The 55,516-nt window shown below is 61.5% G+C and carries 58 protein-coding genes (2 of these 58 running past the window's edge); 22 read left to right on the top strand and 36 right to left on the bottom strand.

The window, feature by feature from the left end:
• Positions 1-152 carry the start of an SPFH domain-containing protein gene (locus MU551_RS04015; RefSeq protein WP_247040862.1) on the bottom strand. 919 nt of this gene lie to the left of the window's left edge, so 152 of the gene's 1,071 nt are visible here — the first part of the coding sequence; its start codon is at positions 150-152; its stop codon lies off the left edge, out of view.
• 104 nt (positions 153-256) lie between these two features.
• Between MU551_RS04015 and MU551_RS04020 the strand changes: the two genes are divergently transcribed.
• Entirely contained in the window at positions 257-994 is a 738-nt protein-coding gene (locus MU551_RS04020) for an NUDIX hydrolase (RefSeq protein ID WP_247040863.1), read from the top strand.
• Here MU551_RS04020 and MU551_RS04025 read toward each other — a convergent pair.
• The gene (locus MU551_RS04025) at positions 991-1,260 is read right to left on the bottom strand and encodes a hypothetical protein (protein ID WP_247040864.1); all 270 of its coding nucleotides are present in this window, start codon (positions 1,258-1,260) and stop codon (positions 991-993) included. The genes MU551_RS04020 and MU551_RS04025 overlap by 4 nt on opposite strands.
• Positions 1,261-1,569: 309 nt before the next feature.
• Here MU551_RS04025 and MU551_RS04030 point away from each other — a divergent pair, with 309 nt between their 5' ends.
• Together MU551_RS04030 and MU551_RS04035 are read left to right on the top strand one after the other, a co-directional pair.
• The gene (locus MU551_RS04030; protein ID WP_247040865.1) at positions 1,570-1,749 is read left to right on the top strand and encodes a hypothetical protein; all 180 of its coding nucleotides are present in this window, start codon (positions 1,570-1,572) and stop codon (positions 1,747-1,749) included.
• A gap of 51 nt (positions 1,750-1,800) precedes the next feature.
• Positions 1,801-2,973 (top strand): pyridoxal phosphate-dependent aminotransferase, encoded by a 1,173-nt coding sequence (locus tag MU551_RS04035; RefSeq protein WP_247040866.1) that lies wholly within the window; start codon positions 1,801-1,803, stop codon positions 2,971-2,973.
• A 13-nt stretch (positions 2,974-2,986) separates the two neighbouring features.
• On the opposite strand, the gene MU551_RS04040 is transcribed toward MU551_RS04035, so the two are convergent.
• The 7 genes from MU551_RS04040 to MU551_RS04070 form a co-directional block, all read right to left on the bottom strand.
• A complete protein-coding gene (locus tag MU551_RS04040; RefSeq protein WP_247040867.1) occupies positions 2,987-4,018 on the bottom strand; it encodes a hypothetical protein in 1,032 nt (343 codons plus the stop codon).
• Positions 4,019-4,073: 55 nt separating this feature from the next.
• Positions 4,074-4,817: a cupin domain-containing protein gene (locus MU551_RS04045; protein ID WP_247040868.1), complete on the bottom strand. Its 744-nt coding sequence runs from the start codon at positions 4,815-4,817 to the stop codon at positions 4,074-4,076.
• A complete protein-coding gene (locus MU551_RS04050; RefSeq protein ID WP_247040869.1) occupies positions 4,814-5,749 on the bottom strand; it encodes a DUF6807 domain-containing protein in 936 nt (311 codons plus the stop codon). The genes MU551_RS04045 and MU551_RS04050 overlap by 4 nt, the downstream gene beginning before the upstream one ends.
• A complete protein-coding gene (locus tag MU551_RS04055; protein WP_247040870.1) occupies positions 5,746-6,906 on the bottom strand; it encodes a Gfo/Idh/MocA family protein in 1,161 nt (386 codons plus the stop codon). The genes MU551_RS04050 and MU551_RS04055 overlap by 4 nt, the downstream gene beginning before the upstream one ends.
• A 114-nt stretch (positions 6,907-7,020) precedes the next feature.
• Entirely contained in the window at positions 7,021-7,548 is a 528-nt protein-coding gene (locus tag MU551_RS04060; protein WP_247040871.1) for a hypothetical protein, read from the bottom strand.
• Positions 7,549-7,589: 41 nt separating this feature from the next.
• A complete protein-coding gene (locus tag MU551_RS04065; protein WP_247040872.1) occupies positions 7,590-8,657 on the bottom strand; it encodes a LacI family DNA-binding transcriptional regulator in 1,068 nt (355 codons plus the stop codon).
• A gap of 160 nt (positions 8,658-8,817) precedes the next feature.
• Positions 8,818-12,378, bottom strand: a complete 3,561-nt coding sequence (locus tag MU551_RS04070; RefSeq protein WP_247040873.1) for a discoidin domain-containing protein — start codon at positions 12,376-12,378, stop codon at positions 8,818-8,820.
• 213 nt (positions 12,379-12,591) lie between these two features.
• Here MU551_RS04070 and MU551_RS04075 point away from each other — a divergent pair, with 213 nt between their 5' ends.
• The 3 genes from MU551_RS04075 (at position 12,592) to MU551_RS04085 (ending at position 14,838) form a co-directional block, all read left to right on the top strand.
• Positions 12,592-13,383 (top strand): ZIP family metal transporter, encoded by a 792-nt coding sequence (locus MU551_RS04075; protein ID WP_247040874.1) that lies wholly within the window; start codon positions 12,592-12,594, stop codon positions 13,381-13,383.
• A gap of 154 nt (positions 13,384-13,537) precedes the next feature.
• Positions 13,538-14,284: a GAF and ANTAR domain-containing protein gene (locus tag MU551_RS04080; protein ID WP_247040875.1), complete on the top strand. Its 747-nt coding sequence runs from the start codon at positions 13,538-13,540 to the stop codon at positions 14,282-14,284.
• Between the two features lie 119 nt (positions 14,285-14,403).
• Positions 14,404-14,838, top strand: coding sequence for a hypothetical protein (locus MU551_RS04085; protein ID WP_247040876.1), 435 nt, complete (start codon positions 14,404-14,406; stop codon positions 14,836-14,838).
• A gap of 16 nt (positions 14,839-14,854) precedes the next feature.
• Here MU551_RS04085 and MU551_RS04090 read toward each other — a convergent pair whose 3' ends face one another.
• The 3 genes from MU551_RS04090 to MU551_RS04100 all read right to left on the bottom strand — a co-directional run bounded on the left by MU551_RS04090 (position 14,855) and on the right by MU551_RS04100 (position 16,900).
• Positions 14,855-15,166, bottom strand: coding sequence for a hypothetical protein (locus MU551_RS04090; protein WP_247040877.1), 312 nt, complete (start codon positions 15,164-15,166; stop codon positions 14,855-14,857).
• An 11-nt stretch (positions 15,167-15,177) separates the two neighbouring features.
• Positions 15,178-15,897, bottom strand: coding sequence for a GAF and ANTAR domain-containing protein (locus MU551_RS04095; RefSeq protein WP_247040878.1), 720 nt, complete (start codon positions 15,895-15,897; stop codon positions 15,178-15,180).
• Positions 15,898-16,174: 277 nt separating this feature from the next.
• Positions 16,175-16,900 carry a phosphatase PAP2 family protein gene (locus MU551_RS04100; protein ID WP_247040879.1) on the bottom strand — a complete coding sequence of 242 codons (726 nt, stop codon included), beginning with the start codon at positions 16,898-16,900 and terminating at the stop codon, positions 16,175-16,177.
• 190 nt (positions 16,901-17,090) lie between these two features.
• Here MU551_RS04100 and MU551_RS04105 point away from each other — a divergent pair, with 190 nt between their 5' ends.
• Positions 17,091-19,247: a transglycosylase domain-containing protein gene (locus MU551_RS04105; RefSeq protein WP_247040880.1), complete on the top strand. Its 2,157-nt coding sequence runs from the start codon at positions 17,091-17,093 to the stop codon at positions 19,245-19,247.
• A 43-nt stretch (positions 19,248-19,290) separates the two neighbouring features.
• Here the strand turns inward: MU551_RS04105 and MU551_RS04110 are convergent, their stop codons facing one another.
• The 8 genes from MU551_RS04110 to MU551_RS04145 form a co-directional block, all read right to left on the bottom strand.
• Positions 19,291-19,689 carry a hypothetical protein gene (locus MU551_RS04110; protein WP_247040881.1) on the bottom strand — a complete coding sequence of 133 codons (399 nt, stop codon included), beginning with the start codon at positions 19,687-19,689 and terminating at the stop codon, positions 19,291-19,293.
• A gap of 182 nt (positions 19,690-19,871) precedes the next feature.
• Positions 19,872-21,017: a Gfo/Idh/MocA family protein gene (locus MU551_RS04115; protein WP_247040882.1), complete on the bottom strand. Its 1,146-nt coding sequence runs from the start codon at positions 21,015-21,017 to the stop codon at positions 19,872-19,874.
• Complete coding sequence (locus tag MU551_RS04120) at positions 21,014-21,808, bottom strand: ThuA domain-containing protein (protein ID WP_247040883.1); 795 nt, start codon at positions 21,806-21,808, stop codon at positions 21,014-21,016. The genes MU551_RS04115 and MU551_RS04120 overlap by 4 nt, the downstream gene beginning before the upstream one ends.
• A gap of 89 nt (positions 21,809-21,897) precedes the next feature.
• Positions 21,898-22,743 carry a carbohydrate ABC transporter permease gene (locus tag MU551_RS04125; RefSeq protein WP_247041117.1) on the bottom strand — a complete coding sequence of 282 codons (846 nt, stop codon included), beginning with the start codon at positions 22,741-22,743 and terminating at the stop codon, positions 21,898-21,900.
• A gap of 7 nt (positions 22,744-22,750) precedes the next feature.
• The gene (locus MU551_RS04130; RefSeq protein ID WP_247040884.1) at positions 22,751-23,731 is read right to left on the bottom strand and encodes a carbohydrate ABC transporter permease; all 981 of its coding nucleotides are present in this window, start codon (positions 23,729-23,731) and stop codon (positions 22,751-22,753) included.
• Positions 23,732-23,740: 9 nt separating this feature from the next.
• A complete protein-coding gene (locus tag MU551_RS04135; RefSeq protein WP_247040885.1) occupies positions 23,741-24,976 on the bottom strand; it encodes a sugar ABC transporter substrate-binding protein in 1,236 nt (411 codons plus the stop codon).
• 143 nt (positions 24,977-25,119) lie between these two features.
• Positions 25,120-26,148 carry a LacI family DNA-binding transcriptional regulator gene (locus tag MU551_RS04140; RefSeq protein WP_247040886.1) on the bottom strand — a complete coding sequence of 343 codons (1,029 nt, stop codon included), beginning with the start codon at positions 26,146-26,148 and terminating at the stop codon, positions 25,120-25,122.
• Positions 26,149-26,264: 116 nt separating this feature from the next.
• Positions 26,265-27,920, bottom strand: coding sequence for a glycoside hydrolase family 13 protein (locus MU551_RS04145; RefSeq protein ID WP_247040887.1), 1,656 nt, complete (start codon positions 27,918-27,920; stop codon positions 26,265-26,267).
• 420 nt (positions 27,921-28,340) lie between these two features.
• On the opposite strand from MU551_RS04145, the gene MU551_RS04150 reads away from it, so the two are divergent.
• The 5 genes from MU551_RS04150 (at position 28,341) to MU551_RS04170 (ending at position 33,581) form a co-directional block, all read left to right on the top strand.
• Positions 28,341-30,074: a S8 family serine peptidase gene (locus MU551_RS04150; RefSeq protein WP_247040888.1), complete on the top strand. Its 1,734-nt coding sequence runs from the start codon at positions 28,341-28,343 to the stop codon at positions 30,072-30,074.
• 119 nt (positions 30,075-30,193) lie between these two features.
• Entirely contained in the window at positions 30,194-31,612 is a 1,419-nt protein-coding gene (locus MU551_RS04155) for a sensor histidine kinase (protein ID WP_247040889.1), read from the top strand.
• Positions 31,605-32,285 carry a response regulator gene (locus MU551_RS04160; RefSeq protein ID WP_247040890.1) on the top strand — a complete coding sequence of 227 codons (681 nt, stop codon included), beginning with the start codon at positions 31,605-31,607 and terminating at the stop codon, positions 32,283-32,285. Before MU551_RS04155 ends, MU551_RS04160 begins: the two co-directional genes overlap by 8 nt.
• Positions 32,286-32,377: 92 nt before the next feature.
• Positions 32,378-32,596, top strand: a complete 219-nt coding sequence (locus MU551_RS04165; protein WP_247040891.1) for a hypothetical protein — start codon at positions 32,378-32,380, stop codon at positions 32,594-32,596.
• A gap of 214 nt (positions 32,597-32,810) precedes the next feature.
• Complete coding sequence (locus MU551_RS04170; protein ID WP_247040892.1) at positions 32,811-33,581, top strand: response regulator transcription factor; 771 nt, start codon at positions 32,811-32,813, stop codon at positions 33,579-33,581.
• Positions 33,582-33,634: 53 nt separating this feature from the next.
• On the opposite strand, the gene MU551_RS04175 is transcribed toward MU551_RS04170, so the two are convergent.
• Positions 33,635-34,765: a S1C family serine protease gene (locus tag MU551_RS04175; protein ID WP_247040893.1), complete on the bottom strand. Its 1,131-nt coding sequence runs from the start codon at positions 34,763-34,765 to the stop codon at positions 33,635-33,637.
• Positions 34,766-34,914: 149 nt separating this feature from the next.
• On the opposite strand from MU551_RS04175, the gene MU551_RS04180 reads away from it, so the two are divergent.
• Positions 34,915-36,099: a serine/threonine-protein kinase gene (locus MU551_RS04180; RefSeq protein ID WP_247040894.1), complete on the top strand. Its 1,185-nt coding sequence runs from the start codon at positions 34,915-34,917 to the stop codon at positions 36,097-36,099.
• Positions 36,096-36,665, top strand: a complete 570-nt coding sequence (locus tag MU551_RS04185) for a hypothetical protein (RefSeq protein ID WP_247040895.1) — start codon at positions 36,096-36,098, stop codon at positions 36,663-36,665. The genes MU551_RS04180 and MU551_RS04185 overlap by 4 nt, the downstream gene beginning before the upstream one ends.
• Before the next feature lie 53 nt (positions 36,666-36,718).
• On the opposite strand, the gene MU551_RS04190 is transcribed toward MU551_RS04185, so the two are convergent.
• The 3 genes from MU551_RS04190 to MU551_RS04200 form a co-directional block, all read right to left on the bottom strand.
• Positions 36,719-37,462 (bottom strand): ANTAR domain-containing protein, encoded by a 744-nt coding sequence (locus MU551_RS04190; protein WP_247040896.1) that lies wholly within the window; start codon positions 37,460-37,462, stop codon positions 36,719-36,721.
• Positions 37,463-37,662: 200 nt separating this feature from the next.
• On the bottom strand, positions 37,663-38,760 hold the full coding sequence (locus MU551_RS04195) for an NAD(P)H-dependent flavin oxidoreductase (RefSeq protein ID WP_247040897.1): 1,098 nt from the start codon (positions 38,758-38,760) through the stop codon (positions 37,663-37,665).
• Between the two features lie 71 nt (positions 38,761-38,831).
• Entirely contained in the window at positions 38,832-39,647 is an 816-nt protein-coding gene (locus MU551_RS04200) for a carbonic anhydrase (RefSeq protein WP_247040898.1), read from the bottom strand.
• Positions 39,648-39,823: 176 nt separating this feature from the next.
• On the opposite strand from MU551_RS04200, the gene MU551_RS04205 reads away from it, so the two are divergent.
• On the top strand, positions 39,824-40,696 hold the full coding sequence (locus MU551_RS04205) for an NAD-dependent epimerase/dehydratase family protein (protein ID WP_247040899.1): 873 nt from the start codon (positions 39,824-39,826) through the stop codon (positions 40,694-40,696).
• A gap of 49 nt (positions 40,697-40,745) precedes the next feature.
• Here the strand turns inward: MU551_RS04205 and MU551_RS04210 are convergent, their stop codons facing one another.
• The gene (locus MU551_RS04210) at positions 40,746-41,414 is read right to left on the bottom strand and encodes a helix-turn-helix transcriptional regulator (RefSeq protein WP_247040900.1); all 669 of its coding nucleotides are present in this window, start codon (positions 41,412-41,414) and stop codon (positions 40,746-40,748) included.
• A 90-nt stretch (positions 41,415-41,504) separates the two neighbouring features.
• Between MU551_RS04210 and MU551_RS04215 the strand changes: the two genes are divergently transcribed.
• Positions 41,505-41,933 (top strand): DoxX family protein, encoded by a 429-nt coding sequence (locus MU551_RS04215; RefSeq protein ID WP_247040901.1) that lies wholly within the window; start codon positions 41,505-41,507, stop codon positions 41,931-41,933.
• Here the strand turns inward: MU551_RS04215 and MU551_RS04220 are convergent.
• The 7 genes from MU551_RS04220 to MU551_RS04250 all read right to left on the bottom strand — a co-directional run bounded on the left by MU551_RS04220 (position 41,912) and on the right by MU551_RS04250 (position 48,216).
• Entirely contained in the window at positions 41,912-42,106 is a 195-nt protein-coding gene (locus MU551_RS04220; protein WP_247040902.1) for a hypothetical protein, read from the bottom strand. The two genes, MU551_RS04215 and MU551_RS04220, sit on opposite strands and share 22 nt — an antisense overlap.
• A gap of 76 nt (positions 42,107-42,182) precedes the next feature.
• Positions 42,183-42,392, bottom strand: coding sequence for a hypothetical protein (locus tag MU551_RS04225; RefSeq protein WP_247040903.1), 210 nt, complete (start codon positions 42,390-42,392; stop codon positions 42,183-42,185).
• 37 nt (positions 42,393-42,429) lie between these two features.
• The gene (gene mmsB / locus MU551_RS04230) at positions 42,430-43,740 is read right to left on the bottom strand and encodes a multiple monosaccharide ABC transporter permease (RefSeq protein ID WP_247040904.1); all 1,311 of its coding nucleotides are present in this window, start codon (positions 43,738-43,740) and stop codon (positions 42,430-42,432) included.
• Between the two features lie 5 nt (positions 43,741-43,745).
• Entirely contained in the window at positions 43,746-45,275 is a 1,530-nt protein-coding gene (mmsA, locus tag MU551_RS04235; RefSeq protein WP_247040905.1) for a multiple monosaccharide ABC transporter ATP-binding protein, read from the bottom strand.
• Between the two features lie 111 nt (positions 45,276-45,386).
• Complete coding sequence (gene chvE / locus MU551_RS04240) at positions 45,387-46,511, bottom strand: multiple monosaccharide ABC transporter substrate-binding protein (protein ID WP_247040906.1); 1,125 nt, start codon at positions 46,509-46,511, stop codon at positions 45,387-45,389.
• A 297-nt stretch (positions 46,512-46,808) separates the two neighbouring features.
• A complete protein-coding gene (locus MU551_RS04245; protein ID WP_247040907.1) occupies positions 46,809-47,981 on the bottom strand; it encodes a DNA alkylation repair protein in 1,173 nt (390 codons plus the stop codon).
• A gap of 10 nt (positions 47,982-47,991) precedes the next feature.
• Positions 47,992-48,216 carry a hypothetical protein gene (locus MU551_RS04250; protein ID WP_247040908.1) on the bottom strand — a complete coding sequence of 75 codons (225 nt, stop codon included), beginning with the start codon at positions 48,214-48,216 and terminating at the stop codon, positions 47,992-47,994.
• Between the two features lie 163 nt (positions 48,217-48,379).
• On the opposite strand from MU551_RS04250, the gene MU551_RS04255 reads away from it, so the two are divergent.
• Positions 48,380-49,159: a phosphatase PAP2 family protein gene (locus tag MU551_RS04255; RefSeq protein ID WP_247040909.1), complete on the top strand. Its 780-nt coding sequence runs from the start codon at positions 48,380-48,382 to the stop codon at positions 49,157-49,159.
• A gap of 27 nt (positions 49,160-49,186) precedes the next feature.
• Here the strand turns inward: MU551_RS04255 and MU551_RS04260 are convergent, their stop codons facing one another.
• A complete protein-coding gene (locus MU551_RS04260) occupies positions 49,187-49,474 on the bottom strand; it encodes a MerR family transcriptional regulator (RefSeq protein WP_247040910.1) in 288 nt (95 codons plus the stop codon).
• A 143-nt stretch (positions 49,475-49,617) separates the two neighbouring features.
• Between MU551_RS04260 and MU551_RS04265 the strand changes: the two genes are divergently transcribed.
• The 4 genes from MU551_RS04265 (at position 49,618) to MU551_RS04280 (ending at position 52,555) form a co-directional block, all read left to right on the top strand.
• Entirely contained in the window at positions 49,618-50,037 is a 420-nt protein-coding gene (locus tag MU551_RS04265) for an Hsp20/alpha crystallin family protein (RefSeq protein ID WP_247041118.1), read from the top strand.
• Positions 50,038-50,176: 139 nt separating this feature from the next.
• Positions 50,177-50,554, top strand: a complete 378-nt coding sequence (locus tag MU551_RS04270; protein ID WP_247040911.1) for a DnaJ domain-containing protein — start codon at positions 50,177-50,179, stop codon at positions 50,552-50,554.
• A gap of 17 nt (positions 50,555-50,571) precedes the next feature.
• Entirely contained in the window at positions 50,572-50,961 is a 390-nt protein-coding gene (locus MU551_RS04275) for a hypothetical protein (RefSeq protein ID WP_247040912.1), read from the top strand.
• A 109-nt stretch (positions 50,962-51,070) separates the two neighbouring features.
• Entirely contained in the window at positions 51,071-52,555 is a 1,485-nt protein-coding gene (locus MU551_RS04280) for a glycoside hydrolase family 1 protein (protein WP_247040913.1), read from the top strand.
• Between the two features lie 28 nt (positions 52,556-52,583).
• Here the strand turns inward: MU551_RS04280 and MU551_RS04285 are convergent, their stop codons facing one another.
• From MU551_RS04285 to MU551_RS04295, 3 genes are read right to left on the bottom strand one after another with little or no spacing between them, the layout of a single operon-like run.
• On the bottom strand, positions 52,584-53,642 hold the full coding sequence (locus tag MU551_RS04285) for an App1 family protein phosphatidate phosphatase (protein ID WP_247040914.1): 1,059 nt from the start codon (positions 53,640-53,642) through the stop codon (positions 52,584-52,586).
• Between the two features lie 53 nt (positions 53,643-53,695).
• The gene (locus MU551_RS04290; RefSeq protein ID WP_247040915.1) at positions 53,696-54,427 is read right to left on the bottom strand and encodes a DUF72 domain-containing protein; all 732 of its coding nucleotides are present in this window, start codon (positions 54,425-54,427) and stop codon (positions 53,696-53,698) included.
• Positions 54,428-55,309 (bottom strand): aldo/keto reductase, encoded by an 882-nt coding sequence (locus tag MU551_RS04295; protein ID WP_247040916.1) that lies wholly within the window; start codon positions 55,307-55,309, stop codon positions 54,428-54,430. It abuts the gene before it with no gap.
• Between the two features lie 144 nt (positions 55,310-55,453).
• Here MU551_RS04295 and MU551_RS04300 point away from each other — a divergent pair, with 144 nt between their 5' ends.
• Positions 55,454-55,516, top strand: partial view of a glycoside hydrolase family 15 protein gene (locus MU551_RS04300; RefSeq protein WP_247040917.1) — the start only. The gene runs 1,731 nt beyond the window's last position; the window shows 63 of its 1,794 coding nt (coding positions 1-63); the start codon lies at positions 55,454-55,456; its stop codon lies off the right edge, out of view.

A 55,516-nucleotide genomic window follows, 5' to 3' on the forward strand; every position in this document is an offset into this window, starting at 1 on the left:
GGAACTTCACTGAGGACCGAGGTGGACGGTCGGAACCAGAAGGCCTGCCCCACACCCTGGTGGCGGACCGTGCCTGACTGGAGGTGAACCACATAGCCTGTGGGGCTTCCCAGGAAGTGGCTTATCCACGGGTAGTTCTTGATGCTGGCCATGAGCTTCTCCTCTTCTCAAGTTATCGTCATTTTGACGATAATGTAACGCTAAGCCAACCATCCCTTTATTGTCAAGGTGACGATAAGTCGCTTAGGATGGAGCGGTGTCCTCCCGTGATCACTCTCCTGCGCGCTTCCCGGTGGCTGTCGACGTCGTTGCCTTGACAGTGCGCGACGACGTCCTGCACGTCCTGCTTGTCACTCGCCTCATAGAACCGTTCCGGGGCCGGCTCGCCCTGCCTGGCGGTTTTGTTCTTCCTGGCGAGGATCTGCAGGAGGCGGCTGTCCGCGAGCTGGCTGAGGAGACGGGGGTTGAAAAGGTAAGCGGGCATTTGGAGCAGTTGGGCAGTTACGGGCCGGGTGGCCGTGACCCTCGGGGCGACGTGCTTGCGGTGGCGTACCTGCTGCTCGCCCCCGACTTCCCCGTTCTGTCGGCCGGAAGCGATGCCGAAAAGGCTGGCTGGTACCCCGTGAGCAGCATCCTTGATGACCACGGGATCCGGCTGGCCTTCGACCATGAAAAGATCCTCAGGGACGGGCTGGAACGTGCCAGGTCGAAGCTCGAGTATTCACCTTTGGCTGCCGCGTTCTGTGGCGAAGAGTTCACCATAGCCCAGCTGCGCGCTGTTTATGAGGCTGTGTGGGGGCTGCCCCTGGACGCCCGGAATTTCCACCGCAAGGCCACCGGCACCCCGGGCTTCCTCGAGGAAACCGGAAAGGTGACGGCAGGCGACACGGGAAGACCGGCAGCGCTTTACCGGCTGACTGCAGCAGCCCGGCCGGAACCCGGACATCCGGCCCGGGCCGTGCTGAATCCTCCGCTCATGCGGCCCGTGTCTTAGGCGCCAGTACCTGCAGGGCGGCGCTCCTGGCCCCGTCGGGTCCCTTCAATCCTGTTCCGCTGCCATCGGCGAAGAAGGTCAGCTGCTGCCAGTCCTCCAACAATGGGCGTGATGGCCACTGCCGCATAGACGAAGATCAACCAGGCAAGGGTGGCCAGGGGTGACTTGGGTGCGCTGAGGAACGACAAGTTCCCGAGAACTGCTGCCGCCCAGAAAAGCAGGACACCGCCCAGAACGGCAGCGCCCGGAATGAATTCCTTTCGCATGTCAGCGCCCTGGTCTCATGCCGGGCCGTGGCCAAGAAAGGGTCACTAGAGGGCACAGGCGGTGGATTTTGCGGCGGTGAATCTGGCAGTGGCGGTTGAATCCACTGGTAGCCGGTCCGGCGCGGTTCAGTATGCAGGTCATGGCAATCCTCAAAAGAAAAACGGGGGGCCACTGCTCAACCGAGACCATAGTAGGCAGAGAGCGTCAACGGCCCTTACATCCCTCGCCTGACACGCCGGAAGTGGTGCGGGAACCCTCGACCTGACCGGAATCACGGCCGTAAAATTGGAGCCACGAGGTGCATGAAGATGTCTGTGGCAATGGGCGTGGTACTCATCCTCCTCGGCCTGGTTTCCTTGGCGGCCATGATCGGCACGGTCGTCCTGGTGATCCGTGACGGCCGGGGGCAGACTCCTGTGGAGCCTTCCGTTCGGCCTTGGACGGCGGGGAATCTTCCCAGCCGGCCGTATTCCACCATCCGCTTGTAGCCTGCAAACTGCGTATGCGGCCGGGCACCTGTTTCGAAACGAGGCAACCTGATGAGATCCCGGCCCAACCGGCTGCACCATGTAGCCGGATTCAGCATCGACAAAGTAGCCGCGGCGGCAGGCGAGGACCCCAACATCCTCAGATTGGAAAATCTTGACACCGACCTCCTCCCGCCGCTGGCCGCAATAGAGGCAACCCGGGCGGCAGTCGGATTGGATTCCGCCAACTCATACCTTCCCTTCACCGGACAGCTTGCTGCCAAACAGGCGGTAGCCGGGCAAATAGCCGAGCGGACCGGCATCACTTATGACCCGTCGTCGGAAGTGATCCTGACGTGCAGTGACGGGGACTGTCTGCTTGACTCACTCCTGGGGCTGACCGATCCAGGAGACGAAATCCTGCTGACGGACCCGACCTATGCGGGCATGCTGAATCGCGTGCACTTGGCCGGAGGTGTGCCGCGCCTGGTGCCGATGAGGGTATCCGGGGGCGCATGGCGGATGGATCTTGAGGCGATGGAGGCCGCCGTCTCACCCCGGACACGAGCCGTTTTCCTGCAGAATCCATCCTTCCCTTCGGGTTACCGGCTCAGCGACGAGGAGTGGTCCGCCGTCGCCCGCCTCTGTGCGGAAAAAGACCTGTGGCTCATCTACTGGTCACTGATGGAAGGCATCGTATTCGACGGCCAGCCAATCCTCAGTCCGGCGTCCTACCCGGGAATGCGCGAACGCACCATCATCGTGGGCACGGCCTCCATCGAGCAGCGGATGATCGGCTGGCGCATTGGCTGGATCGTGGCACCGGCTGAAGTCATGTCCGATCTCGCCGTCGTCCACATCTATAACGGCCTTACTCCTGGCGGAATTGCGCAGGCGGGCTTGATTGCAGCGCTGAAAGACGGCGACGGCGGTCTGGCGCAGTGCGTTGCGGAGTGGCAGCGGCGCCGGGATGCCCTCACCGCTGCCCTCGACGGTTTTGCCATGATTCCGGCCGCCGACGGTTGGTCCCAGATCCTGGACACTGTAAGTCACGGCGTCGATCCCGGGGAACTCTCGCGCGTCCTGTTGCACCACGGTGTGGCCGCCACGGCCATGACGGGCTGGGGCGGGGAAGTTGCCAACCGCCATCTCCGTCTCGTGTTCAGTAACGAGCCAGTGGAAAGGATCGAACTGGTCGGTGATCGTTTCAGGGCTGCGATGCGCGAAGCGGGTGGCAGGGTCTAGCCGATCCTGCGCGTCAGGCAGACTGCCGGGCCAAGTACTTCTCGAGGCTGGCAATGTTCACTTTTTCCGGGTAGACGTCGCGCCGCTCCATGTACTTCAGAATCGCAGCGGACTTCCCCGCGTGGTCCAGGGTGACTATTGCGAGCGGTGACGTCATGCTCATGGATGTGACCTGGGTGTAGACCGCGCGGCTGATGGCGGCCCGCCGCTGGGCATTGGACATCATGCCCCACAGCGTTCGCGCCGTGAGAAGGTAGGCACCGTACGCCACTCGCAGCAGTTCGCTGATGCGTTCCTCTGAATAATGTTCCACACCCTCGTTGGCGAGACTTAGCCCGGGGCGAAGATGCAGGGCAACGTGGACGCTGCGCAGCACCCCTGCGGCCGCCCCGGCGGTAGAGCTGCTGGTCGCCTCCAGCCGTTCGCCGTCAAAGATGTTCCGGAAGGTCAGGAAGTCGAGCTTGATGGTACTGGGGACGGCGGCCCAGGAATGGAGAAAGTACGCCAGATCATCCTCAGGCCGCAGGTTGGTTGCCAACGCCTCGAGGACTGGAAGCGGCTCCCGTTCGAGTGCCGCGCACATGTCCGTGAACAACTTCCTGGTGTCCTCCGCGCCCGGGGGCAATGACCGGCGCACGCGCTCCTGCAGGCCAACGAGCAGTGTCCGACGGCGTTCCTCATCTCCGCGCGGAAGCGCGTTTCCCAGGGCCAGTTGCCTCCGAAAGGATTCCAGGGCATGTTCGCCGTGCAGGGGCTGCCCGGCTGCGGGCCCGTTGGACTGCCCGAGCAACTTGCCGAATGGAGGTGGCATGACGGTCCTGTTCAGGGCGGGTGCCGCCACGAACTGCAACAGCGCAATAAACCATGTCATCAGCGCCGCAACCACCAGACTTGCCAGGATTCCAGCCGGGCCCCACAAGCGCCACAGGAGCGGCCAGAGGACGTAGACATTCACCGCGAAGATAGCGGCCGCGAACATCCGTTGCCAGTTGGTGCGCAGCAGGCGCCTGCTGAACTGTGGTGCGTCTGCGATTGGCCAGCTCAATGTTTCCCCCAACGCCAGAACAATGATGGCTACACCTTACGCCCCTGCCAAGCGGTCAGGCAGGCATTCCCGGCGCCCAGGTCTGCAGCCGTCCGCACATTCCAAACAACCGCTCTGCGCTCCGGGGATTGGCCCGCGCCACCGACGCCTTGGCAAGGTGTGAACCCTCACCCCTCTCAAGGTCAGAAAGCCAGGCGTCTGTGCTTTGGGCTTCGGCCAGTACCTTTTCGGCCCACAACTTCCGCCACTCGGGGACCCGGTCCCGCACCACGTTCACTGCCGCTTTGTGGAACTCTGCCAAAGCAGCATAGCCGCGCCGTTCGACGTCGGCCCTTAGCTCCGCGTAGCCGGCCAAAGCGGCATCCCGCCGGGCAAGGGCAGCTGCGGCCAGCACATCTTCACCGGCGTCCGGCGACGGCAAGGTTGCCAACCGCCGGTACCGTTCCGGGTCTGCGAGGACCTCCGGCACGAAGGTGAGGACCGCGTCTCCGGCCTCGGGGAGTCCCGCGTTCTGCATCACCACAAGAAGGTCCAGGTCTCCGCCGTTGATGAGCCGGTGAACAGTTCCGGGGCTGAACCACAGGAGGTTGCCGGCGGTCAGGTCGTGGGCCGCGTAGCCGTCGCTGCTGAGAGTCTCCACCTGTCCTGTTCCGCCGATCACGAGATAGGCCTCAGTGGAGGCCGTGTGAAGGTGAGGGGAGCCGCCGCAGACTCCATCTTCAGCAGCCCAGTCGTATACGGCGAGCCGTGTCACTGCTGTCCCACCCGGGAAAAACGGCAACTCCTGGACAGTGCTCATAGCCGGCTTCCCACCTTCAGGTTTTGCAGCGCCAGCCGTCCGGCATCCGCGAGGTCGGCGAGCCTGTCCGCAGTGGACTCGCCGTTGGCGGCGACGAAGGAGTAGCGGTTGGTCAGGGTGGCTCCGCTGGAGAAGAGCACCTCTTCTCTGAAGAACGGTGCGGGTCCCATGCACGCGAAGGGCTCGCTGCGGGTGAACCATTCGGGTGGATGCTGCTCGTTGAGTTCATCGTCCACCATCATCACAGTGGAGTGGTTGCACGTGCCGTCATGCTGTCCCACGAAGGCGAGCCATTCTCCACGCCGGCCGCGAAGTTCTTCCCCTGATAGTCCATCAGGCCCCAGAATACGGCCGCCGGTGAAGTCCCTGGGGCCTCGCCAGAAGAGGCCGCCGTAACCCGCGTTCTCGCGCCCCTCGGTAGTGGGTGAGCCGATCCTGATGTCATGGCCGGACACATTCTGCATGGACGTTTCGAAGGCAATGGTCCAGGAATTGCCCTCCGGGCACTCCGAGACTTCGAACGTGCGAAGCTCATCAACCACATGCTCGCGGGACTGGGTCCACCACGTGAGCGAATGGCTGAACCGGAAGCGGCCCTCCAGCATGCCTGCTTCAAGAGTGCCCTGATGTTCCATGGAACCGTTGTTGGGCAACCACTGATAGTCCTTGCCCCGGCGATAACTCGGGCCTCCCCAGAAGTTGTCCTCGCCCAGGTGGGGCAGCGACCAGGCCAGGCCCTTGTGCCAGGTGTGGTCGTGGGGGCGGAAAACACTGAGTGCGTCTCCGGCGAGGGTCCGCAGTGTGTGGAAATTGGGCCGCGGTGATTCGCGCTGGGCATCGTCCGGAAGGTAGGTGTAGCCGGCAACGTCGACGCCGCCAATGCGTACCGCTATTGCCTTGCCGCTGTCCTCCCATTCAATCCCGGTGCTCATGCGTCTGCGCCCACTTTTTCGGCACCTTGTTTTGGGGCAACTTTCCCGGGCTCTTCGGCGGTCTGCTGCTTCCACGGTTCCAGATTGCCGTCCATCCGGGTGAAGAACGAGTGCCCTTCACCGATTTCACCCCTGCTGATGGTTTTTCCCGTGATGCTGGAGGCATAGATCGCAGCGGCCAGTTCCATGGTGGGGTGCGCACCGGCAAGCGAGACAGGTGGTACGTCCCCGGCTTTGAGATGCTCCAGTATCACGCCGTACTGAGCGCTGTGCCCGCTGGGGATGTTGGTTTCAGCGGCCGCCCACAATTGGGCGAGTTCCTCTGACCCCGGTGCCGGCGTCAGCGTCCAGTGATCGTTGTCGTAACCGTACAGATGCTCCAACTCCACGGTGGCGTGCTCAAAGTCCAGCCGGAGCTGGGAAGTTTCGCGGGGGGATATCACCGAGTTCATGACGGTGGCGATTGCTCCTGACTCGAACCGGACCACACCTGCGGACACATCCTCGGTGTCAGTTTTCCTGGCAAGCTTGGAGGCAAAGGCTGTGACTTCCTGCCAGGGGCCGAACAGGTGCACGAGGAGATCGAACTGGTGGATGCCGTGCCCCATGGTGGGGCCGCCGCCTTCCACATCCCAGAGTCCCCGCCAGGGCACATCAAAGTACGCCTGGTTCCTGAACCACAACGTATTGCATGTACCCACGAGCGGCCGGCCCAGCCGGCCTGCCTCCTGCAGGGCCAGAACACGCTGGGCGCCGGTGCCGAACCGGTGCTGGAAGACGCAACTGACAGATCCGCGGGATACAGCCTCCGCCTTCATCAGCGTGTGCATTTGTTCCAGCGACAGAGCAGGGGGTTTTTCGATGACCACGTGCAGGTCCAGTGCGAGGGCTTCCAGGGCAAGGCTCACATGACTGGCCGGGGGAGTGCAGATGGCCACGAGATCCAGCTCTCCGTTGGCAACAGCCGTGCAGAGGTCGGACGCCGTCCGCTGGATGGCCCATTTGGAGGCGAATTCTTCTGAGCGGCCAGCATCAAGGTCAACGGCCACGGCAAGCTCAACGTTCTCTTGCGTCGACAGGGCATCGGCATGGGCGTGGGCAATGCCTCCAGTCCCAATGATTCCTACGCGCAATGCGCCCGCGTGCGGATTCCACATGTGGTTTTCTCCTTGGTTGGCGCACAAAAGTGATCGATAACAAACGATTATGTTATCGATCACTTTTGCTGTCAAGGGAGCTACGTAAAGTTACACCGAAGCTAAAAGTGACAGTCAGCTGAGGGCTTCACAAATAGCGTCTGCAGTCCCCTCAGCACCGACGTCGAACTGCCCGTGGTACTCCTCGGAGATCAATTCCCCGATGCGTAGATCAACTTCCAGCCTCCACAGGCCAATGGCCTTCGTGTCTCCGTTTATCTTGAGATGGATGCCGGTTCCGAAAATGCTCAGCGTGCCGTCCTCGTTTTCGACGAACCGGTCCAGCCCCACATCAGCAGTCGTGATTGTGGCGGTTGGACTCGTTAGGGTGGAGCGGAAGCTGGGGTGGGCCGTGACACGGGTGACAGATCCGTCCTTGTCAAAGAACACAGTCTCGAAGTAGTGGCCGGCGATCCGAGCGGTGACCGTGAATCCGCACGCCTCCGTGAGGAATTCGTCGACCACCTCGACATCGGCGTCGAACACTTGTTTCCCGCCACGTTCCGGTGGGGCCGCAGAGGATGGCAGTGAGAAGGCCAGGGCGGTTGAAATGGCGAGAATGCTTGCCGCAGCTATCCGGGGAATCATGGTTTTGCCCTTCACGGCTCTCCCCGACTCAAAAATAGCTACAGCCTATTTTTGAGTCAATAGGCAAGACGGGGAGCTGCCGTGGATTCGCGGATCACCAGCTCAATCAGGGCAGGGATGGTGTCATCAGGCGATGGCGGAACCGGGGGATGGCCGGCGGTATTCCCTTGGACGGCTTCCACCAGTTCGCTCATCGCCTGCCGGCCCTGGGCTTCAAGGTCCATGCTCACCGTGGTGAGTGAGGGAACCAGATAACGGGATTCGGGAAGGTCGTCCCAGCCGCAGACACTGACGTCATCGGGCACTCTGAGGCCACGCTCATGAAGGGCCCGCATCAGGCCAGTTGCCATCTGGTCATTGGCTGCGAACACTGCCGTCGCTCCGGTGTCCAGCGGGAGTTCGAGTCCCGCTTTGTAGCCCGAGGCGGCGGACCAGTCCCCCTGGGCTTCACCTACCGCAGTCAAGCCCAGCCGGGCAATTGCCTCCAGGTAGACGGCCCGCCTGTTCCTGGCGGAAGGCCATTGCGCCGGTCCTGCCACGTGAAAGAACCGGCGGTGACCCAGTGAGGCCAGGTGTTCCACGATCTGCGCCGCGGCGGCACCGTCCGCAAGGGTGCCGCGGGCCCGCATTTTGTCGTCATATTCTCCGGCCACCACAACGGGCAGACCGGAGTGTGCGGCGTCGAGGTGCTGTTGCATTCCGCCCAATGGGACAAAGGACAGGACTCCCGCCAGTTGCTCGCTCCCGAGGAGTCCCAGGAGCCGGCTTGAGCGGGTGTCGGCCATGCCTTCGAGCGCGATCACATCCACCAGATAGCCAGCCTCATGGGCGGCTGCCGCAGCCCCGTTCAGCATCCTCACCGGGACAAATTGAGTAGCTTCCGGAACGATGATGACGATCCGGTAGACCAGCCGCGTCCTGAGGGAACGCGCAGCCATGTTCGGGCTGTAGTTCAGCTCGAGAATTGCCTGCTGCACCTTCGAAACCGTGGCGGGTTTGAGTCCTCCGCTGCCCCGTAAATGCCTGGACACCGTTTGATGGGAAACGCCGGCCAGCCGCGCCACCTCATAGATCGTGGCAGGTTTGGCCGGAGCCTCGCTACCCGCGGTCTTCTCAGTTTCCACAGCAATGCCTCCGCAGCAGGATCTCGGTGAGTTTGTCTGATTTCGTTGGTGTCAGGATAGCCCGGGACCCGGGAGGAGAGTGGCCAGTACTGCCCAACCGCGGAAAGCCCCGCCGGGACCGGACGGTCCTGACGGGGGCTTCCATCAGTGCTGTGGGTTGCTATTTGTTAGTGGCGAAGTAGCTGGTGCATTCTCCTTCACCCTTGAAACCAGGCTCCACGTTGGTGGCCCATCCTCCGTTCAGACATTCCTGCTTGCCGGTGACAAAGGCTACGCGGTAGTCCTTGACCGTGCCGTTCGGTGCCGTCACAGTGACCGTGGAGACGGGATTCTGCACGCTTGCCTGCGCCACTGAGACCTTTGCATTTGTGTCCAGGGCATAGCCGGCAACGGTGGGTACCGCCGTCGACGCCGTCAGCACCTTGTACTCAGCGGTTCCGGCGTCGAAGCCGACGACGGATTTTTGGTCCACCAGGAGCCGGCCCAAATCAGCACTTCGTGCCTCACCAAGCCTGGTTCCGGAAATCGCAACCTCGGCGACCTTGGTGTAGGAACCGGGAGTGGCCAGTGAGACCCGGATACCGCGGGTAGTCACGGGGTTGAACGCCACCTTCACAGGGGACGTGGTGGTCAGGCCAGTGACTACCCCTGCCGAGGTTTCCTGCCAGGTTCCCTGGGCATCCTGGAACTGGATGCTCAGGCTCTGGGCTGCATGCTCTGCAAGCGTCACAGTGGCCGAATCCACAGTGTAGTTGCGGGTGAAGGCGTAGCTCAGGCTGTCGGCATCCCGGCCGCCGCCCACCCAGTTGGACCACCGCGTGGTGGCATTCCCGTCGCAGGTGTTTTTCGGCGCATAGGAGGCTTCCGAGTAACTGGCGGTCGCCGTCGTCGTCGTGTCCTCCTTGCAGATATGGGTGCTGGCCACGCGGTCAACCACCAGGACAGTCAGGACGGCGTCCAAGGGCTTGGAGCCGTCGACGCCGGTTGCCGCCTTGCCGGCGATGGTCACCGTCCCGGTGGACTCCAGCGCCGCGGCAGACAAAGTGCTCCAATCCCACGTCACTGCAAGGTTGTTCCTCGCCGTCCCGGTACCGATCTGGCCGGGGACGTGCGTGGGTGCAGCGGCCTGGACCTCTGCGACGCTTGAGCCAATTCCCACCGTCACCGAGACGGGATCGGTGGCGACGTACTTTCCGACGGTGACCACCAGCTCGGCGTCGTCAAAGGTCTTGCCGTAGCGGTCGATGCCTGATCCGTGCAGAGATACGGTCCCGCGCCTGTTCCACACTGCCGGATCCACTGCTTCCCACTGAACCGCGATGGGGCTTCCGGGTCCCTTTTCGTACAGCGGAACAACGGTGCCGGGCAATGCGGGGGCAACGCCAACGGGAGTGCTGAGATCAATGCGCCGGGTTCCCTGCAGCACCAGGTCCTCGAGGTCTTCGAAGCCCCACGTCTGGTGCGCATTGCTGGTGGCCGTGGCTGTGGATCCGCTGGACGAGGCCAGGGCCACTGACGAGCCGGCAGCTGTCTGGCTGCCGGAGACCTGGAGTGCGATGGCCGCCGCAGCATTCACCAGGGTCCATTGCTTCCCGTTTTCGGTGGTCACAATCCACTGCGCCGTCGGCTGGGCCTTGGCTTCCTCCAGGCTCAGGGTGACGAGGCGGGCAGATCCCGACTGGCTGCCGTTCATGATCCCTCCATCACCCGTCAGAACCTTCCCGTCCTTGTTGGTGACGACGAACCGCCGGTCGTAAGCGTATTCGTCGTCGGCCTTCACAGCGTTGAACGTCCACAGCTGCGGCGCGATGTCGGTTGCATTGGCGCCCAGGTCCTGAATGGAAACCGTCGAGTCCACCTTGGCCGTGAGGTACTTGCCGCTCGCCTCGCCGCCAACCTGGTAGGTGTGGCCGTCTTTCACCGCAGGGGCGTCATCGGCCACGCCGCTGACGCCGTCCACCAGGAAGGTCACCACTGACGCAGCCGGAATTTCGAGCGTGGCCTTCTTTCCTGCACGGTCCACGGACACAGGCGCACCCTTGATCAGGGCGTTGCGTTCAATGTCCTCAATGGGCGACTTCGTGGTGATCACCGGGGTCACAGTGGCGCCGTCGGCAATAGTGCCGAACTTGGACAGGTCAATGGTGACTGTCTCGGGGGCCGCGTTGTCGTTGAAGTGCACCAGGGTGGCGCCGCTGCCGTCTGCCCGCAGTGCGCTCGCGGTCTCCGGATTGTCGTTGGCGATCAGGAAATCGCCGGGCCGGATGTAGTGCGTAAAGTTCCGGGTGGTGTTGTATTTCTGGTTTGTCAGCACACGGCACTTGGCATCCTCGGCGGAGTCGCCATCGTTGAGCCGGCGGTTGGAGGAGCCCACCCGGCCCTCATAGTTGCAGTCGAAGTCGACGTAAATGGAGCCCCAGCCGCCGTTTCCGTGTTCCTGCTTGTAGGTGTCCTCCACCGGCTGCCAGAAGACCCAGGCCTCCGGTTCCAGCTCACGGAGATCGTTGACCATGCGGCCCGCGATGCCGAGGCCGTTGTTGATGTTGGAGCGGTCCCAGCCTCCGGTGGTGTCGCCGAGCGCAGGGTTGCCACCCCAGGAGCCGCCGACTTCACTCATCCACAGGGGTTTCTGAGTGGCTTTGGCAAGGTCCCGGACGCGGCGCCGGTCGTTGGTGCCATAGGTGTGGACGTTGAGCTGAGCGACGGCGTCCTTTGCCTGCTGGCTGTAGGCGTTCCAGTTGTTCATGAACTTCGTGGGGTCTGTCTCGTCCATCGCGGAAATGACGGCGTCAGTGGTGGTGGCGTCCTTGGCGAGCTCGCCCGCCAGCAGCTTGGTGACGCGGTCCTGCGCGGGCGGGTAGATCAGGGCGCCTTCCTGCTTCTGGGTGTAGGAAGTGGGCGGCTTGCCGGTGACGTTGTCGATGGTTGTTGACCAGTAGCCGGAGTTCGGCTCGTTGAAGGGGTCAATGGTGTCCACCTTGATGCCGCTGCCCTTTTCCAGCAGTTCGACGGACTTCTTCATGTAGGCGGCGAACTTTTGCTCAGCCTGGGGCAGCAGGTTCTCGCCCTTGTTGGTGCTGACCTGGCCTGAGACGTACCCGCTTTTGGTCATGAACCACGGCGGCGAGTTGCTGAAGGCTTCCCAGTGCGTGATCTGCTGTTCGGCGGCGAGCCGTTCCACCCACCAGCGCTGGGTCTTGTCCGCGTCGGGGTTGTAGGAGGAGGGATCGTCCGGGTTCCACTGGTTCAGGAATGCGAGCTTGTTTGCCTGAGTCGGGTCCACTGAGCCGTCAGGCCGGTACAGGTTGGAAAGTACGGGCTTCTCAGCGGTGGCTTCACTTACGGGGTTCCACCAGCCCTCCACGGCGCTGCCGTCGTTGAGGTAATTTGCGACGTCGGACGCACTCCCGCCGCCCACGTTGTAGCGGGCGATGTTGAGGTTCAAGCCGTTCTCGCCAAAGACCTTTTGGTACAGCTCCTCGCGGATCTCCTCCGGATAGCCACCAGTAGCGTTGGCGAACCAGACGAGGCTGGTGCCCCACCCCTGGAAGGCTTTGCCCTTACTGGCGGGGTTGGGGGTGATGGTGACAGGAGTGCCCACGGTTTCAGCCGCTGTGGCCGGAGCTGCACTGCCGGAGAAAGCCACCAGTCCCGACGCTGCTGTTGCAGCCATTACGGCCATTGCCGCCGAGCGCCGGAGCCGGCCTTCGGAAAACGTCATTGTTCAGCCCTTCATCGTTGGAGAGTGTCGTGATCGGACGCTGCCCGTCAACGACGTCCAGCCGATCCGCTACCCGCCGACGCTAATACCGCCGTCGGCAGCCCACAAGGAATGCGAACATGAACGAACAAACTCGATCATCAACAAGCAAGTGGCGCGGGCTTATTGTTCGGCACTATTGTTCGGGACCCGCGCCGGATCCATACTGGCAAAATGTTGATGGCGGTCCTCTTCGGTGCAGTGGCCTCCAGCGCACTGCTGGCGGGAGCCTTCATCGGAGTGCGGTTTGAGTTGCCCAAGAGGCTCTTGGCCATCCTGCTCTCCTTCGCCTCCGGGGCACTCATTACCGCACTGACGTTTGAACTTTTCGAGGATGCCTACGAACGGGGCGGGATAGAGCGGGCCGCCATTGGGCTTTTTGCCGGTGCAGCAGTATTCACCGGCCTCAGTGCGCTGCTGGACCGGTGGGCTCAGCCAGGAGCCGGAGGCGCTCCTGCCGATGAGTTCCAGGGGAGCGCCAAACTTGATACCGACGCCGCTGCTTCCGACCGTCCACCCACCCCTTCATCCACCCGCGGCGCTGCAGGCATGGCCCTCCTTGCGGCGGTCACGCTGGACGGAGTTCCGGAGAATCTCGCCCTGGGCATCTCGCTCGGAGAAGGTACCGGTGGCTTGGCCTTGTTGGCGGCCATCTTTGTTTCCAACCTCCCGGAGGCACTTGTGGGGGCGTCATCCATGAAGGCGCAAGGAAAAACTTCCGGCCTGGTCATCGGGCTGTGGACTGCCTGCGCCGTGCTTCTGGTGCTGGCCGTGGTCCTTGGTGCAGGTCCGCTTTCGGGAAGCGACCCTAAAACCATTTCCGTGCCTCTGGCGTTCGCCGCCGGCGCCGTCATCGCTTCACTCGCCGACACACTGATGCCCGAAGCATACGAGCATGGCGGCCCTGCAGTGGCCCTGAGCACTGCCGCGGGCTTTGTGCTTTCCTTCGTTCTGTCCCTTGCCTGATGATCAGGACGGCTGATTTAAGACACCCACAGCCTCGTCCGGAAGGACTATTCTGGAGAATACCGTTCAGCAGGGTTACGGGCCAATGCCTGCCGGTGATTCGCTGGCGATTCCAGGCCTACCTGTTCAGGCACGGTGGAGAGCGGTCTGTCCCATGGCAACTGAAGCGAAGAAGGAAGCAGCGGCGGAGATTGGACTCCATCTCCAGGATCTGGTGTTGGACAGTTCAGACGTGGGGGAGTTCCTCAACGAGCTCGCCGCCTACTCGGCCAACAGCCTGTCCAGGCCCGGTTTGAGCGTGTACTGCGGTATCACTGTGATCCGGCGGAAACGGGCAGTGACGATAGCCAGCAGCAATGATTGTGCCCGTGCCATGGACGAGCTGCAGAACACCTTCGGTGAGGGCCCGTGCCTGACAGCGATGAAGGAAATGGCAACCATTCACGTGCCCGATCTGCGCGATGAACACCGCTGGCCCGACTACGTTCGTGCCGTAGGAGGGCAGGGCATCCTGTCCATCCTGGGCGTGCCGCTTCCTCTCGAAGGGCAAACGCGGGCAGCGCTCAATGTGTACTCTCCGGAAGCCCACGGGTTCTCCGGGGAGGACATTGCAGAGGCTGAAGACTTTGCCGAGCGAATCTCGAAGAGCCTGCGGTTGGCCCTGCGGATAGCCCAGCTGACAGATTCGCGGAATGATCTTGCGGCCGCAATGCAGTCCCGTACGACTATTGACCTCGCTGTCGGAGCGATCATGGCGCAGAACAGGTGCAGCCAGGATGCCGCCCAACAGATGCTCACCAGGGCCTCGAATAGCCGGAATATCAAGCTGAGGGACGTAGCCGCCGGGATCATTGCATCCATGACTGAGGACGCGGCGGTGCACACCCACTTTGACGAGTAGGGCAGCCTGTGAGGGCAGGCCCTATGCTTGTCGGATTGGCTGCAGGACGTTAGCCTGATCTCGGGAGCAACGCTCAAGCAGAGTGGGCACAGGCCTCCCATACAGCAGGAGTCCTGTCAGTGTCGACCATCTCCAACCGCTTCATTCCAGGCGGCGCCCACCATCCTTACAGCCAGCGGCTCTGGTGCACCCAATGTCATACCGATCGATTCCTGATCGTCGAGTCCATCGAAGCCCTCGAAGGAGGGGAACGGGATCTCGTCAGGGTTTCCTACACCTGCGGGGAGTGTGAATACTTCTACGAGCATCCCGCCGGTGTGCCTCAGGTGGCGGCCATCCTCAACCGTCCCGGTACACCAAGGTCCTTGGGGGTACTGCAGTTCGGCGGCGAATATATCCACTGTGGTGAACCTATGCACGTGGCAGGATCCGAGCTCCGCAATGCCTATGCCGAAATGAAAACGGAACGGGAGCCTGAGGCCCTCCTGGACGTTTACCTCAGGACCCGCGTCCTCAGATGCAATTGCGGATTCCAGATGGAGATACCCGTCTGAGCAGCTTCTGACTCTTTCAGGTGTTCCTATTGGAATTCTTTCTGCCGGTGCCGCCGGCGTCGTGGCTGTCCTCCAGGTCCTCGGCGTAGGGGGCACGGGGCAGCGGGGGGACTGCTTCGATCAGTTCGTTGGCGGCACAGGCCAGCAGATCCCGTTGCAGTATAGGCAGGGACAAAAGCCCCTGCAGGTAGGCGTGGACCTCGTATTCCCCCACTGCTCCACCGATGCTGAAGTACGTCAGCCATAGATCCGCCGGGGTAATGTCGGCGAATTTGAGTGCCTTCCTGAGCAGGCGGCACTGTTCTTCTTCGTGGGCTTCGAACCCCATCGGTGACTCCTCTACCCGCGGCGTCCCGGTACGGCTGCAATGATCCGACTGCACTCTTCCAGGAGCGTGGTCCGATCTGCACGGACACGGCTCAGGAGTTCCTGCATTGCGTCCTCGCTGCTCAACCCGTGCCGTTCCATCAATATGCCGGTTGCCCGCGCGATGGTGTCCCTGCTGTAAAGGGCGGTTTCCAGCGATTCGCTGATACGACGCGGCGTTTCAGAACTTTGGACATTGGCCAGGAGCGTTGCGGCGGGTCCTGCGAACAGCTGAAGGAGCCGGCTTGTTTCCTCGTCATAAATCCCTGGCAGGGCGGCGTAGATTTTCAGCGCCCCGAGTGTTTCTTTGCCTGCAATGAGTGGAGTGCTCAGCACTGAGCGGATGGGCAGATCCTTCATTGCGGCGCACCATTCCGGCCACCGGGATTCCGTCCGCACATCCTCGACGAGAATTGTTTGTTCCGAAGCCCAGGCGGTCAGGCAGGGTCCCTGCCCCAGTTCGTATTGTGAGGCATCCGCCTCTTGCACGATCTTGTCCGTAGCCGCGCTGCTGGTGCGTCTGCCCTGTGAATCGAGGAGGGAGATACCCGCCCCCAGCGTTCCCGGAATGGCCTGCTTGGCGGCACTGGCGAGCAACTGTACAGCGCGTTCAACTTTCTCCTCAGTGAGGAGCAATCCCTTCACCCGGGCGATGACTGAGGAAAGTTCGTCGAGGGGAAGCTGTTTGGACATGGTTGCCTCTTGATCGGGTTCGGGGGCGTGGGCTCAGACCCATTCCGGGGTTCCCCAGCCCACAAGCCGGCTACTTCCAGCATAGCCTCAAGCCGGGTTGGGCGCCGGGAACCCCCGCCGCCATAAGTCTGACTCAAGGTTGAATCAAGAACACTCTTTCCGGTCTTTTGCAGCCTGAATTCGCTGTAACTTGATCTCTAAGCCTCCGCTTTCCCCCGAAGACCGGAGTGCCTGGAAGCCCCCGCGCTTGAGTCACAGGCTCGCGCAGGGGCTTCCGTCATGTGGAGTTTGGGATGATCGGAGAGTCAGTCATCCTGGCTATGAGGAAGGACCTGCGCAATGGCGGTTCGACCATCCTGTTCCAGAGAGGAAGCCAGAACAGGATGGCGGCGGTGCTGATGAGTACCGCACCCATAACGTCGCTGGGATAGTGAACGCCCAGATACAGCCGGGAGTATGCAACCACCGTGACAAGAACCGCGCCGGCGACGGCGGTGACCGTTCTTTGATGCCGGGTTTGCGCCAGCACCAGGACGGCACCCCACGCCAGTGCAGCCGCGAACGCCGTATGCCCGCTTGGGAAGCTGTCGTGGCCGGCTTCTGCGATCAGGGCCTGTGTGGCTTCGGTTGGTGGTCTTAGCCGGAGGACGGCGATTTTCCCTACTTCAGACGATAGCCACCCGATTGAAACCAGGGACCCAAATGCAATTGCTGTGAGTGGCCTCTTCAGAATCGCCAGGAGCAGGCAGGCGAAGGCAAGAATGATGACGTTTCCCAGCGGGGAGAAGAGGCTGTGAAGGGCAAGAAACAGCCCTGTGAGAATGGGGTTTCGGCCGGGGATCAGCAGTTGATCCATTGCCAGATCAGGTCCCGGGGAACCATAGGTTTTTGCAAGGTGGCCCAGCACAAAAGTCAGTGTGAACAGTCCGAGGGAAGCAGCCAGCAGCAACCAGCTTTTGCCCGGCACACCGAGGGAAGGCACGGGGCGGAGTGCTTCCTTCATGTCTTCTTTCTGGCAGGAGCTGCAGGAAAACGAGGGGGTTCAAGTATTCCACCGGAACCCTTCCACGTGAATATGGGCGGACGCTGACTGAATGCTGGGCGAGCCCATCGATCCCGGCCAGGGCTCTGGAACACGGGGTGCCGTCGGGCGTACTCTGGAGACACGTTCCACCCCTTTGAGCTGGAGAGCCATGGAGCTGAAAGATAGCCCAAAGCTGACTCTTGGTGCGGCCCTGGCAAGGGTCCTCGGATTTTTTGTGGTGAGCGGTCTGTGCGGTGTGCTTGCAGCGGGCTTTGTGGTGCCCGCAGTGGCCGTCACCGGGACGACGGTCACGAACTCCGTAGCCTTCTTCAACAACCTCCCGGGGGAGCTGAATGTAGACCCCCCCTCGCAATCCACGAAGGTTGTGACTGCTGACGGTAAGCCCATTGCCACTTTCTATGCCGAGAACCGCGTGCGCGTCCCGTTGGATCAGATCTCGCCGCATATGAAGAATGCCGTTATTGCCATCGAGGACAGCCGCTTTTACAAGCACGCGGGCGTTGATCCTCAGGGCATTATGAGGGCGCTGAGTTCAAATCTGAGCAGCGGGGGGCGCCAGGGTGCGTCCACTATTACCCAGCAATATGTCACCAACGTCCTCAACGAATCCCGGCTGTCCGAGGGCAACACGGAAGAAATAGTGCTCAGCGGGCAAAAAACAATCGGCGACAAGCTGCGCGAGATGAAACTGGCCCTTGAACTCGAGAAGAAGTTCAACAAGGACCAGATCCTCGAGGGCTATCTCAACATAGTCTTCTTCAATGCCAATGCCTACGGGATTGAAGCGGCATCCCGGTACTTCTTCAGCACATCGGCAAAGGACCTGACATTGCCCCAGGCCGCGTTGCTCGCGGGGTTGGTCAACAGTCCCAGCTTCTACGACCCTTCGGTCTACCCGGAAAATGCACTGCAGCGGCGCAACCAGGTGCTGGGAAAAATGCTTGGGGAGGGGATGATTCAGCAGGCAGACCATGACGCTGCAGTGGCTTCCGGCGTCGAACTTAAAATCACGCCGTCAAAGCAGGGGTGCGCAGGGGCAGAAATGGCGGTGTATTTCTGTGACTACGTCTCGCACCTGATCCTGAACGACCCTGCGTATGGCGCCGATATTTCCGAACGTGAACGGCACCTCTACCGGGGCGGACTCACCATCGTCACCACATTGGACAGCAGGTTGCAGGCACCCGCCCAGGCCCAGGTGGACTCCACAGCAGGGCCCAATCCTGACAAGTGGGGAGCAGCCCTGGTGACGGTCCAGCCCGGTACAGGCAGAATTCTGGCCATGGCCCAGAACACCGTTTTTCTTCCCCAGGAAGGCAAGTTTGACACCCAACTGAACTTCAACGTCGATTCCAAAGACGCCAACGGAGCTGACCTCAACGGGGCCGGCGGCTTCCAGCCCGGATCCACGATGAAGCCGTTCACGTTCGCCCAGTGGCTCAATGAAGGCAAATCGATGACGGCCGAGGTGGACGCCTCGCGGCGGACCTATCCCCTTAATTTCCCGTGGCGGTCCAGCTGCGGGAAGGTGCTCGGCGGCTACAGCACGGCTGAGAAGAATGCCGGCCTGGGCACGGCAGATGACTTGCAGAACGCCGATGAAGGGTACTACCGGAGAATGCCCATCAACTATGGGCTGTACAACTCCATCAACACCGCGACGTTCGCGTCGGCCACCCAGCTGGACTTCTGCGGCATCCAAAAGATGGTGGATGCAGTGGGGATCCACAGCGGCCTGGATGGCGCCCAGGTTAACATGCACCAACTGGGTAACCTCCTCGGAGCGATCGGGGTCGCCCCGCTCCATTTGGCCAATGCCTTCGCCACCTTCGCCAACGATGGAAAGTACTGCGCCCCGATCGCCATCCTGGATGTCACCGATCAAAGCGGACGAAAATTCCCGGCTCAATCAACCAGCTGCCGGGACGCCGTGAAACCCGACGTAGCGCGCGGCGTGAACGCAGTCCTGCAGGACGTTTTGAAGGTGGGGTCAGGCGTACACATCAATCCCAAGATCCACGACAAGGTTCCCACCGCTGCCAAGACCGGAACGTCCAACAACAACGGTGCCAGCTGGGTGGTCGGCTACACCTCAGGACTTTCCACTGCATCCTTCTTCGGAGACACCCTGGAAGGCCAAAGCCGGCCCGGCCACAATCTCACGATCAACGGCAACTTCTATCAGCGGGTAGACGGCTACATGATCGCAGGCCCTCAATGGGTGAACTACATGCTCCAGGTAGCTGGACTCTACCCGGCGGTACCTTTCCCCGGCCCACCGGCATCAATGACGAAGAAGCCCTGACAGCTACCCTCAATCCCTGACAGCTACCCTCAATCCCTGACAGCTACCCAGCCGCCGGGGCCGGTACAAGCCGCGTCCCCGTCTGGTCCCGCAGCCAACGCGCCAGCTTCTTGCCTTTGCCCTTCCACCAGTTGTCTTCGTCCTTCTTGGCGTGAAGACGGAAGACCAGGGCCATCATGATGAACGTCCCGAACGCCACGTCCATCCACGCCCAGAAGGCCGCATCCATCAGGACGCCCACAGCGGTGACCAGAATCGACGGCAAGGCCAGGGTTCGGAAAACTGTGTTGGCTACATACCTCCCATGAGATCCTGGCAACGAGAGCATGCTCACCAGATCAAAGCACAGGCAAACCACCACCATGGTCTGTCCGAGGACCAACAGGATCATCCCGGGCAGACTTGTTCCGAAGGAAGCAAGGGCCAGCAGCCCGGAATTCATGGCGTGACCCTGGCTTTGGGGTCTGCGATCGGATCCATTGGGACTCCTCGATAATGTGACCGTGGCCGCCGGGTTTCCTGCGGCTATGGACCCCAGAATGGCCGGACAACATCAAAAATCCCCTCAATTTCGCAAAAAATCACCTCAAGTTCCGGGCGGGCGGATGTTGGGGCACTCAACCCCTAAGGCATCCGACTGGGCTCAAGTGCTAACGCAGCCCGAACCGTGGGCCACGACCGCAGAATCTGCAGGACGTCGGGATTGCGCTCGGACGTGAGGCATTGGGCGTACGACTCCTCCAGGAGCGCGTCCACCATGATCCTCTTGCCGCTGGATGCACTCAGCACTGCGGATTCCACCATGGCCAGGCTCATGATGTTCTGGTGCACCTGCCCCATGGGCGCTGCCCCTGTCCGGAGCGATGACACGAAGTCCGCAAGTGCGCCCGCTATCTCCTGGCCTGGATCTTCACTCTCCAGTCCGGCGTCAGATTCAAGAAGCTCGACGGCGGTCTCCACCTCCGGTTCGTTGTCGCCGTCCCAGATCACCGACCCATGCTCACCGCTGATCCGCCACGCGCCATTCCAGGACGTCTCAAGGCCGGGGCTGCACCAGCTGCCGGTGAACACGAACCGCTCTCCGCCGGACATCTCGAAGATGGCCGTTGCCCCGGCATCGCCCCGGTACCAGCTCCAGGATGGGTTGTACTCCTCGCAGAAAACGGAGACCGGATCGGCGTCGAGCAGGAAACGCGCCATGTCGAATTGGTGGATGGCCATGTCCAGCAGGAGCGGATGCTCCATGGCGTCACGGAATCCGCCGAAACGGGGGGCCTTGAAGAAGTCAGCCGACACAATACCCACATTCCCGATCGTGGAGGCGAGGCGCTTTGCTGCAAAAAGCTGCCGGTTGTAGCGCCGGGACTGGCTCACCATGAAGAGCTGCCCGGAAAGCTCGGCAGCGGCCGCGAGGGACATCCCCTGGGCCAGCGTGGAAGCCACCGGCTTCTCGCCCAGCACCGGAAGCCCTGCTGCCAGCGCTTCCGTAGTGACCGGGTGGTGCGCGGCCGGGACGGTGACGTTGATGACGGCTTGTGCGCCGACGTCGGCCGCCAACCTGGCCGTGCCCGTGCCCACCGGAACAGGGCGGCCTACTGCCGCTGCGCCGGCACTGGCAGCGCCAAGGTCAAGGTCAACGATGCCGGCGAGCTCGACGAGAGGGGACTCCTCCACGGTGTGCAGCCATGCGCGCCCCATGCCGCCGGCGCCGACGACGACGACGCGCAGGGGAGTCCCGTCGTCGGGGATGGTTGCAAAAGTGTTACTCACGCCCGGGCTCCCTGGTAGCTCTTGCCGTTGAAGAAATCATTGGTTTCGTAGCGGAGCAGTTCCGGGTACGCACGCTCCGGACGGTCGGTAAGTGCCCACTCGACGGCATTGGAGATCACGCGGCGGATGTCCTTGTGGTGGTACACGGGGTAGTCCTGGTCCCCGGGGCTGAAGTAAAAGATTTTGCCGTGGCCACGGCGGAAGGTGCAGCCGGAGCGGAACACTTCCCCACCGCTGAAGGAGCTGATAAAAACGAGCTCCTCCGGGGTGGGGATGTCAAAGAACTCGCCGTACATCTCCTGCTCGTCTATCACAATAGGGTGCGGCACTCCCTTGGCAATGGGGTGGGTAGGATCCACCGTCCACACTAGTTCCCGGTCCTGTTCGGAGCGCCAGCGCAGGGTGCAGGAGGTGCCCATGAGCTTGGTGAAGATCTTGGACCAGTGGCCCGAATGCAGAACGATCAGGCCCATGCCGGAGAGGACATGGCGATGCACCCGCTCAACAACTTCATCGCTGACATCGCCGTGGGACATATGGCCCCACCAGGTCAGGACGTCGGTGTTGGCGAGGACCTCCTCCGTGAGGCCGTGTTCGGGATCATCGAGGGTGGCTGTGCGGACGGAGACCCTGCTGCCGAGGTTCTCCTCAATGCCTTCCTTGACGGCGCCGTGCATACCTTGGGGGTACAGGCGGGCCACGAGTTCGTCGTGCTTCTCGTGCTGGTTTTCGCTCCATACAGTGACGCGGATTCGCGGCGTTGCTTCAGCGGCATTGGCGCTGGTGGTCATGGTCTCTCCTGGATTGGTTTTGGTTTTGGTTTTGGTTTTGGTTTTGGTTTTGGTTTTGGTTTTGGTTTGGGTTTGGATTCGGCTTCGGTTTACTTGACAGCTCCGCTGGATGTGCCCGCAGCGATGTACTTCTGCGCCGCAACGAGCAGGATGATCGCAGGAATGGAGGCCAGGACGGCGGTTGCCATCACGGAACTCCAGTCGTTCACGTAGGCGCCGATGTACTGGAAGATGCCCAAGGTGACCGGCCGCACTGCCTCAGTGGTTGTCAGCGTCAGGGCGAAGAGGAAATCGCTCCACGCGAACAGAAAGGTAAAGAGTCCTGCGGTAATCAGTGAATTGCGGCTTAGGGGAATGACGATGGCGAAGAACGCCCGCAGATGTCCGGCGCCGTCCACCTTTGCCGCTTCGATCACCGATGAAGGCAGGCCATTCATGAACGCCCGGATGATCAGGATGGCGAAAGGGATTCCGTGAGCCGAATCCGCCAGGATCAATCCGGGGATCGAGTTCAGTAATCCCAGATCGTTGTAGGCCGTGTAGAGCGCGTTGGCTACCACAATCCCGGGGATCATTTGGCTGATCAGGATGGCGAACAGCACAACTCCGGCGCCTTTGACCTTAAAGTAGGCCAGGGCGTAGGCAGCGGGCGCGGCGATTGCCAGGCTGAGCAGCACACTGCCGAGGGAGATGACCAGGCTCGTCACCAGATTGGGTCCTTGCTCACTGATGGCCGTGGCATAGCCCGTGAAATCAGGGTTTAAGGGCAGCCAGGTTGTGTCCACCGTGGCCCCGTTCGGCTGCAAGGATGCGTTGATCATCCAGTACACAGGGAAGAGCATGATGGCCAGGAACAGGATGGCCAGGGCTGTGTGCCCCCAGTTCCTGGGCTCGGCCTTCCTCGGGTTCCGCCGGGTCTGGATTTGCTGGGTCATAGTGCTCTCACTCATCGACTGCCCGCCTGCTCGCCCGGAGGTATAGGACCGCAAATACCAGGGAGATGATCACCAGGACGTTCCCCAGTGCCGCACCTTCGCCGAACTTGAACTCCTGGAAGGACAAGGCATAGGACTGCGTGGCAATGGTTTGAGTCGAGTTTGCTGGACCGCCATTGGTCAGACCCAGGATGATATCCAGCACCTTGAGGGTGTAGACGACGCCGAGCACAAGGACCACGCTGACCACAGGCTTGAGCATGGGCCAGGTGATGTAGCGGAAGGCCTTCCAGCCCGTGGCTCCGTCGAGGGAACCCGCTTCATAAAGTTCATCCGGAATTTCCTGCAGGCCGCCGTAGAGGATGGTCAGGTTGAACGGAATACCGATCCAGATGTTTACGCCGACGACGGCGATCAGCGCCAACGATGTGCTGGTCAGCCACGGAACCCCTGTTTCGATGATGTTCAGGTCTCCAAGGAAGCGGTTCAGCGCGCCGCTGTCCTTGTCCAGGATCCAGCGCCAAACGGCACTGGACACTATCAGCGGCAGCAGCCACGGGAGCAGGAGAAGTGAGCGGAGGATTCCGTTGAGTGGAAATTTGCGCTGAAAAAAGATGGCCAGGGCAAGGCCGATCACGAATTGCCCCAGGATGGAGCCGATGGTGAACAACGCCGTGTTCAGGAGGGACGTTGAGAACAATGACGACGACAGCACAGTGACGTAGTTCTGCACGCCCACCCAAGGGGCTTCTCCGGTGAAGAACGTTGCCGTGGTGTAGTCCTGGAAGCTCATGATCACGTTCTTGACCACGGGGTAGCCAAAGAACAAGGCCATGTACACAACGGCCGGCACCAGAAAGAGCCACTGGAAGAGGCGTTCTTTTCGATGGCGGTTGCGCCGGCGTGGAACCAGGGGCGCTTGGTCCACCCCCGGCTTTTGCTGCGTGGTTTGCGCCTTCGAAGGCGACAAGTCAGCTGCTAATGACATGACTTCCTCTTACTGGCCCTGGGCTTGCTTCAGTGCATCAGCCGGTGAGGCGCTTCCGGTCAGCGCCGCCTGGATCGCGGTGTAGATCTTGGTTGCCTGTGCTGGCCATCCGTCACCGAGCTGGCCGGTACGTGCCCGTGCTGTCTTGACGAGTTCAGTGAACGTCGCGAGCTTGGGGTTTTCCTTGGCGAAGGTCTCCGCCAGGGAGGTCTTGGACGGAATGGTGTTCCTGGCCTTGGCCATGGACATCTGGTTTTTGTCGTTGTTCAAGCACGAAACGATCTCCGCGGCTTTGGCCTGGCGTGCCTTATTGCCAGTTTGGGGAACAGTCCAGACTTCCCCGCCCAGCGGAGCCACCGCCGTCTGGCTGGCCTCGCGGACCGGGATCTTCACGACGCCGTACTGCAGCGAGGGCTGCTTGCTGAGCGCGGGGATCTGCCACGGTCCGTTGACCATCATCGCTGCTTTCCCTGCCAGGAACTGATCGTTGACGTCGGCCTGGGTCCAGTTGAGGGCCGATGAGGAGACTGAGCCATCCTTCACCAGATCCGTCCACAGCTGCAATGCCTCGGCAGTCTCCGGGGTGTTGATGTTTTTCTCGTCGCCGCCGTTGGACCACATCACGGGAAGGAATTGCCAGGTGCCCTCGTAGGTGGGATTGGCGTTGAACGCCAGGCCGTATTGGTCTCCGTCTGTCAGCTTGGCCGCTGCCGCTTCCAGTTCATCCCACGTTGTTGGGGGAGTGACGCCGGCCTTTGCGAGGATGTCCTTGTTGTAGAACAGGGCAATGGTGTTGACGGTGGGGGCGAGGCCATAGACCTTGTCCTTGTACGTTCCCGCGCTCAAGACGCCCGGAGCGAAGTCTTCAGTGCTTACCTTGAAGTCTGATAACGGCGCCAGGGCGCCCGTTGCGGCGATCTGCTGCAGATCGGGGTTGTCCAGCATCAGGACGTCGGGCAGCGTTTTCGAGGATGACTGCTGGAGGACCTTGGAGATCAGTGATTTGCCGGGCACAGTTTCCCGCTTGAGCGTGACGCCTGCCTCCGCGGCGCAACTGTTCAGGGCATCGCCGATGAACGACTTGTCCGGCTCGTTGTTGTAGTAGTCCATCACCGAGATCTCTGAGACGTTCTCAGAACCCGCGGAGCCAGACGGAGCCCCGCAGCCGGCGAGCAAGATCGGAAGACCCACAAGTGCGGTGACGGCGGTAGCGAGGGCCCGGTTTCCAGGGAATGCTGACTTCATTGTCTGTCCTTTTGAGAGTGGTGCTCCCGGGGAATTCCCTCGGGAGGAAGAGGAATCTGTCATTCGTTCTGCATTTGGCTGTTCGTCGATGCGTATCGATGATGCGCCAAACGCTATGGCTGTTGAGATAGCGGGGAAAAGGCCTAGCTGGCTTTGGCTTGGTCGGGACGGATGACGCTGGATCTGTGGGTGATCGTGGCGGGCACCAGTTCCAGGGATTCGTGAGGTCCTTCCGAACCGGATTCGAGCAGACCACAGATAATCTCCACCGCCCGGCGTGATACTTCACGGGGGCGGAGGTCAATGGTTGACAAGGGTACGGGATAGAGTTCCGCCATGCCCGGTGATGCGCTGCCGATGACGGAAACGTTGGTGCCTGGCGTCAACCCGCGGGCGGAGAGAGTCCGGAGCAGAATCTCCTGCACGATCCCCTCCGGGGCGATGAAAGCTGGCTGCCCCTTGGTCTGGGCCAGTACCTCATCCACCGACTTGGAAATGGTGCCCAGGTCCGTTCCGCCAACCACATGGAGCAGCTTCACTCCAAGCTCTTTCGCTGCTTGGTTGGTGCCCCGCACGAAGCGCTCGACGTAGTTGACCTGACGTTCCACAACCTCAGGCTGCCACGCGATGACGCCTATTGTGGAATGTCCTGCTGCCGCGAGATCGTTGACTGCCAATTGCCCTGCCAGTTCAAAGTCGGCATCGATGCAGACCAAGTCAGAAGGATCTCGTGGAATTCCGATGAGTACCACTGGAACCTTCAAGGAGCGGGCGATAGGGAGTCGCTCGTCTTCTCCCGCCACCTGCATCAGGATCAGCCCGTCACAGATTTGCTGCCCGACGACGCGGCGGAGCCCGTTTGCGCCCTCGTCTTCCGTCACCAGCAGGATGTCGTGGTCGTGCTTTCTGGCAGTTGACGCGATGGACGAGACAAATTCCATGAGGGATGCCATGTGCAGTTCCGGAATGAAGGGAATGACCAGGCCGATGACGTGGGTGCGGCGGCTCGCCAGTGCGCGGGCTCCGGCGTTGGGGTGGTAGGTGAGCTGTTCAATTGCAGCCTCAACCTTTTTTCTTGTCTTTTCCGAAATAGGACGTTTACCGCTCAGTACGTATGACACGGTACTTTGGGCTACTCCGGCGGCGAGGGCAACGTCCTTGCTGGTTGGCATGGATTCTGTCCCCTCCCCTTGTCGATCTTCCGGTAAAACACGCCGTCGATACGCTTCGTCGATACGCATCGAGAAAGATTATGGCACGCATCACTTAAGCAACGCAATGGCCAATTTCAAGAATCAGCGACCACCCAGGCAGTCGTATCCGCCGGAAGCATGCCCTTGACCAGCGGCCCGCTGGTGATGACGCAGTCGCCCTCGGGCGGTGTGACCGGTTCAGGGCCGAAATTGGTGATACTGTGCCACCCGCCGGGGCGCAGGAAATGCAGCACGTCCGGGCGGGGCCCACTTACCCAGCTGAGCTTCTCGGCAGTCTGCAGCCTCTTGCGCAGCCGGAGTGCGCGCCGATAAAGCTGCAGAGTGGAATCTGGATCAGCGTCTTGGGACGCCGCGGACAAATGACCGAACCACGCTGGCTGGGGCAGGTGCGGTTGGGCCGCACTGAATCCGAAGAAGGGGGCGTCGGTGGTCCAGGGGAGCGGAACCCTGCAGCCGTCCCGGCCCTTTTCGAGGTGCCCGGTCCGGACCCAGATGGGATCCTGCAGGACGCTTTCAGGGAGGTCGGCTACCTCGAACAGGCCCAGTTCCTCGCCTTGGTAGAGGTAGGAGGATCCGGGCAGGGCCAGCATCAGGAGCGTTGCGGCGCGTGCCCGTGCCAGTCCCACATTTCTGTCCGGGGCAGGGGATGACCCGCCAGACAGAAGCCACGCCTGGAAGTCGATTCCGGGTGGAAGCCCATAGCGGGAGGCGTGACGGACGACGTCGTGGCTGGAAAGAACCCACGTGGAGGAGGCACCGGAGAGCCCGGCTTCCGCGAGGTTGGTGGTGATGATTGTCCGGAAAGTCTCCGGCTCCCAGTTGGCCTCGAGGAGATCGAAGTTGAAGGCTTGGCCCAGGCCTGTGGGCCTTGCATATAGCGCTCTCCGCGGGGCAGTGGGAGCCCAGGCTTCCGCGACTGCTGCCCGCGGCGGATCGTACTCGTTCAGCACCTTGCGCCACTCCGCGAAGATGATGTGGACGTCGTCGCGGTCGAATAAAGGGTCCGTGCCGTCGTCGGGCGAGACGTGGGGGTCGGACGTGGGCCTGCTCCTGAGCGGTTCAGACAGATCCTTGGCCATTCCGTGGGCGACGTCGACGCGGAATCCATCCACTCCACGGTTCGACCAGAAACGAAGCGTAGCCAGGAAGTCCTCACGAACCTCCGGATTGTCCCAGTTGAAGTCCGGCTGCTCCGGTGTGAAGAGGTGCAGATACCACTGGCCGTCCGGCACGCGCGTCCAGGCGCTTCCGCCGAAATGTGAGAGCCAGTCCGACGGCGGCTGGGATCCGTCGGGGCCGGTTCCGTCACGGAAAATGTAGCGCTCACGGGCCGCTGATCCCGGTGGCGCGGCGAGCGCTTCCTGGAACCAGACGTGCCGGTTGGAGGAATGGTTGGGAACAATATCCACGATCAGGCGGATCCCCACCTGGTGGAGGGCGGCCAGCAGCTCATCGAAGTCTTCGAGCGTGCCCAACCTGGGGTCAACGTCTCTGTAGTCGTCAACGTCATAGCCTCCGTCGGCCAGCGCGGAGGGATAAAAGGGGCTCAGCCACACCGCCTCGATTCCCAGCGACTGCAGATAGGAAACCTTCGCGGTGATGCCGGGAAGGTCGCCCAAACCGTCCTCATTGGAGTCTGCGAAACTGCGGGGGTAGATCTGGTAGACGGCGGCCTGTCGCCACCAGTCGGCATCGGGACTCAGGCCAGTCTGGTGGAACTCCGCGTTCATGTGATTTCCCCTGTGCTTTCAGTCGAAGGCTCCCGACCATCCTATGGCGCTGGCCCCTGCCCCTAAAGGCGCTGACGCGGTCGGTTTTCCGCAGGTTTTCGCGCGTTTTTTCCCACCTTGGGCACAGTTCGCGAACCCGATAACAAGGATCCTGCAAGGGTTCCGCAAGGATCCGGAAAGAGGCAAGCGGGAAGCCTACTCTGGAATAAACCCCCAGAGCGCAATGAGCATTTTCCCTCCTCCATATTCAGCAGGCCAAGCAGGCTACCTTTTGAGAAGGACCCCAAAATTTCCGCTCTCCGATTCCCCCGCACAGCATCCGCCGGCATTCTCACTGCCGTTCTTCTTGCCTCCTTCGCAGCGGTTGTGACGGCAGGTTCTGCCTCGGCAGCGCCGCCTCCGGTTCCCGGGACATCTCCCGTGCCAGGGGACAGCGGACGCTATCTGGTCCAGTTCGTTCCCGGAGCCGATGTTGCCGCTGAGTCCGCGGCGCTCCGGTCCCAGGGCGTCGGCGTCGGCCGTACTTTCTCGGCCGCCACCCGCGGTGCCGTCATCACGGCAACACCAGGCCAGGCAGCGGCTCTGAAGCGATCGGCGCGGGTGGCAGCAGTGGAAATCGATGCCCCTGTCAGCATCACGGAGACGCAGCAACCGGCTCCCTGGGGGCTGGACCGGACGGATCAGCGCACTCTGCCGCTTTCCGGGGGCTACACCTACTCATCTGTAGGGGCCGGAGTCAACGCCTACGTTGTGGACTCTGGGGTCCTGGCATCGCACGTCGAGTTCGGCGGACGGGTAACCACCGGATGGAGTGCGATTTCAGACGGGCTTGGCTCCAGTGACTGCAACGGGCACGGCACTCACGTGGCCGGAACCGTCGCCGGAAAAAACTACGGAGTCGCGAAGGCCGCCACGATAGTTCCGGTCCGGGTTTTGGATTGCTTGGGCTCGGGCTACAACTCGGATGTCATCGCCGGGCTGGACTGGGTTGCCGCCCATCACGCTCCGGGTACGCCGGCCGTGGTGAACATGAGCCTCGGCGGCTCGGTCAGCTCCATGGTGGACTCCGCCGTGCAGGGCGTGATTAACGACGGCGTCACTGCCGTGGTTGCGGCCGGGAATTCCAGCGTGGACGCGTGCAACAGTTCTCCCGCGCGTGCTCCCCAGGCCCTGACCGTTGCCGCCACCGATTCTTCAGACCGTCAAGCGTCTTTCTCCAATTTCGGAGCCTGCGTTGACCTCTACGCCCCGGGAGTGGGAATCTTGTCCGCCGGGTTCGGCTCGACGACGGCTTCTGTCACTATGAACGGGACTTCAATGGCAACCCCGCACGTTGCCGGGGTGGCAGCCGTTCTGCTCTCCCGCACCCCCTCCTCGACTCCTGCTGATGTTGCCGCCAAGGTCCTTGCAACCGCTACCCCAGGAGTGGTGGCTGCCGCTGGTGCGGGGACTCCCAACCGGCTGCTGTTTTCAGACCCGGCACCGGCTCCCGCGCCGGCTCCCGCTCCAGTGGTTGCACCCACGGTAACTGCCTACGGCCCAGCGAAGAATGCCATGGCAGTGCCCGTGGGAAGCAATGCCACCGCCACCTTCAGCACCGGCGTCCAAGGTGTCAGCGGCAGCACGTTCGTGCTGAAAACGGCCACGGGTGCCACGGTTCCGGCAACCGTTACCTACAGTGCCGCCACCCGCACGGCAACTCTCGATCCCACTGCCAGTCTCGCCGCAGATCAAAAGTACACAGCCACCCTTATTGGCGGAACAACGGGCATCAGGGATACGGCAGGCACCCCGCTGGCCACAACGTCATGGACCTTTACCACCGGGCCCGCCCCTGTCGTCATCTCCCGGACGCCGGCCCCAGGGGCCACATTCGTCCGGCGTGCCAACAACATCACCGTGACGTTCAGCGAAGCCATCCAGGGAGCCGGGACCAGCACCATAACAGTCAAAAACACAGCGACGGGGGCCCTCGTCCCGGCCAGCGTTTCCCGGTACGGCACCACCAACCAATGGATCCTCAATCCTTCCGCCTCCCTGGCGGCCAAAACGAACTACACCGTGACTGTTACAGGGGGCGCAGCTGCCATCAGGGACCTCGCGGGGAACCCTTTGTCTACGGTCAGCTGGACCTTTACCACTGGAGCATTCTGAGGGCTCGCCTCGCTGCCCCATGCTCTGCGATTAGCTTGGCGAATGAATCTGCTGGCCTAAAGGCTGAGCTTTGACGGAAACCGCGGGTTGGGGACTTCAGGGTGGATAGTGTGGCACGCATGCAACCACTCCTGAAAGTCCTGCGGCAATGGGGCGCCCCCGCGGCGGCCGTCATCTTCTTCATGCTTTGGTGCGTGGGGGAGGCCGGTCGAATGGGGATGGGAATGCCTCAATGGACCGGAACGATCCCGCTGGCGACCATGAGTATGGCGATTGCGGTGGCAGTGTGGAAGCCCTTCCTGTCCTTGGCGCTGACGGCGGGACTTATCCTCGGACAGCTCTTTTCGGTTGTTCCTCCCATGGAGGCAAATCATTGGGCCATCTACATTGGGTCCTTCATATCGCTGGCGTTTATTCTCTGGACGGCTCCTACCCGCACACGCCTGGTCGCTGCCGGAGCGAACGCACTGTTTATCGGATTGATGACGTTCATGATGCTGTCGTGGCGCTACAGCGGCGGTGTTGGCTGGTTTATGCCCACGTATATGGGGGACAGGGTGACTTTTCGCTACTACGGTTGGCAGCTGTCGGCGGTATTCCTCGTGATCGCCGGCTCATGCGGGGCGGTGGGTCTCCTTTTGGCTCTCTTTGAAGAGCGGGGCAACCTGTTCCGCGCGCGCAACCTTGCACAGACAATGCTCAAGGAAACAGAAGTCGACCTTATCGTTGAGCAGGAACGCACCCGCATAGCGCGGGATCTTCACGACGTCCTGGCCCACTCTTTGGCTGTGATTGCTGCCCAGGCGGATGGCACGAGGTATCTGAGTAAGGATCAACCGGAGGCCGTGCTCAATGCTCTGGAGAACATCGCCGTTTCCGCACGGAGCGCCCTGGTGGACGCGCAACGCGTCATCGAGGGGGTCCACGACGACGGGATGGTCACCCCCCAGCCACGTCTCAGCGATGTTGGACCGCTGGTGGAGAGAATGAAGAAGCAGGGAAGCCTCGCGGTCGAGCAGACCCAGTCGGGTGATCCGGTTGAATTGACGGCCGGCCAGCAGGTGGCACTCTTCCGGATCGTCCAGGAATGCCTGACGAACGCCCTTAAGCATGGCGGCAGGGGCACAGCCGTCAGATTGCACTTTGATTGGAGCGGGCCGGGCCTCGCAGTGAATGTGGCATCGGCGCTGCCCACAGATAATGCGCGCACGGCGGCCGGCGGAGCGCAGGAGCGGGTAGGGCGCGGCCTGCCTGGCATGAGGGAAAGGGCCCACCTTGCTGGCGGCTGGATCACTATGGGGCCGGACGGTGAGCAGTTCCGTGTCACAGTCTTCATCCCCTACGGCAAGCGGTCGGATGACTCTTCACAGCAGCAGAACCTGGAAGTACGGGCTGGCCTGGCAGCAAGGGTTGCCCCTAAAGCTGCCGGAGATTCAATAGCTGTGGAACAGGAGGAATACGTGGAAGAAACGGGGGGCGCACTGGTTGGATCGCCGTCGTCGTCCCCTTCCCTGCAGGAAGGCACCCCAGGTGCCTGATGCCGGCAGCCGCATCCGGGTAGCTCTGGTGGACGATCAGCCGCTCTTCCGCTCCGGTATCCGGATGCTGATCGAAAGCCAGCATGACATGGAGATGGCAGGCGAGGCCAGCGACGGGGAAGAGGCTGTCGCCCTGGCTGCTGAAACGCCGGCTGATGTGATGTTGATGGACCTGCGCATGCCTGTCCTTGACGGTGTGTCCGCAACCCGGCGAATCATGGAACAGGCTGGAGCCGTGGGTGAAGCCATGCCGAGGATCATTGCCCTGACCACGTTCAACCGCGATCAAGCTGTGGTGGAGGCGGTACAGGCAGGGGCGAGCGGTTATCTGTTGAAGAGTGCAGAGCCGGAGTTCCTCCTCGCGGCAATCAGGACCGTGTACTCGGGATATTCCGTGATCGCTCCGGGGTCAATCCATGATCTCTTCCAGCATGCCGCCCGGACGTTCCCCGGAGCCGGCCCGGATCTCGCCGTTCTGGAGGTGCTTTCCGCCCGGGAAAGGGACGTTTTCCTGCTTGCGTCAAAGGGTCTCGGAAACGCTGAAATCGCCGGAAGCCTCTTTATCTCAGAGGCAACGGTCAAGACCCATTTGCGGAGTGTGCTGGACAAGCTGGAGCTGCGGACCCGGCTTCAGCTGGTGGCATTCGCTCATGAACGCCGCCTGCTGGGGTGACACACTACCCCAGCACCCCTGCGGGGCATATTCTGAAGGCGGCCGGGACGCCACATCACAGGTTCCCCCACTGCCCGGTCTGAGAGGTCACCATGTCTGAAAAACTGCATCTCACCCCCGAGGATGCCTTCCCCGAGGACCTCTCGGTAGTGAAGGACAAGGACCTGCAGGTCCTCGATAGCCAGATCCAGCGCCAGCTTGACTACGAATATGTTGCCGAGGGCGGGCCTAATCCGGAGACCGAGTTCAGGCACTATGACCTCGACGAGGAGTTCGACGAGCGGGACAACCGCAACCTCAAGACGGAGTAGATGCAGTGCCTTCCGGGCGTGCGTCTTTTTGTTACCCCCGAGTCAACTAAACTGACTTTACAAATCGTGCGGCTCCAGAGGAGCTGGGCGGGTTTTGGCTGCTCTTTCTGCTGCTTCTGCATAGTCGCTGGCCTCAGGGTCCTTCATAGTGGAAACGGCTGTAGCAGAACCGGTTTTTTGTAGTATTGGGGCATCAAAAAGCGTGGGGGCGTGAATGGAAGAGCGGGGCATTGCCGTGGTCGTGGAGGACGACGACGACATCAGGGATTCGCTCAGCGAAGTTTTGCAGCAATCGGGCTTCATGGTGCACGCGACGTCGACGGGAATTGCGGGCGTTGAAGCTGTACGGCAGCACAACCCCACCGTCGTGACTGTGGATCTGGGGCTCCCCGATTTTGATGGAATCGAAGCCTCGCGGCGAATCCGCACATTCAGCGATGCCTACCTGATCATCGTCATGGGACGACTGGACGAAGCCGACGCACTCCTGAGTTTCGAAGCCGGGGCCGACGACTACCTCACTACCCCTTTCCGGCCCAGGGAATTGAGGGCACGCATTGCCGCCATGCTTCGTCGGCCGCGCCGGTTCCATCCACCACAACCGGCAGTTCCAGGGCTGCCGGCCCCTTCACTGCCTTTGCGGCCAGAACCCCTCCCCGCAGGGTGTTTTGAGCACAACGGGCTGATCGTGGACGAGGGCAGGCGGACGGCGAAAGTCGACGGCCGGGCGGTCAGCCTGACCCGTACACAGTTCGACCTCCTGCTGGCCATCATGGAAGGCGGACGCCTTGTCCAGACGAGAGCGGACCTGGTGAGGCGGGTCCGGAATCAAACGGCCGCGGCATCTTTTGTTTCCGTGGCCGATGAACATGCCATTGAAGTGCATATGGGAAACCTTCGGAAACAGCTGGCCGACGATTTCCGTGCCCCCCGCTGGGTGGAAACGGTCCGGGGAATCGGCTACCGGCTGGGGCGCGCACGTTAGCCTCTCCGCTTTAGGGCCGCACTGCACTGAGATCCAGCCTGTATGGACAGATTCTATTCAGAGGGACGCTCGCTGAGCTGGACTTTGGCTTCCTGGCCCTGGTTGTCACGGTTGAACGAAACGGTGACCGTCTGGCCGGGATCGAGGCCACGAAGAGCCGCCAGCAGGTCTTCGGGAGCAGAGAGTTCTTTCCCCTCAACGGTGAGGAGTACGTCGCCGGGTTCGATTCCCGCATCATCAGCGGGGCCGCCGTCGGCTATGGACATGACCAGGACGCCGTTGGTGTCCCGGATGCCCAGCCTCTCGGCGATCTGGGGGGTCAGCTGGCCTGGAGTCAGGCCAATAAAAGCGTGCTCAGCGCGTCCGGTTTCCTTCAGCTGCCCGGCAACCTCCACTGCCGTTGCCGCAGGAATCGCAAAGCCCAGGGCAACAGCACCTGCCTGCGGCGGGATATAAGCCTCGCTGATCCCTATCACTTGCCCTCGTGAATTGACCACGGCGCCGCCGGAGTTCCCGGGGCTGATGGGTGCATCGGTCTGGATGAGGTCCACCAGGGACTGGCTGCTGGCTGCCGATCCGGGGATGGAGCGGTGAAGTCCGGAAATAATCCCCGCAGTGACAGTACTTTCGAATCCCAACGGGGAGCCGATCACTACAGCCGTCTCGCCCACACGAGGCAGCTCTTTCTGGAATTCCGGCACGGGGAGTCCTGTGCGGTCAGTCTGGACCAGGGCGAGATCGGAAATTGGATCAGCGGCCCTGACTGTACCCCGAACCCTCTGACCATCAGCGAAACCGACCTCAACTTCCGGGTTTCCCCGCACGACGTGTTCGTTGGTCAGAATCAGTCCGTCTCCGTCGTAGACCACCCCGCTGCCCACGCCCTCACCGGCAAAGATCGTCACTACGGACGGTGCCAGCTCTTCGACAATCCGGGTGATGTCCAGCTGCTGACTGCCCTGTTGGTTGCCTCCCTGGTTGCCTTGCTGGTTGCCTTGCTCGTTGCCTCCGGGGGACGGGGCGGGTGATGGGGTTTGTCCCGTGACAGCCGGCGTCGAGGGAGTGGGTTCGGGGCCTCCCTCCATCCCCGTGCAGGAGCAGAGCGAAGCGATGGTCAACGCGGCGAGCCCGGCAAGGCAAGAGCGGAAAAACGTCGGTGCCGCCACTCGGGGGAAGGGTCTCATTGGACAGCCTTTCCAGTGCATTCTCTCCAGATTTCAACCGTATCTCTCACGGGGTGGGCGGGAACAGTGGTGATTTGCAACAATTAATCAGTATGCTTATGAATTGGGGGAGACGAGCCTGGCTGCTGCATTGAACGAAAGCTGTGAACATGACTGAAGTGGTGAGAAGCGGCCTGACCGGGATGCTGTTGGCCGAGCGCTACCGCATTTTTGAACTGGTGGGAAGAGGTGCCGCTGCTGTCGTCTATAAGGCCCGGGACGAGGCGCTTGGCCGGGAAGTGGCCGTGAAGCTCTTCCATCGGGAGAGCGCAGATACCGAAATGCTTGCCCGGCAGCAGGCCGAAATCAGGATGTTGGCATCCTTCAACCATCCCTGCCTGGTAACCCTCTTTGACGCCGCAACCGATGGTGCCGATCTCTTGGGTGAACGGGTTTTTGTGGTGATGGAATTCGTTAGTGGCCGTGATCTGCGGGGGCTGCTGCAGGCCGGTCCGCTTTCGCTGCCGGACACTGCCAGGATTGGGGCCGACGTCGCTTCAGCCCTCGACTATGTCCATGACCAGGGTGTGGTCCACCGCGACGTGAAGCCGGGAAATGTTCTGCTCACCGCAGCGGACGGAACCGTAGCCGCCCGCGGTGTCAGCGCCAAGCTGACCGATTTCGGAATCGCCCGGGTGCTTGAGGGGGACAGAATCACCGGAACCGGGCGCACCGTGGGAACCGCTGCCTACCTGAGCCCTGAACAGGCACGTGGAGAGTCGTTGACAGGCAAAAGCGACGTCTACTCCCTCGGGCTGGTCCTTCTTGAATGCCTCACCGGACACGTCGAGTTTCCCGGCAGCCCGGTTGAATCTGCGGTGGTCAGGCTTCAGCGGGATCCTCTGATCCCCACTGGCCTGAGCTCAGAATGGCAGGAACTGCTTGGGGCCATGACCGCCAAGGAACCTGATGACAGGCCTTCGGCTGGGGACGTCAGTTCGGTGTTAGGTTCCCTGGCAGAAGGTTCTCTCGCCGACACTGAGCCGCTCGGCGCTGCTGGCGCGGCTATGACGACGGCGGTTGGCCTCGCGGAAGCCGGCCCTGTCACCTCCAAAGTTCCTTTCCCTCAGTTAGGTGTCCCTCGATCATCTGTCCGGAGGAAGGGCGGAAAGCTGGGCAGTAGAAGGCTTCGAATGGTGCTGGTCGTGTCGGCTGTGCTGATGGGCGGCGCGGGGATAGCGGCCGTCGGTGGGGGAGAGCAGCCTGCATCCCCGGTTACGCCAGTTCCTTCACCGGCCCTGTCCGGGACTCTTGAGCGCGAGATGGCCGAGCTGGAGAGGAGCCTCACGCCGTGATCCGCTGGAACAACCTGCCATCGGCGCTCATGGTCGCCGCCCTGTTGGTGCTCGCCCCGGCATGCTCAGCGCAGACGCCTGAGTTATCGGTCGACGCCGCCAGGGAGTTGCAGTCACGCCTCCCCGACGTCCGGCAGGCCGCGGCGGGTAACGACTATACCCGCGCCCTCGGACTCCTTGAACAGTTTGAAAAGGACCTGGACGAGGCCGCCGCCGAGGGCAAAATGACTTTTTCCCGGTATCAGGGAATCAGCAGCGCCTTGGAAGATGTCCGGAACGAGTTGCAGAGGCTTGCTGAGGCAGCATCCCAGGCAGCGAGAATAACGGATGTGGCTTCTCCCGCTCCAGTGTCGACTGCGACGGCGCTTCCAGACGCCGCGACGGCCCCGCTCCCGCCCGCAACGGCCCCGCTCCCGCCCGCGACGGCCCCGATGACCGAACAATCCGGCGCGCCTGAAAAGGAAGACGCCGAAAAAGGCTCCGCCGACAAAAATGATGCCGGCAAATCCGACGCCGGCAAACCCGGCGAGGGCAAAAACGACCCTGGCACGAACAAGGATCCCTAGGAAAACAAGGATCCCTAGGAAAACAACGATCCCCGGGATTCGGCGCGGCCTTTCTAGGCTTCGAAATGAGTCCTGACGTGGCCGTGTCCCAGGGAATCAACGATGCTGGTGGCCACACCGTGGAGTTTTACGTTGCGGGCGCTGGAGGCCGCCTTGAGGAGCTCGAAGGCCTCGGCCTGGCTGCAGCGGTTCTGGGCCATGATGATCCCGACGGCGACGTCGATAGCCGTCCGGGATTCCAGGGTGGCCTTGAGGTTTGCTGCCGCCTCACTGTGGTGGGCAAAGCGCACGGCCAGCCTCAGTGCCATGGAGGTCTGGCTGACAAAGTCCTCGGCGAGCTTCAACACTTTTCCCTCGAACCGTCCAGGCCTGTGCGAGTAGAGGTTGAGCGCTGCCCTTGTGTCTCCCTCCAACCGGAAAGGAACGGCGAGGATGGAACGGACGCCTTGCTTCAGGACCGTTTCGAAATAGTGCGGCCAGCGCTGGTCAGTTTCCAGGTCCTGAACGTGAATGGTCAGCTGCTCCCGGGAGGCGGTCATACAGGGACCGTCGCCGTACGAGTACTGGATCTCGTCCATGGCCTGCGCCTGCTCACTGCTGCTGGCAACAGTAGCGGCTTTGCGGTGCCGGAGAAGGGTGATGCCGCAAAGAACCTCGTCGCCGTCTACTGACAGGCTGCGGGCGGATACGCGTGCAAGCTCGTGAAGGAAATCCCCTACATCTGAGCTGGTGAGTACTAGTTCCTGAAGGTGCTCGGTGATTGATGTTGCAGATTCTGCGGTCGACTCGCTGGCCACGATTGTTTGATGCCGTTTCGCTCAGGTCAAAACAATCCGGCACTGCAGACACTGCCCCCAGATGTAAGGACAAGGTATCGGCGGCAGGAGCCGGATCGAAGAACTCCCCAACGGCCTTCTGCTAAACCGTACCGGGAAATTATATACATCTGGCGGCGCGGTCGGTGACTACCCTGTCCTGTCAGTTCTCCTGGCGCGCGTCAGATGCTGCCGTCCAGAATCCGGGTGGTGGAATCGACGATGCGTTGCAGCAGGTGCCCGGCGTCGTCGTCGTTATCAAGCGCTGCCGCGATAAGCGGTGCGGACTGACCTGCCCAGAGTGACATCAGCTCCGGGATGTCCAGTTGCGCGGCTTTGGTTCGGAACTGCCCCGTCAGCCAGTTTTGTACGGGGAAGGGCGCATGAAGGCCGGGGTGTGTGAGTTCGCGTGCTATCCGGTTGGGAATGCCGCGGCCCAGCCTGCCGCTGTAGGCCCGGGTGAGGACGGTCTGCTGCGCCTCGGGTCCCCGAAGTGCCCCCCGGTATCCGTTGCTGGCGGCGGATTGCTTCGTGGCCAGGAAGGCCGAACCGATCTGCACTGCGTCGGCTCCCAGTGTGAGGGCAGCAGCGACTCCGCGACCGTCCGCCACGCCTCCGGCAGCAATGACGGGAACTGCCACAGCGTCTGCCACCTGCGGCACCAGGGAGAAAGTGCCGATCAGGGAATTTTCGGGCTTTTCAAGGAATGACACCTTGTGTCCGCCAGCTTCCATGCCTGAGGCCACAATCGCGTCCACGCCGCCCCTTTCCAGGGCGAGTGCCTCCTGGACGGTGGTGGCGGTTCCGATGATCGTGATCCCGCGGGCGTGCGCGGCATCGATGACGTCTTCCGGCGGAACGCCGAACACAAAGCTGATGGCTGCAGGTTCTGCTTCCAGCGCTGCCTGGATCTGCCCGTCCACATCGGGCATGTAATGTGCAGGCCTGGCAGGAGGTTCCACCCCAACGGCCTCGAAATACGGCCTCAGGACCTCAACATAGGTGGCAAACTGTGCCTCGTCGGGCTGCGGCGCTTCTTCGCCAGGGATGGGAAGCCACAGGTTCAAGGCATAAGGCCTGTTTGTCGCTTCATCAAGGGCGCGGGCCGTCGCCATGATGCGATCGGGATCGTAGCCGTAGAGGCCAAATGATCCCAGTCCGCCACCTTCGCTGACCGTGGCTGTGAGGCTGATCGAGGACACGCCCCCGAACGGCCCCAGCACGATGGGCAAGTCAATGTTCAGCAGCCGCGTGAAGCGTGTACTGGTCCAAGCTGTCATGTCCAACAGTCAATCACGTCGGCTGGCGTGTCCTCATCCGGGTCCTTCGTGGTTGCCCCGGATGCCTCGTCCTACTGGTTCACCAAGGTGACGGTGCGGTTGTTCAACTCCTGCGTCGGGCGGTTGTTTGCCGAGTGGACGGCACGCAGCTTGCTGATCTGGTCTGCGCCGAGTTCGATCGGCTGGTCCAACACCAGCCAAAGTACACTCTCCGTGCACGGGGGAGTGGTGAGGCTCCCTTCGTAGGCAAAGTGCTCCAGCGAGGCCGGCAGCAGAGATGCCAGGTTAACACTGCCGATCGAACGCGAAGAGGTTGATCCCGCAGCAGCATCGACAAATGGCGCCCACACAGGGTTCGACTTTCCCGCTTTCGCCAGAAGCCCGACGACGGCAAGAACGCCGTCATCAGACTGGTGGACAAAGTGGAATTCGACGTCGTAGCGGGTGCCCTCAATGGTGTGTTCGGAGGGATCGTGGAAGTGCATTTGCTTGAAGGCGTAGTTCTTGCCGCTCACGGTGAGGCTTTGGGCTGAGCCTGCATGCAGCTCGACAGTATGGCCGTTGTCGTGGACGTCGCATTCGGAAGCGGAGTAGGCCAGGGTGATCGGAGCCGGAGACTTCGGGGTGGCTGCAGGAATATCAATGGGCGACTGTGCTTTGCCGGTGGTACAGGTCTGGAAGGCCGGGCTGAGGTTCCCCCAATCGCCGGGACCTTCTGCGCCTTCGTAGGACCAGTGGGCCACGTTGGCTGCTGACGCAGTTGGCGTGCTGGAGGGAAGGGCCTCACTGCCTGTCGTGGGTTTGGTACAACCTGCGGTGAGGGCAAGCAGCCCCCACGCCGAACCAATGAGCAGGGACTTTCGGGTGATATCTGGTGTGGAACGCATGCCCATCCTTTACAAAAAACAGCTGTGTTGCCGTTGGGGTGTTCAGAGAAATACCACGGGAAAAAGTCCGGGTGATTTCATGGGACTCAATGTGAAGTGCCATGGAAAGCTGTTCCGGGCGAATTACCCCGCAGTGTGAAAGCGGCGAAAACGTGTTGGGGCTCTAGTGTGGAGGCATGAGAATTGCAGTTACCGGTGGAAGCGGAAAGCTTGGCAGGAGCGTGGTCCGACGGCTCAACCAGGATGGTCACGAGGTTACAAACCTTGACCTAACGGGACCGAAATCACGCGGATTTACGCAGATCGACCTGAGAAATTACGGTCATGTCCTGGACGCCCTCCTGGGGCTGGATGACAGGCATGGCGGCGTTGACGCGGTGGTTCACCTGGCTGCAATTCCAGCCCCCGGACTCGCCCCCGATGCTGCCACTTTTGAAAACAACATGCTGTCCACATACAACGTTTTCCAAGCAACTCGGCGGGCGGGTATCAGGAAACTCGTGTACGCCTCCAGCGAGACCGTTCTAGGCCTCCCGTTCGACGTGGATCCGCCCTATATTCCGGTGGACGAGGAGTATCCGGCGCGCCCCGAAAGTACCTATTCGCTCGTGAAGCACCTCGAGGAGCAAATGGCCGTCCAGCTGACCCGCTGGGATCCTGAGCTGAGCATCGTGGCGCTGAGATTTTCCAATGTCATGGACCCTGAGGACTATGAGGCATTCCCGGCCTTCGACGCAGATGCGTCTTTGCGCAAGTGGAATCTCTGGGGTTACATCGACGGACGGGACGGTGCCCAGGGAGTGGTCAAGGCATTGGAATACGAGACCCCTGGGTTTGAGGCTTTCATCATCGCTAATGCTGACACGGTGATGCAGCGGTCCAGCGCAAGCCTGGCTGCGGAAGTGTTCCCGGCGGTCACCGTGACTAAGGAACTAGGGGAACACGAGACCATGCTCTCGATCGACAAGGCGAAGCGTCTGCTGGGTTTCGCGCCGGAGCATAGCTGGCGGGACTATCACTCGCTTCGTACTACCCCTACGGAGGACTGAAGTCCCACTCCAGGACTTAAGTACGACGGCGGCCGGTTTCTTTCGGGGATTAATCCTGCGGTACCAGCCGAACGCAGCACCGCTCTACCTGCGGCTCAAGAACGGCCTTGTAGCAGCCCGGCTCCGCTGTCTCGGCTACTGCCGCCAGGAGATCCAGATTGAGGCCGCAGATGGTGGACGTGTGAGCCCTGGACAGGCGGTGGAAGGGGCAGTTGAGCAGTTGGACGCTGCCGTCCTCTCCGGTATCGGGCTTGTAGCCGTAGAGCTCCAGGGCAGCCTCGAGGGTTGCAGCCTCCTGGCCGATCTCCTCCCCGGCGCGGGCTGCAACTGCCTGCAGCGCTTCGGCTACCGGCATGCCGGTTTCGACGGCGGCTTCCACTCCGGCGGCGAGCAGTTCGCCTGCGAGGTCGTAGCGGCGTGGAGGAAGGCTTAGTGCCACTTCCCGCACTGCGGGGGAGTAGAGCTTGTGGGGGCGGCCTGATCCTGGTCCGGTCCGTCCGGTCAGCCGGCGGAAGGAGACCTCCAGGAGCTCCTCCGCCGCCAGCCGGTCCAAGTGGAAGGCGGCGGTGCTCCGCACCATCCCCAACGATCCGGCTACCTCATCGCGGCCCACAGGACCAGCAGCATGAAGGACGTACTCGAACACGGCCCGGCGGGAGGGGTCGCCTAAGGCACTTAGAGCCTTGCCCATGCTGAGGCGGGTTTCCGCTGTAGTCATAATAAAATCCTACTCTAAAATCAATGGCTATTGACATAACAAAGCCTCAATTCTAAAGTCAAGTATCAGTACTTTTAGAAGGAGGAAGTCATGCTTGACCATCAGCCGCAGCCTCTTGCACGGGAGGCTCGGCATCATGAGACGCACCAGGCTTTTCTGCTGCTTCGAACCGTCTTTACCATTGCGCCGATTGCCTTCGGAATCGACAAATTCACCAACTTCCTGGTGGATTGGACCAGCTACCTGGCTCCCCTTGCCACACAGATAGTGCCGATAAGTCCCCAGAGCTTTATGTACGGGGTGGGAGTGGTGGAAATCCTCGCCGGCCTATTGGTGGCTTGGCGTCCCAGGATCGGCTCATTGGTGGTGGCCGCCTGGCTGGCAGGAATCATAGTGAACCTGCTGCTGGTGCCGGGCTTCTTTGATGTGGCGCTAAGAGACTTTGGTTTGTTGGTTGGCGCACTGGCCTTGAACCGGCTTGCTTCAGGGCAGGACCGTCAAAGGGGGCGAACCTCGTAGCCATCTGTCCTGGTGACAAGCTGGCGGCCATGGTTGCCATCGAATCGCAGCCACAGGATGGATGAATCCGGGGTCACGTCCTCGACCTCGGCAGTGCGGACCAGCTGTCCGTTCCGCCGGAGTTCAACCACGCGGCCCACCAGTTGCCTCCAGTCTTCACCAGACTCAGACATGCGCTTCTTTCCCCCTTTTCAGCACAATAAACAACGCGCTTCCCGCGGGATCCCCCTCCCGCGGGAAGCCCATTTGTCAGTGGATGAGTTCCCTGGTCATTCCGAACGGCACCTGGTCCGAAAGCGTGGCTGTGTAGTGCCCTGGCTTGTTTCGTGTGAGCAGGATGCCGTGGGTTCCTGCAGCCATAGCAACCTCTTGGAGGTCGCGCACGGCTGCTTCGAGGCGCTCGTCGAGTAGATGGCGGCTGCTCACCTGGATGTCAATGCGATGGCTGGGGATAGACATGGAAAACTCTCTCTTTACGGGGATCTGACGGGGGATTTCAGGGGTTCCGCGAAGCTGCGGCTTTCTCGGTGCTGTCACCGGCTGGCTTGCCTGTAACGGGGGTGGTGCTCTCGCTGCCTGCCGGTGGCGAGGTCTTGCGCTTGAAGCGGCTACCGATGGTGGATCCGCCACCGCTGCCGCTTCGGTTCTTGTTGAAGATATCAAAGCCGACGGCCAGCAGAAGAACCAGGCCCTTGATCAGCTGCTGGTAGTCGGTGCCGAGGCCGAGGATGGACATGCCGTTGTTGAGCACACCCATGATGAGGCCGCCGATCATGGCTCCTGCCACGGTACCGATGCCGCCCTGCACGGCAGCGCCACCAATGAAGGCCGCTGCAATGGCGTCGAGTTCAAAGCCGGTGCCGCCGGCGGGCTGCGCGGAGTTCAGGCGGGCGGTGAAGACGAGTCCTGCCAGTGCTGCAAGGACGCCCATGTTGACGAACAACCGGAACGTCACGGCCTTGGTTTTGACGCCGGACAGTTCGGCGGCGTGCAGGTTCCCGCCTATGGCGTAGACGTGGCGGCCGAAAACACTGTTGTTCATCAGCGCCGAGTACAGGATCACCAGCGCAGCCAGGACGACCAGGACGATCGGGGTTCCGCGGTAGCTGGCCAGGAGGAACGTGATAATCAGCATCAGCAGCGCGATGAAGGCGGTTTTGACGGCGAACCAGGCCATGGGCTCGTTTTCAAGGTTGAACTTCCGGCGAACCCGGCGTTCCTTGATGGCCTGGAAGAGGATGGCAGCTGTGCCGCCGACGCCGAGGATCACCGTCAGGAATTCCAGGACGGATGTACCGCCGGAAATATCCGGAAGGAAGCCGCCACCCAAGGCGCGGAGCTCCTCAGGGAACGGGGTGATCTGCTGGTTCTTCAGTGTGATGAGTGTAAGGCCGCGGAAGATCAGCATCCCGGCCAGGGTGACGATGAAGGCCGGAATTCCTACGTAGGCGATCCAGTAGCCTTGCCAGGCGCCGACGAGGGCGCCTACCAGCAGGCACGCCGGAATGGCGATCCACCAGGCCCACCCCCAGTGCACGATCATCACGCCTGAAACAGCTCCGATGAATCCTGCAACGGAGCCTACGGAGAGGTCAATGTGGCCGGCGATGATGACCATCACCATGCCGATGGCCAGGATCAGGATGTAGCTGTTCTGGACCACCAGGTTGCTGACGTTCTGCGGCTGCAGGAGGATGCCATCGGTCAGGACCTGGAACAGGATGACGATGAGTATCAGGGCGACGAAAATGCCGACCTGGCGCAGGCGGCTTGTCAGGAAGCTCAGGGATTCTCTGAGGGCGGACATGTTCGCTATTCCTTCTCTTTGGTCATGTAGTGCATGAGCTTCTCTTGGCTGGCTTCGGCGATTGGCACCTCGCCCGTGACGTGTCCCGCGGACAACGTGTAGATGCGGTCGCAAATACCCAGGAGCTCGGGCAGTTCGGACGAAATCACAATCACGGCTTTTCCTTCGGCTGCAAGGCGCGCAATGATCGTGTAGATCTCGAATTTGGCACCGACATCGATTCCACGGGTGGGTTCGTCAAGAATCAGTACGTCGGGGTCCGAGAACATCCACTTGCTCAGCACCACCTTTTGCTGGTTGCCGCCGGAGAGCTTACCGGTAATGGCGGCGACGGTGGGTGCCTTGATGTTCATGCTGGTGCGGTAGCGGTTGGCGACAATCGTCTCTTCGTTCCCGTCCACCCAGCCGCCCTTGACGAGCTTGCGGAGTGCCGCCAGGGAGATGTTGCGCTTGATATCCTCAATGAGGTTCAGGCCATACTGCTTGCGGTCCTCGGTGGCATAGGCAATGCCGTGGCTGATCGCCTCGGACACAGTTGACGTGTTGATTTCCTTGCCGTACTTGTACACCTTGCCCGAAATGGCGCGACCGTAGGTGCGTCCGAACACGCTCATGGCGAGTTCGGTGCGGCCAGCTCCCATCAGGCCCGCCATGCCCACAACTTCGCCCTTGCGGACGTTCAGGCTGGCGTTGTGCACAACGATGCGGGAGTGGTCCTGCGGGTGCTGGACCGACCAGTCTTCGATCCGCAGGACTTCCTCGCCGATCTGCGGATCGCGGTCGGGGTAGAGGCTCTCCAAGTCGCGGCCAACCATCCCGCGGATAATCCGCTCCTGGGTGATCTGCCCTTCATCGAGCCGGAGCGTCTCGATGGTCTTGCCGTCGCGGATGATGGTGACGGCGTCAGCCACCTTGCGGATCTCGTTGAGCTTATGGCTGATGATGATGCTGGTGACACCCTGGCCCTTGAGGTGCAGGATGAGGTCCAGCAAGTGGCCGGAGTCCTCGTCATTCAACGCAGCCGTAGGTTCATCAAGGATCAGCAGCTTGACTTCCTTGGACAGCGCTTTGGCGATCTCGACGAGCTGCTGCTTGCCCACGCTGATGTGCTGCACCGGAGTAATGGGGTTCTCGCTCAGTCCCACCCGAGCCAGCAGCTTGGCGGCCTCAAGGTTGGTCTTGCGCCAGTCAACCCAGCCACGGGTGGCCTGCTCGTTCCCCAAATAGATGTTCTCCGCGATGGAGAGGTAGGGGCTGAGTGCCAATTCCTGGTGGATGATGACAATGCCGCGCTTCTCGCTGTCGTTAATAGTGGAGAAGTTGCAGGGCTCGTTTTCGAAGAGGATGTCGCCCTCGAATGAGTTGTGCGGGTAAACGCCCGAGAGGACTTTCATGAGGGTGGATTTCCCGGCCCCGTTCTCACCGCAGATGGCATGCACCTCGCCGCGGTTCACATCCAGGGTGACGTCCTGCAGGGCTTTCACGCCCGGGAAAGTTTTGGTGATTCCTCGCATTTGAAGAATGGGTGTATTCATCGTCAATTCCCACTGACTGGTCGGAAAACTGGGGTGGCCTGCGGCTGCAGGTGCCCTGGGAGACGGGTTGTGGCCGGGCCGGTCAGGCCCGGCCACAACCCCGAGACGTTCTTACTTTAGGTCTGCGTCGGTTAAGTAACCCGAGTCAATGAGTTCCTTCTTGTAGTTATCCTTCGTGATGATCAAGGACTTGAGCAGGTAGGACGGAACAACCTTGACATCGTTGTTATACGTCTTCGTGTCGTTGACCTCAGGCTCCTGGCCCTTCAGCACTGCGTCGACCATCTTTACTGCCTGGGCGCCGAGCTGGCGGGTGTCCTTGAAGATGGTGGAGTACTGCTCGCCCGCAATGATGGACTTCACGGCGCCCTTCTCGGCGTCCTGGCCGGTGACGACCGGCAGGTTGTCCTTGGTGTAGCCGCCGCTGCTGGTCAGAGCCGAGATGATTCCGAGGGAGAGTCCGTCGTATGGAGACAGGGCACCGTCAAGCTTGGTCCCGGAACTGTACGCCGAGGTCAGGATGTCTTCCATGCGCTTCTGGGCAACGGTAGGCTCCCAGCGAAGGATGGCTGCCTGCTCGAAGTTGGTCTGGCCACTGGGTACCTTCAGGGTGCCTGCGTCCAGGTAGGGCTTCAGGGTGTCCATGGCGCCGTTCCAGAAGAAGGTGGCGTTGTTGTCATCCGGGCTTCCGGCGAAGAGCTCAACGTTGAACGGGCCCTTGCCCTCCACCTTTTTGCCACTGGCGTCGACCAGGCCCAGGCCTGTCAGCAGGGAAGTGGCCTGCTGGACGCCCACGGTGTAGTTGTCGAACGTCGTGTAGTAATCCACATTCGGGGTGCCTTTGATCAGGCGGTCGTAGGAGATGACCTTGACGTTTGACTCTTTGGCCTTGGCGAGGACATCCGTGAGGGTGGTGCCATCAATGGCGGCAATGATCAGTGCCTTCGCACCCTTGGTCAGCATGTTCTCAATCTGCGAGACCTGCGTGGGGATGTCATTATTGGCGAACTGGAGGTCGGTCTTGTAGCCGAGCTTGGTAAGGGAGTCGGAAGCGTTCTTTCCGTCTGCAATCCACCGCTCTGAAGTCTGCGTGGGCATGGAAATTCCCACCAGCGCACCAGCGGTGTCAGCTCCTTCTGTGGGCGATGTTGTTCCGCCGCGGGTGCCACAACCCGTAGCCCCCACTGTAACTGCGAGGACGACGGCGAAGGCGCCCAGGAGTTTTTTGATTCTCACTATGTTCTCCTTCCGCTGACCGGGGGTCAGCGAACTGGTGCTTGGCCGAAAAGCATCTGCGCTTACGGCTGTTTCCCGGCCAGTGATGTCCGGTTTCCTCACGAGGGGTCTGATGACCCCTGCCAGGAAGAATTTGAGGGTCAGGGCCGGCGAACGGATGCCGGTCTTGAATACTCCGTACTGCTGCTAGATCTACCGTGACACTACAATGACGATGTAGTGTCCTGTGAGCGCTAACAACTGCTATAGAGTAACCTGAGTTTCTATTGTGAGTCAAATCACATTTTAGCAACTCCCTCAGGACCCTTCCGGTTGGAGCACAAAATCGACCGTGTGGTACCGGATTCCGTTGACCTGAAGCTCCAGGCTGTGCTTCCCGGGATGGTGGACGCGCGTGGTCATCTGGCGGAAAGCGTGCCGTTTGGAAAAGCTCTTGGTTTCGCCGGGAACCAGGGTGACGGTGGCGAGTTTGAAAACCTTTGGCGAGCGGGATCCATTCGCCTTGCGGTAATGCACCACATAGTCAACGGCGAGTCTCGCAGGTTCTGCACCCGTGTTGGAGATTTCGAACGCAAAGCCCAGGTCCGAAGGGAGAGCGACGTCGGCCCGGTCGAGTTGCGGTGCGCTGACAGTGACGTCTGCGGGGACGAAACCTTGCAAAGCCAATGCCTTTGGGTGGCCCTTCTTTATCAATGTCCGCAGGCCATGCCGGACAACCGGGACGGTGTTGCTGTCCGGATTAGCCATCCAACGTGCTGCTGTCGCAATGACCAGGTCCGGTGCATGACGGGCCAGATCGTTGAGGTGGTTGGCCACCGAGCGCCTCACGTACTCGTGGGGGTCCCTGTACAGTGCGTCAAGGATGGGCACCGTGGCTTCAGGCTGATCGATAATGGCGGGTACCCGCACCGCCCAGGGCAGGTAAGGCCGGGTGCCTTCGCTCGCAAGGCGCCTGACATGCTCGTCCGGGTGTGAGGTCCACGATTGGATTGTGGCCAAGGACCGGGGAAGGTCCGCCGCCAGCAATCGGCGAATAGCGAACTCCGCGGTCAGCCGCGGCGTCAGTTCGGCGAGCAATGTGAGGCAGTCATCGAAATGAACAGGATCTTCGGACTCCAAAGCCAGGGTAACTGCCGTCTCGGTAACGGGCCACAGCGCCCATCCGGAAAAGCCTGGCTCCTGCAGGGCCCGGCGGAAGGTCAGTGCCGCCGTCGCATAGTTTCCACCAGCCATGGCGTTGTCAGCCGTTTGCCTGAAGTCCGCCAGGAGTGCCCGGCTGACGTGATCTGCACGCTCCCGCAAGCTCAGGCCATCAAGGGCCGCCCCGGCAATTATGAGCTCAGGCCAGCCTTGGCCTGGAACTGCCGAGGTGAGCGCTCTCTGCAATGAGTCCACAGCGGCCTCGTTGATCAGTTCGTTCATGGCACCCATGAAGTCAGGGTATCCCGGCCGGATGTCCAGACTCTTCATTTCAGCTCTGTCAGCTGGGTTCCCTGGTGTCCGTGGGCGTGTCTTCCACCTTCTCGGTACTTTCTGCAGTGGCCGTCGGGTCTTCCTCCGGCTCAAAGGTGTTCGGCTCGTTGCCGGCACCCATCCCTACACCCTTATCGCTGCCAGGAACGGTGCCTTCCGGGCCCGACATCTTGCCTGACCTGCTGTGGTTTTCCTGGCTCTGACGGTCCTCGCCGGCTGCGTCCATGCTCATGGCCCCTCCTCGCTTTGCTGTCCACTTCTGCCCACGCTAACAGTGCTTCCGGCAAATAGTAAGTAGACTGGCCACCTCCCGCACCGGAACGTTAAGGCCTCGGAACGGAGATAATTTCTTACGAACACGACTTACACCGGCACACGGGGCAGAGGCAGGAAAAGTGACTGAGAGAACGGATGGCAATCCGGGATTCTGGCGGGTTTTTCACGACAAGTTTGTTGTGGAGGAGCGGTACATGAGTGCAGCTGCCAGGACAAGGCTCTACCGGGTGGCGATTGCCCTGATGCTGCTGGGGTCTGTCCTGTTCTTCGTCACGTTGGGGGACATCCTGAACAAGGATGGGATCGCTGGAACCGATGATCCCATGCAGTCATGGTTGCTGAGCCAGCGCTCGGAGCCTCTAACCACGGCCATGATCATTCTGGCGGTCATCTTCGGTCCGGTGGTGTTGCCGATCATCATCCTGGTGGTAACAGTTGCCTGGGGTCTCGCTGCGAAGCACGCGTGGCGGCCCATCCTGCTTGCTGCCGGAATGCTCACGGGCGTAGTGCTGGCTCAGATCATCGGCCGCGCAGTGGGTCGCAGCAGGCCTCCCATAGAGCAGATGCTGTTCGGTCCGGACTCAACGTTTTCCTTTCCGTCCGGCCATGTGCTGGGGGCGGCCGACTTCCTCCTGATCACCGTTTTCCTGGTCTTTTCCCGCAGGAAGCACATTTGGCCGGCAGCTATCGGATATGCCGCCGCCGCCGTCGGGATCTTTTTCTCGGCGATCAGCCGCCTTTATCTTGGCTATCACTGGGTGAGCGACGCCCTGGCATCGGTCTCGCTCTCTATGGTGATCCTTGGTGCGGTCATCGCTGTTGATACGTGGCGGACAGCCCGGATCCCCGGTGAGAAGATCACGGGGGAGCTGTCAAAAGCGGACACGAGCACTGATTGAGCTTCTGCTCAGGCCTGCAATTTCAGCTCAGCGGCCTCTGGCCCGCTTCAGGTCCCGGTGGAGCTTGGCGTTCGCTTCCTCCAACTCCAGGACCTTGGCCACTCCGGCCAGGTTGAGTCCTTCGTCAAGAAGTTCACCGATCCGTCGCAACACTGCGAGGTCGGATTCGCTGTACTGGCGCGTTCCGCCCGAGGTGCGATCGGGCGTGAGCAGGCCCTTTCGCTCGTACTGTCGAATGTTCTGTTGGCCGGTCCCGAGCAGTTGCGCTACTACCGAGATCGCATACACGCCGACGTCGTCTCCGTGCTCTGCCATGATGCTCCTTAGGTTTCTGCTCAACAGCTCTTGCCATAGTCTCTCACTGGTGTTATAAAAAATCTATATCCAGCACCACAGATTAGTGGTATGGATACCCAAAAGATATGAGCAACTACTTCATGCTGAAGGAGTGGGAAATGATGTTGATGCGCACCGACCCGTTCCGTGAGCTGGACAGGCTCACGCAGCAGGTCTTTGGAACCGCAGCCCGGCCGGCCGCGATGCCCATGGATGCCTGGCAGGCAGACGGGGAATTCGTCGTCGCGTTCGATCTCCCTGGGGTCAGCGCTGATTCCGTGGACCTCAATGTTGAACGCAATGTTCTTACCGTCCGCGCGGAACGCGGTGAACCAGCGGGCGAAGGCGTTGAACTGATTGTTTCCGAGCGGCCCCGCGGCGTCTTCAGCCGCCAGCTGATCCTCGGCGACACGCTCGATACTGACAACGTCAAGGCAAGCTACGACGCCGGTGTCCTGACCCTCCGCATTCCGGTCGTTGAGCAGGCCAAGCCCCGCAAGATCGAAATCGAGACGAAGCGCCGGCAGGAGATCAACAAGTAACTCCACTGGGAACAGGGTCGCCGGTATTTTGGAGCCCGGTATCTTAGGCACGCAGCCCAACTAGGTAGCAGTAGGCGCTGTTTTGACGGCTCAAAACCACATCTACTGCTACCTAGTTGGGGAGCGCGCGGTATTTAGCATGAGCAACGAGCCTGCGGACTACTACACAGTGCTGGGAGTGGCTGACACCGCCACCCAGCAGGAAATTTCCCGCGCTTTCCGAGGCCTGATGCGTACACGGCACCCGGACGTCGATGCTTCCGCAGCTGCACCTGTATCGGCTGAAGTGCTGGCGATCATGAATGCTTTCGGAGTGCTGCGCGACCCCAGGAAGCGCGCCGAGTATGACAGCCGGCAAAACCGCAATCGTAAGAAGGAACCGGGATTCGGAAAGGACATACCCGTGCACTATGGGCCCCGCGAGGTGCCGGTTCGCCGGATCCCAAAGCCATCCCCACTCCTGCGGGTCACCCCTGTGCGGTGGGAAGAAGGGCCTTGGGCCGGGCCCGCTGTGTAAACGAACAGGAGAACCATATGAGCGCCTGGCGCCGATACGATTCGCACCTTATCCCTGCCTTTCACGAACGCTTTGAACAGCGTTGGGGAGAGGGCACAGCACCATTCCTGGACCCCGAAGCCCATGAGGAGCCCATGCCGCGAGCCCAGTGGATCAACGCGGATACCGGGGCTGCCATGGCCGTTGTGCCGATCTGGACGCCCGATGACCTTCAGCATCGCTCCTTCGGTGTCTTTTACTTGCCGCCCGCGGGAGACATCTGGGTATTGCGACCCGGGTATACGGCCTACCTCGAACCGGACGGCAGTGATTCAGAGCAGCTCATAACTCTACGCAACGATGCCTTTAAAAAGGCCCTGGCGCACGCGAAGGACTTCCTGTTCGGTTCAGACGCCTTGCTCCATTGATCAGGTGTTCCGTCTGAAGGAGAAGCTCCGGCCCCACCGCGTGGCGCAGAGACTCCGGTGGTCCTAAAATCAATCCACCACCTGCACAAGAACATAGGGGTCCCTGGACATGAGCGTAACCGCCAAAGACCTGGCAGCGTTGATACCCGACTCTTTCACTATGGGCGTTGCAACGGCGGCCTTCCAGATTGAGGGGGCCCTGGACAAGGACGGGCGAGGACCAGCCGGCTGGGATCTCTTCGCTGCAAGACCTGGTGCAATCGTTGACGACGGGAGCCCCGCCGTTTCCTGCGACCACTACCACCGGATGCCCGAAGACGTTGCCCTGATGAAGGAGCTCGGCATTGATTCCTACCGGTTCTCCCTGTCCTGGCCCAGGATCCAGCCCGACGGCAAGGGCGCGCTGAATCCGGCCGGTCTGGAATTCTACGACCGGCTCCTGGACGAACTGCTGGCCAGCGGGATCTCCCCGATGGTCACCCTCTACCACTGGGACACGCCGCTTCCCTTGGATCAGGCCGGGGGCTGGATCCACAGGGACACCGCGTATCGCCTGGGCGACTTTGCCTCCATCGCCGCCTCATTCTTCGGCGACCGGGTAGCCCGCTGGGTGACGGTCAACGAGCCAGCCACAGTGGCAACGAACGGGTATGCCCTGGGTCTGCATTCGCCCGGGGAATCGCTGCTGCTGAACGCTTTCCCCAGCGTCCACCACCAGCTCCTGGGGCATGGCCTGGCCGTCCAGGCTCTGAGGTCAGCCAACGTTCCGGGGGAAATCGGAATTACCAACGTCTACTCCCCGATGGTTCCTGCATCGGGCAACCCCCTGGACAAACTAAGTGCCGGTCTTATGGATATTGCCCAGAACAGGCTCTACGCCGACCCTGTCCTGACCGGCAAGTACCCCGACGTTATCCGGGCAGCCAAATTCTTCTCGTCCTTCAACCACCCGGATGAGGACATGACTGTGATTTCGCAACCCCTGGACTTCTACGGGTTGAACTACTACATGCCCACGAAAGTTGCGGCGGGGGCAGGTGAAGGGCCGGTCCCTGCGGGCATGGCCGAGGCGATGGGCAGCGATCTGAGTGAAAACGCCCCGGGTTCGCCCTTCCACATCACGGCCTGGTCCGACGCGCAGACCACTGCCTACGGTTGGCCCATCAAGCCTGAGTACATGTCTGTTGCGCTGGCCGAAATGGCAGAACGCTATCCGGATCTTCCACCAGTGATCATCACTGAAGGAGGAGCGAGTTTCGACGACGTGGTGGTCAAGGACCGGAAAGCTGGCAAGATCATCATCCCGGATGAGCGCAGGCTGAGATATCTGGCGGAGCACCTGGCCAGTGCGTTGGAGGCGACCGCCCCAGGGGGTGTGGCCGAATCGATGGATCTACGCGGGTATTACGTCTGGTCCCTTATGGACAATTTCGAGTGGTCAGCCGGGTACCGGCAGCCTTTCGGCCTCATCCACGTCGACTTTGAGACACTCGTGCGCACTCCGAAGGCGTCCTACTACTGGCTTCAGGAGGTCCTTGCCTCCCGCCATCCCGGCGTTCCCGAAACAGCGGCAGGCGCGGCAGCCGTCCGATGACGTACGAGCCGCCGCATGTAGCAAGCGGTCAGAGAAGGTCCAGGCCCTTGAGGCCCTTGGCTATTCCGGCGCCATCGGGAGAGTAGATCCACGGGACCCTTGAACCGGTGTGATCGCCGTTCTCTGAGTGCCCGCCCGCCAGAACCGATTCGCTAACGGACAGTTGGCGGATGGCGATGGCTGCAACGCGCGACCCGTGCTCCCGGGAAAACTCCGAGTAGATCTGTTCGTCATGCTGGCCGTTATCACCAACCAGCAGCCACCGCATGTCAGGGAACTCAGCTGCCAACCGCTCAAGGTTCCGAAGCTTGTGTTCCTGACCACTGCGGAACCAGCGGTCCTGGGTGAGCCCCCAGTCCGTGAGCAACAGGGTGCCGGACGGGTACATGTTCCGGGTGAGGAAACGCGCCAGTGTAGGGGCTGCGTTCCAAGGCCCCGTGGACAGATAGACCACAGGCGCGTCCGGATGTTCCACGATCAGGCGGTCCAGCAGCACCGCCATGCCGGGCGTTGCCATCCTGGCCCTCTCGCTCAGGACAAAGGTGTTCCAGAGAGCAAGGAACGGGCGGGGAAGGGCCGTGACCATCACTGTGTCATCGATGTCCGAAACTATCCCAAACCGGGTACCTGGAGCCACCACAAAGATGTTGGCCTCGGCGGGTTCGGTGCCCTCCGCGCGAAGCACTGCCGTGTGCCATCCCGGCGAGAGGGACACCTTTACATCTGTATCCACCAGTCCGCCGCGGTCGGTTCTTATGGTGGTCACGACTCCGCCGATTTCGATCTCGACGGTCACGTTGGGGATCGGAACGCTGGTGAAGGCACGCCAGCCCCGGACGTTCTGGTTTCCGTTTTTTGCGGCGTGCTCTGCGCGGCTGCCGGGAGCGGGCTTGCTGGTCAGCAGGACCCGGGCCAGGATACGGACGAAGTCGGTTGATCCGTACCCTTGGTAGGCAACCGTCTGCGGGACGAAATTCCAGCGCCTGGCCAGCCGCATCCGCAAGGTGTTCCCGGCATCCGACAGCTTGTGGGCGAGTCGGAACACGCGTTTCCCTGCCAGTGATGATTCCTTCGGCGCCAATTTCATGCCTCCACTCTGCCACAGCTGCCACTCCCAAAGACGCAGATCAGGGCACAGGATCAACCGTCTTCCAGCAGCCCCCGCAATGTGAACGCATTCCGCACCGCGTTACCGCCGCCGTCGTTATTGAAGTAGACCAAAACGTCCTTGCCCACGGAACGCCATTCGCTGATCCGATCCGCCCACCATTTCAGGTCATCGTCTGAATACGAGCCACCGTAGAGGTGCTGGTGGTCAGGGCCGTGGAGCCGTATATACACAAACGGGGCTGTGGCGCGGAGGATGCAGGGAAGGTTTGCCCCGCTCATGATGCAGTACGCAGCCCGGTGCCGTTCGAGGAGCTGGTAGACCTCCGGATGGTCCCAACTGTCATGGCGGAACTCCACCGCCACGCGGATCCACTCCGGCAACGCTGAGAGGAAATAATCCAACCTGGCATCGTCCCGGGCAAGATTGGGCGGCAACTGTGCCAGCAGCACCGCCCGTTTGTCCCCCAGTTCATGCCAGCACCGGGTTATCCGTTCAACCCACACTTCCGGGCTGTAGAGCTTTTTCGCATGGGTGAGACCACGGGGGGCCTTGACGGACATGGCAAACCCAGCGGGAAGACGGTTGCGCCAGCTCGCGAAGGACGTCTCCCTGGGCCAGCGGTAGAAGCTTGCATTAAGCTCCACCGTGTTGAACCGCGCTACGTAGTACTGCAGCCGGTCCCTCGACGGCAGTCCGGGAGGGTACAGAACATTCTCCCAGTGGTCATAGCTCCAACCGGACGTGCCGATGTTGAGGGTCACTTAGTCTTCGCCGGCCCATTCCTGCGCGTGACGGGTGAAAGCTTTCTCCCAGCGGTGCAGTTCAGTTTCCGGCAAAGGCCCACGGGCGACGGCGGCCGCAGCCTCTTCGAGGTGGGCGACATTGGAGGTGCCCATGACCATGGTGGAGACCCCGGGGGCGAAGGCAGAGAAACGCACTGCCGTGCCGGGCCAATCGTCTGCCTGCGGTTCGAGGCCCATCTGGTTGATACGGTCCCAATACGTTTCGCCATAGGTGCCGGTTGGCCGCTCACTGTAGCGCCAGGGCGCGTTGGCCAGCGGGCGTTTGGCCACCACCCCGATTCCCCGGTGCGCGGCGTCCGGCAGGATCTCATGCAGGGAGTTCTGGTCTGCGATGTTGACCGACGTCTGCAGGGCGCCGAAGGCGTTGGACGCGGCAGCCCAGGCGAGGGGTTCGTTGTCGCCGCTGAAACCGGCGACGCGGACCTTGCCTGCATCAACGCAGGCCAGCAATGCGTCTATTGCTTCGCCCTTTTCGAGGACTTCCAGTGGGCAGGCGTGGAGGAAGACGACGTCGATCACGTCAGTCCGCAGCGTGCGGAGTGACTCCTCCACCCCAAGACGCACTGCTGCTGCGCTCCAGTCCGGCTGACCAGACGCCCCGGTCCCAACCTTCGTGGAGAGCACCACCTGATCCCGGTGCGGGGGCAAGAATGCCCCAAGGCGTTCCTCTGAGCGTCCATAGCTGCGGGCGGTATCAAAAAAGGTGATTCCCAGTCCGATCGCCCGATCCAGCAGGCGGTGGGCTTCCTGGTCCGTGAGGACGTCATCGCCGAGATGTCCTGCACCAAAGCCCAAGGCTGAGACAGCGAAAGTGGTGTGGCCGAAAGTCTTATGAAGCATTGACTGGGTTCCCTTCTGTCCTGCGGCATCCACATGCCCGCGACAGAACCCAGCACATGGAAATGTATCCATCGGCAGCTGCATCACCGTGTTTCACACCCTACACCTCGTGCCTCGAGGGCAGATTGTGGCACGCTAGGGTCCATGGCACGGATCGAGGATTATGCGATGGTTGGGGACCTTCACACCGCCGCGCTGATCAGCATG

Origin of the sequence: Arthrobacter rhizosphaerae, assembly GCF_023062595.1 — a bacterium.
Taxonomy (GTDB): Bacteria; Actinomycetota; Actinomycetes; order Actinomycetales; family Micrococcaceae; genus Arthrobacter; species Arthrobacter rhizosphaerae.

What these genes read in the sequence shown, in the direction of transcription:
- MU551_RS04285 (WP_247040914.1), bottom strand. Translation starts at nt 53,642, where the DNA reads ATGAAATTGGCGCCGAAGGAATCATCACTGGCAGGGAAACGCGTGTTC.
- MU551_RS04200 (WP_247040898.1), bottom strand. Translation starts at nt 39,647, where the DNA reads ATGCGTTCCACACCAGATATCACCCGAAAGTCCCTGCTCATTGGTTCG.
- MU551_RS04195 (WP_247040897.1), bottom strand. Translation starts at nt 38,760, where the DNA reads ATGACAGCTTGGACCAGTACACGCTTCACGCGGCTGCTGAACATTGAC.
- MU551_RS04220 (WP_247040902.1), bottom strand. Translation starts at nt 42,106, where the DNA reads ATGTCTGAGTCTGGTGAAGACTGGAGGCAACTGGTGGGCCGCGTGGTT.
- MU551_RS04205 (WP_247040899.1), top strand. Translation starts at nt 39,824, where the DNA reads ATGAGAATTGCAGTTACCGGTGGAAGCGGAAAGCTTGGCAGGAGCGTG.
- MU551_RS04075 (WP_247040874.1), top strand. Translation starts at nt 12,592, where the DNA reads ATGTTGATGGCGGTCCTCTTCGGTGCAGTGGCCTCCAGCGCACTGCTG.
- MU551_RS04135 (WP_247040885.1), bottom strand. Translation starts at nt 24,976, where the DNA reads ATGAAGTCAGCATTCCCTGGAAACCGGGCCCTCGCTACCGCCGTCACC.
- MU551_RS04250 (WP_247040908.1), bottom strand. Translation starts at nt 48,216, where the DNA reads ATGAGCATGGACGCAGCCGGCGAGGACCGTCAGAGCCAGGAAAACCAC.
- MU551_RS04140 (WP_247040886.1), bottom strand. Translation starts at nt 26,148, where the DNA reads ATGCCAACCAGCAAGGACGTTGCCCTCGCCGCCGGAGTAGCCCAAAGT.
- MU551_RS04295 (WP_247040916.1), bottom strand. Translation starts at nt 55,309, where the DNA reads ATGCTTCATAAGACTTTCGGCCACACCACTTTCGCTGTCTCAGCCTTG.
- MU551_RS04170 (WP_247040892.1), top strand. Translation starts at nt 32,811, where the DNA reads ATGGAAGAGCGGGGCATTGCCGTGGTCGTGGAGGACGACGACGACATC.
- MU551_RS04265 (WP_247041118.1), top strand. Translation starts at nt 49,618, where the DNA reads ATGTTGATGCGCACCGACCCGTTCCGTGAGCTGGACAGGCTCACGCAG.
- MU551_RS04270 (WP_247040911.1), top strand. Translation starts at nt 50,177, where the DNA reads ATGAGCAACGAGCCTGCGGACTACTACACAGTGCTGGGAGTGGCTGAC.
- MU551_RS04105 (WP_247040880.1), top strand. Translation starts at nt 17,091, where the DNA reads ATGGAGCTGAAAGATAGCCCAAAGCTGACTCTTGGTGCGGCCCTGGCA.
- MU551_RS04120 (WP_247040883.1), bottom strand. Translation starts at nt 21,808, where the DNA reads ATGACCACCAGCGCCAATGCCGCTGAAGCAACGCCGCGAATCCGCGTC.
- MU551_RS04095 (WP_247040878.1), bottom strand. Translation starts at nt 15,897, where the DNA reads ATGTCCAAACAGCTTCCCCTCGACGAACTTTCCTCAGTCATCGCCCGG.
- MU551_RS04130 (WP_247040884.1), bottom strand. Translation starts at nt 23,731, where the DNA reads ATGTCATTAGCAGCTGACTTGTCGCCTTCGAAGGCGCAAACCACGCAG.
- MU551_RS04175 (WP_247040893.1), bottom strand. Translation starts at nt 34,765, where the DNA reads ATGAGACCCTTCCCCCGAGTGGCGGCACCGACGTTTTTCCGCTCTTGC.
- MU551_RS04110 (WP_247040881.1), bottom strand. Translation starts at nt 19,689, where the DNA reads ATGAATTCCGGGCTGCTGGCCCTTGCTTCCTTCGGAACAAGTCTGCCC.
- MU551_RS04100 (WP_247040879.1), bottom strand. Translation starts at nt 16,900, where the DNA reads ATGAAGGAAGCACTCCGCCCCGTGCCTTCCCTCGGTGTGCCGGGCAAA.
- MU551_RS04165 (WP_247040891.1), top strand. Translation starts at nt 32,378, where the DNA reads ATGTCTGAAAAACTGCATCTCACCCCCGAGGATGCCTTCCCCGAGGAC.
- MU551_RS04155 (WP_247040889.1), top strand. Translation starts at nt 30,194, where the DNA reads ATGCAACCACTCCTGAAAGTCCTGCGGCAATGGGGCGCCCCCGCGGCG.
- MU551_RS04145 (WP_247040887.1), bottom strand. Translation starts at nt 27,920, where the DNA reads ATGAACGCGGAGTTCCACCAGACTGGCCTGAGTCCCGATGCCGACTGG.
- MU551_RS04280 (WP_247040913.1), top strand. Translation starts at nt 51,071, where the DNA reads ATGAGCGTAACCGCCAAAGACCTGGCAGCGTTGATACCCGACTCTTTC.
- MU551_RS04070 (WP_247040873.1), bottom strand. Translation starts at nt 12,378, where the DNA reads ATGACGTTTTCCGAAGGCCGGCTCCGGCGCTCGGCGGCAATGGCCGTA.
- MU551_RS04090 (WP_247040877.1), bottom strand. Translation starts at nt 15,166, where the DNA reads ATGGGGTTCGAAGCCCACGAAGAAGAACAGTGCCGCCTGCTCAGGAAG.
- MU551_RS04025 (WP_247040864.1), bottom strand. Translation starts at nt 1,260, where the DNA reads ATGCGAAAGGAATTCATTCCGGGCGCTGCCGTTCTGGGCGGTGTCCTG.
- MU551_RS04050 (WP_247040869.1), bottom strand. Translation starts at nt 5,749, where the DNA reads ATGAGCACCGGGATTGAATGGGAGGACAGCGGCAAGGCAATAGCGGTA.
- MU551_RS04260 (WP_247040910.1), bottom strand. Translation starts at nt 49,474, where the DNA reads ATGGCAGAGCACGGAGACGACGTCGGCGTGTATGCGATCTCGGTAGTA.
- MU551_RS04125 (WP_247041117.1), bottom strand. Translation starts at nt 22,743, where the DNA reads ATGACCCAGCAAATCCAGACCCGGCGGAACCCGAGGAAGGCCGAGCCC.
- mmsB (WP_247040904.1), bottom strand. Translation starts at nt 43,740, where the DNA reads ATGTCCGCCCTCAGAGAATCCCTGAGCTTCCTGACAAGCCGCCTGCGC.
- MU551_RS04045 (WP_247040868.1), bottom strand. Translation starts at nt 4,817, where the DNA reads ATGAGCACTGTCCAGGAGTTGCCGTTTTTCCCGGGTGGGACAGCAGTG.
- MU551_RS04215 (WP_247040901.1), top strand. Translation starts at nt 41,505, where the DNA reads ATGCTTGACCATCAGCCGCAGCCTCTTGCACGGGAGGCTCGGCATCAT.
- MU551_RS04035 (WP_247040866.1), top strand. Translation starts at nt 1,801, where the DNA reads ATGAGATCCCGGCCCAACCGGCTGCACCATGTAGCCGGATTCAGCATC.
- MU551_RS04080 (WP_247040875.1), top strand. Translation starts at nt 13,538, where the DNA reads ATGGCAACTGAAGCGAAGAAGGAAGCAGCGGCGGAGATTGGACTCCAT.
- MU551_RS04225 (WP_247040903.1), bottom strand. Translation starts at nt 42,392, where the DNA reads ATGTCTATCCCCAGCCATCGCATTGACATCCAGGTGAGCAGCCGCCAT.
- MU551_RS04030 (WP_247040865.1), top strand. Translation starts at nt 1,570, where the DNA reads ATGTCTGTGGCAATGGGCGTGGTACTCATCCTCCTCGGCCTGGTTTCC.
- MU551_RS04275 (WP_247040912.1), top strand. Translation starts at nt 50,572, where the DNA reads ATGAGCGCCTGGCGCCGATACGATTCGCACCTTATCCCTGCCTTTCAC.
- MU551_RS04180 (WP_247040894.1), top strand. Translation starts at nt 34,915, where the DNA reads ATGACTGAAGTGGTGAGAAGCGGCCTGACCGGGATGCTGTTGGCCGAG.
- mmsA (WP_247040905.1), bottom strand. Translation starts at nt 45,275, where the DNA reads ATGAATACACCCATTCTTCAAATGCGAGGAATCACCAAAACTTTCCCG.
- MU551_RS04055 (WP_247040870.1), bottom strand. Translation starts at nt 6,906, where the DNA reads ATGTGGAATCCGCACGCGGGCGCATTGCGCGTAGGAATCATTGGGACT.
- MU551_RS04210 (WP_247040900.1), bottom strand. Translation starts at nt 41,414, where the DNA reads ATGACTACAGCGGAAACCCGCCTCAGCATGGGCAAGGCTCTAAGTGCC.
- MU551_RS04245 (WP_247040907.1), bottom strand. Translation starts at nt 47,981, where the DNA reads ATGAAGAGTCTGGACATCCGGCCGGGATACCCTGACTTCATGGGTGCC.